This is a genomic window from Trinickia sp. (assembly GCF_036503415.1).
In the GTDB taxonomy this organism is placed as follows: Bacteria; Pseudomonadota; Gammaproteobacteria; order Burkholderiales; family Burkholderiaceae; genus Trinickia.
In genome coordinates, this window is sequence record NZ_DASXWY010000028.1 from 1 (window position 1) to 57,098 (window position 57,098).

Annotated in this window: 54 protein-coding genes, 1 tRNA gene and 3 riboswitches (1 of these 58 running past the window's edge); of the genes, 27 read left to right on the top strand and 28 right to left on the bottom strand. The window is 61.4% G+C overall.

The window, feature by feature from the left end; all coding sequences use genetic code 11:
• The 8 genes from VGL01_RS04210 to VGL01_RS04245 all read left to right on the top strand — a co-directional run.
• Positions 1-443, top strand: a 443-nt coding sequence (locus VGL01_RS04210) for a Fic family protein (RefSeq protein ID WP_414720173.1), incomplete at its 5' end; no start/stop codon positions are given.
• A gap of 380 nt (positions 444-823) precedes the next feature.
• Positions 824-1,405 carry a hypothetical protein gene (locus VGL01_RS04215; RefSeq protein WP_331567392.1) on the top strand — a complete coding sequence of 194 codons (582 nt, stop codon included), beginning with the start codon at positions 824-826 and terminating at the stop codon, positions 1,403-1,405.
• A gap of 166 nt (positions 1,406-1,571) precedes the next feature.
• A riboswitch (glycine riboswitch) is annotated at positions 1,572-1,683 on the top strand.
• Positions 1,684-1,723: 40 nt separating this feature from the next.
• A riboswitch (glycine riboswitch) is annotated at positions 1,724-1,892 on the top strand.
• Positions 1,893-1,985: 93 nt separating this feature from the next.
• Entirely contained in the window at positions 1,986-3,104 is a 1,119-nt protein-coding gene (gcvT, locus tag VGL01_RS04220; protein WP_331567394.1) for a glycine cleavage system aminomethyltransferase GcvT, read from the top strand.
• Between the two features lie 63 nt (positions 3,105-3,167).
• Positions 3,168-3,548, top strand: a complete 381-nt coding sequence (gcvH, locus tag VGL01_RS04225; protein WP_331567396.1) for a glycine cleavage system protein GcvH — start codon at positions 3,168-3,170, stop codon at positions 3,546-3,548.
• 86 nt (positions 3,549-3,634) lie between these two features.
• Positions 3,635-6,592, top strand: a complete 2,958-nt coding sequence (gene gcvP, locus VGL01_RS04230; RefSeq protein WP_331567398.1) for an aminomethyl-transferring glycine dehydrogenase — start codon at positions 3,635-3,637, stop codon at positions 6,590-6,592.
• A 247-nt stretch (positions 6,593-6,839) separates the two neighbouring features.
• Entirely contained in the window at positions 6,840-7,868 is a 1,029-nt protein-coding gene (locus tag VGL01_RS04235) for an alginate lyase family protein (protein ID WP_331567506.1), read from the top strand.
• A gap of 33 nt (positions 7,869-7,901) precedes the next feature.
• Positions 7,902-9,290 (top strand): L-serine ammonia-lyase, encoded by a 1,389-nt coding sequence (locus VGL01_RS04240; RefSeq protein WP_331567400.1) that lies wholly within the window; start codon positions 7,902-7,904, stop codon positions 9,288-9,290.
• 84 nt (positions 9,291-9,374) lie between these two features.
• Positions 9,375-11,075 (top strand): thiamine pyrophosphate-binding protein, encoded by a 1,701-nt coding sequence (locus tag VGL01_RS04245; RefSeq protein WP_331567402.1) that lies wholly within the window; start codon positions 9,375-9,377, stop codon positions 11,073-11,075.
• Positions 11,076-11,142: 67 nt separating this feature from the next.
• Here VGL01_RS04245 and VGL01_RS04250 read toward each other — a convergent pair whose 3' ends face one another.
• The 4 genes from VGL01_RS04250 to iaaH all read right to left on the bottom strand — a co-directional run bounded on the left by VGL01_RS04250 (position 11,143) and on the right by iaaH (position 16,461).
• Positions 11,143-12,702 (bottom strand): hypothetical protein, encoded by a 1,560-nt coding sequence (locus tag VGL01_RS04250; RefSeq protein ID WP_331567404.1) that lies wholly within the window; start codon positions 12,700-12,702, stop codon positions 11,143-11,145.
• Positions 12,703-12,993: 291 nt separating this feature from the next.
• Positions 12,994-13,377: a DUF2784 domain-containing protein gene (locus tag VGL01_RS04255; protein ID WP_331567406.1), complete on the bottom strand. Its 384-nt coding sequence runs from the start codon at positions 13,375-13,377 to the stop codon at positions 12,994-12,996.
• Positions 13,378-13,408: 31 nt separating this feature from the next.
• A complete protein-coding gene (locus VGL01_RS04260) occupies positions 13,409-14,902 on the bottom strand; it encodes an MFS transporter (RefSeq protein WP_331567408.1) in 1,494 nt (497 codons plus the stop codon).
• Between the two features lie 104 nt (positions 14,903-15,006).
• Positions 15,007-16,461, bottom strand: a complete 1,455-nt coding sequence (iaaH, locus tag VGL01_RS04265; protein ID WP_331567410.1) for an indoleacetamide hydrolase — start codon at positions 16,459-16,461, stop codon at positions 15,007-15,009.
• Positions 16,462-17,130: 669 nt separating this feature from the next.
• Here iaaH and VGL01_RS04270 point away from each other — a divergent pair.
• The 4 genes from VGL01_RS04270 to VGL01_RS04285 all read left to right on the top strand — a co-directional run bounded on the left by VGL01_RS04270 (position 17,131) and on the right by VGL01_RS04285 (position 21,020).
• On the top strand, positions 17,131-18,036 hold the full coding sequence (locus tag VGL01_RS04270; protein WP_331567412.1) for a DMT family transporter: 906 nt from the start codon (positions 17,131-17,133) through the stop codon (positions 18,034-18,036).
• A 100-nt stretch (positions 18,037-18,136) separates the two neighbouring features.
• On the top strand, positions 18,137-19,225 hold the full coding sequence (locus VGL01_RS04275) for a phytoene/squalene synthase family protein (protein ID WP_331567414.1): 1,089 nt from the start codon (positions 18,137-18,139) through the stop codon (positions 19,223-19,225).
• Positions 19,226-19,233: 8 nt separating this feature from the next.
• Positions 19,234-19,331: riboswitch (ZMP/ZTP riboswitch) on the top strand.
• 27 nt (positions 19,332-19,358) lie between these two features.
• Positions 19,359-19,991, top strand: a complete 633-nt coding sequence (locus VGL01_RS04280; protein ID WP_331567416.1) for a LysE family translocator — start codon at positions 19,359-19,361, stop codon at positions 19,989-19,991.
• 111 nt (positions 19,992-20,102) lie between these two features.
• Positions 20,103-21,020: a hypothetical protein gene (locus VGL01_RS04285; RefSeq protein ID WP_331567418.1), complete on the top strand. Its 918-nt coding sequence runs from the start codon at positions 20,103-20,105 to the stop codon at positions 21,018-21,020.
• Between the two features lie 47 nt (positions 21,021-21,067).
• Here VGL01_RS04285 and VGL01_RS04290 read toward each other — a convergent pair whose 3' ends face one another.
• Together VGL01_RS04290 and VGL01_RS04295 are read right to left on the bottom strand one after the other, a co-directional pair.
• The gene (locus VGL01_RS04290) at positions 21,068-21,808 is read right to left on the bottom strand and encodes a DUF899 family protein (RefSeq protein ID WP_331567420.1); all 741 of its coding nucleotides are present in this window, start codon (positions 21,806-21,808) and stop codon (positions 21,068-21,070) included.
• Positions 21,809-21,986: 178 nt separating this feature from the next.
• Complete coding sequence (locus tag VGL01_RS04295) at positions 21,987-22,382, bottom strand: nuclear transport factor 2 family protein (RefSeq protein WP_331567422.1); 396 nt, start codon at positions 22,380-22,382, stop codon at positions 21,987-21,989.
• A 98-nt stretch (positions 22,383-22,480) separates the two neighbouring features.
• On the opposite strand from VGL01_RS04295, the gene VGL01_RS04300 reads away from it, so the two are divergent.
• Positions 22,481-23,428 (top strand): LysR substrate-binding domain-containing protein, encoded by a 948-nt coding sequence (locus VGL01_RS04300; protein WP_331567424.1) that lies wholly within the window; start codon positions 22,481-22,483, stop codon positions 23,426-23,428.
• Positions 23,429-23,458: 30 nt separating this feature from the next.
• Here the strand turns inward: VGL01_RS04300 and VGL01_RS04305 are convergent, their stop codons facing one another.
• Complete coding sequence (locus VGL01_RS04305; RefSeq protein ID WP_331567426.1) at positions 23,459-23,839, bottom strand: hypothetical protein; 381 nt, start codon at positions 23,837-23,839, stop codon at positions 23,459-23,461.
• A gap of 120 nt (positions 23,840-23,959) precedes the next feature.
• Positions 23,960-25,039 carry an oxidoreductase gene (locus tag VGL01_RS04310; RefSeq protein WP_331567428.1) on the bottom strand — a complete coding sequence of 360 codons (1,080 nt, stop codon included), beginning with the start codon at positions 25,037-25,039 and terminating at the stop codon, positions 23,960-23,962.
• Positions 25,040-25,314: 275 nt separating this feature from the next.
• On the opposite strand from VGL01_RS04310, the gene VGL01_RS04315 reads away from it, so the two are divergent.
• Positions 25,315-27,405, top strand: coding sequence for a UvrD-helicase domain-containing protein (locus VGL01_RS04315; RefSeq protein ID WP_331567430.1), 2,091 nt, complete (start codon positions 25,315-25,317; stop codon positions 27,403-27,405).
• 98 nt (positions 27,406-27,503) lie between these two features.
• On the opposite strand, the gene VGL01_RS04320 is transcribed toward VGL01_RS04315, so the two are convergent.
• Positions 27,504-28,463 (bottom strand): c-type cytochrome, encoded by a 960-nt coding sequence (locus VGL01_RS04320; protein ID WP_331567432.1) that lies wholly within the window; start codon positions 28,461-28,463, stop codon positions 27,504-27,506.
• 321 nt (positions 28,464-28,784) lie between these two features.
• Between VGL01_RS04320 and VGL01_RS04325 the strand changes: the two genes are divergently transcribed.
• The 5 genes from VGL01_RS04325 (at position 28,785) to VGL01_RS04345 (ending at position 33,226) form a co-directional block, all read left to right on the top strand.
• Positions 28,785-28,860: transfer RNA gene (locus VGL01_RS04325), tRNA-Arg, on the top strand.
• 711 nt (positions 28,861-29,571) lie between these two features.
• Positions 29,572-29,883, top strand: a complete 312-nt coding sequence (locus tag VGL01_RS04330; RefSeq protein WP_331567434.1) for a helix-turn-helix transcriptional regulator — start codon at positions 29,572-29,574, stop codon at positions 29,881-29,883.
• Positions 29,883-31,334: a DUF3987 domain-containing protein gene (locus tag VGL01_RS04335; RefSeq protein ID WP_331567436.1), complete on the top strand. Its 1,452-nt coding sequence runs from the start codon at positions 29,883-29,885 to the stop codon at positions 31,332-31,334. The genes VGL01_RS04330 and VGL01_RS04335 overlap by 1 nt, the downstream gene beginning before the upstream one ends.
• Positions 31,335-31,375: 41 nt before the next feature.
• Complete coding sequence (locus tag VGL01_RS04340) at positions 31,376-32,734, top strand: YagK/YfjJ domain-containing protein (protein WP_331567438.1); 1,359 nt, start codon at positions 31,376-31,378, stop codon at positions 32,732-32,734.
• A 252-nt stretch (positions 32,735-32,986) separates the two neighbouring features.
• The gene (locus VGL01_RS04345; RefSeq protein ID WP_331567440.1) at positions 32,987-33,226 is read left to right on the top strand and encodes a hypothetical protein; all 240 of its coding nucleotides are present in this window, start codon (positions 32,987-32,989) and stop codon (positions 33,224-33,226) included.
• 94 nt (positions 33,227-33,320) lie between these two features.
• On the opposite strand, the gene VGL01_RS04350 is transcribed toward VGL01_RS04345, so the two are convergent.
• Positions 33,321-34,160, bottom strand: coding sequence for a hypothetical protein (locus VGL01_RS04350; protein WP_331567442.1), 840 nt, complete (start codon positions 34,158-34,160; stop codon positions 33,321-33,323).
• A 141-nt stretch (positions 34,161-34,301) separates the two neighbouring features.
• Positions 34,302-35,660 (bottom strand): hypothetical protein, encoded by a 1,359-nt coding sequence (locus VGL01_RS04355; protein ID WP_331567444.1) that lies wholly within the window; start codon positions 35,658-35,660, stop codon positions 34,302-34,304.
• A gap of 226 nt (positions 35,661-35,886) precedes the next feature.
• Between VGL01_RS04355 and VGL01_RS04360 the strand changes: the two genes are divergently transcribed.
• A complete protein-coding gene (locus VGL01_RS04360) occupies positions 35,887-36,228 on the top strand; it encodes a helix-turn-helix transcriptional regulator (protein ID WP_331567508.1) in 342 nt (113 codons plus the stop codon).
• Here VGL01_RS04360 and VGL01_RS04365 read toward each other — a convergent pair.
• From VGL01_RS04365 to VGL01_RS04405, 9 genes are all read right to left on the bottom strand, one after another.
• Entirely contained in the window at positions 36,206-36,844 is a 639-nt protein-coding gene (locus VGL01_RS04365; protein ID WP_331567446.1) for a hypothetical protein, read from the bottom strand. The two genes, VGL01_RS04360 and VGL01_RS04365, sit on opposite strands and share 23 nt — an antisense overlap.
• The gene (locus VGL01_RS04370) at positions 36,844-37,137 is read right to left on the bottom strand and encodes a hypothetical protein (protein WP_331567448.1); all 294 of its coding nucleotides are present in this window, start codon (positions 37,135-37,137) and stop codon (positions 36,844-36,846) included. Before VGL01_RS04370 ends, VGL01_RS04365 begins: the two co-directional genes overlap by 1 nt.
• Positions 37,134-37,517: a hypothetical protein gene (locus VGL01_RS04375; protein ID WP_331567450.1), complete on the bottom strand. Its 384-nt coding sequence runs from the start codon at positions 37,515-37,517 to the stop codon at positions 37,134-37,136. Before VGL01_RS04375 ends, VGL01_RS04370 begins: the two co-directional genes overlap by 4 nt.
• Before the next feature lie 97 nt (positions 37,518-37,614).
• A complete protein-coding gene (locus VGL01_RS04380) occupies positions 37,615-38,556 on the bottom strand; it encodes a hypothetical protein (RefSeq protein WP_331567452.1) in 942 nt (313 codons plus the stop codon).
• Positions 38,553-39,473, bottom strand: a complete 921-nt coding sequence (locus tag VGL01_RS04385) for a phage capsid protein (protein WP_331567454.1) — start codon at positions 39,471-39,473, stop codon at positions 38,553-38,555. The genes VGL01_RS04380 and VGL01_RS04385 overlap by 4 nt, the downstream gene beginning before the upstream one ends.
• Positions 39,474-39,515: 42 nt before the next feature.
• A complete protein-coding gene (locus tag VGL01_RS04390) occupies positions 39,516-40,511 on the bottom strand; it encodes a lambda-exonuclease family protein (RefSeq protein ID WP_331567456.1) in 996 nt (331 codons plus the stop codon).
• 84 nt (positions 40,512-40,595) lie between these two features.
• On the bottom strand, positions 40,596-40,793 hold the full coding sequence (locus tag VGL01_RS04395) for a hypothetical protein (protein WP_331567458.1): 198 nt from the start codon (positions 40,791-40,793) through the stop codon (positions 40,596-40,598).
• Between the two features lie 13 nt (positions 40,794-40,806).
• Complete coding sequence (locus VGL01_RS04400) at positions 40,807-41,772, bottom strand: DUF932 domain-containing protein (RefSeq protein ID WP_331567460.1); 966 nt, start codon at positions 41,770-41,772, stop codon at positions 40,807-40,809.
• A 109-nt stretch (positions 41,773-41,881) separates the two neighbouring features.
• Entirely contained in the window at positions 41,882-42,223 is a 342-nt protein-coding gene (locus tag VGL01_RS04405) for a hypothetical protein (RefSeq protein ID WP_331567462.1), read from the bottom strand.
• Between the two features lie 191 nt (positions 42,224-42,414).
• Between VGL01_RS04405 and VGL01_RS04410 the strand changes: the two genes are divergently transcribed.
• From VGL01_RS04410 to VGL01_RS04430, 5 genes are all read left to right on the top strand, one after another.
• Positions 42,415-43,116, top strand: a complete 702-nt coding sequence (locus VGL01_RS04410; RefSeq protein ID WP_331567464.1) for a caspase family protein — start codon at positions 42,415-42,417, stop codon at positions 43,114-43,116.
• Positions 43,117-43,125: 9 nt separating this feature from the next.
• The gene (locus VGL01_RS04415; protein ID WP_331567466.1) at positions 43,126-44,016 is read left to right on the top strand and encodes a hypothetical protein; all 891 of its coding nucleotides are present in this window, start codon (positions 43,126-43,128) and stop codon (positions 44,014-44,016) included.
• A gap of 282 nt (positions 44,017-44,298) precedes the next feature.
• Positions 44,299-44,481, top strand: coding sequence for a hypothetical protein (locus VGL01_RS04420; protein WP_331567468.1), 183 nt, complete (start codon positions 44,299-44,301; stop codon positions 44,479-44,481).
• The gene (locus tag VGL01_RS04425; RefSeq protein ID WP_331567470.1) at positions 44,478-46,067 is read left to right on the top strand and encodes an Eco57I restriction-modification methylase domain-containing protein; all 1,590 of its coding nucleotides are present in this window, start codon (positions 44,478-44,480) and stop codon (positions 46,065-46,067) included. The genes VGL01_RS04420 and VGL01_RS04425 overlap by 4 nt, the downstream gene beginning before the upstream one ends.
• The gene (locus tag VGL01_RS04430) at positions 46,064-46,981 is read left to right on the top strand and encodes a XamI family restriction endonuclease (RefSeq protein WP_331567472.1); all 918 of its coding nucleotides are present in this window, start codon (positions 46,064-46,066) and stop codon (positions 46,979-46,981) included. The genes VGL01_RS04425 and VGL01_RS04430 overlap by 4 nt, the downstream gene beginning before the upstream one ends.
• Before the next feature lie 2 nt (positions 46,982-46,983).
• Here VGL01_RS04430 and VGL01_RS04435 read toward each other — a convergent pair whose 3' ends face one another.
• A complete protein-coding gene (locus VGL01_RS04435; protein WP_331567474.1) occupies positions 46,984-48,126 on the bottom strand; it encodes a tyrosine-type recombinase/integrase in 1,143 nt (380 codons plus the stop codon).
• A 772-nt stretch (positions 48,127-48,898) separates the two neighbouring features.
• Between VGL01_RS04435 and VGL01_RS04440 the strand changes: the two genes are divergently transcribed.
• Both VGL01_RS04440 and VGL01_RS04445 read left to right on the top strand, forming a co-directional pair.
• Complete coding sequence (locus VGL01_RS04440) at positions 48,899-49,366, top strand: hypothetical protein (protein ID WP_331567476.1); 468 nt, start codon at positions 48,899-48,901, stop codon at positions 49,364-49,366.
• Between the two features lie 22 nt (positions 49,367-49,388).
• The gene (locus VGL01_RS04445; RefSeq protein WP_331567478.1) at positions 49,389-50,738 is read left to right on the top strand and encodes a hypothetical protein; all 1,350 of its coding nucleotides are present in this window, start codon (positions 49,389-49,391) and stop codon (positions 50,736-50,738) included.
• Positions 50,739-50,745: 7 nt separating this feature from the next.
• Here VGL01_RS04445 and VGL01_RS04450 read toward each other — a convergent pair whose 3' ends face one another.
• From VGL01_RS04450 to vapC, 7 genes are all read right to left on the bottom strand, one after another.
• Positions 50,746-51,639 (bottom strand): nucleotidyltransferase, encoded by an 894-nt coding sequence (locus VGL01_RS04450; RefSeq protein WP_331567480.1) that lies wholly within the window; start codon positions 51,637-51,639, stop codon positions 50,746-50,748.
• 13 nt (positions 51,640-51,652) lie between these two features.
• Positions 51,653-52,600: a patatin-like phospholipase family protein gene (locus tag VGL01_RS04455; protein WP_331567482.1), complete on the bottom strand. Its 948-nt coding sequence runs from the start codon at positions 52,598-52,600 to the stop codon at positions 51,653-51,655.
• Between the two features lie 73 nt (positions 52,601-52,673).
• Positions 52,674-53,798, bottom strand: a complete 1,125-nt coding sequence (locus VGL01_RS04460; RefSeq protein ID WP_331567484.1) for a hypothetical protein — start codon at positions 53,796-53,798, stop codon at positions 52,674-52,676.
• A gap of 148 nt (positions 53,799-53,946) precedes the next feature.
• Positions 53,947-55,239 carry a hypothetical protein gene (locus VGL01_RS04465; RefSeq protein ID WP_331567486.1) on the bottom strand — a complete coding sequence of 431 codons (1,293 nt, stop codon included), beginning with the start codon at positions 55,237-55,239 and terminating at the stop codon, positions 53,947-53,949.
• Between the two features lie 422 nt (positions 55,240-55,661).
• Positions 55,662-55,952 carry a hypothetical protein gene (locus VGL01_RS04470; RefSeq protein ID WP_331567488.1) on the bottom strand — a complete coding sequence of 97 codons (291 nt, stop codon included), beginning with the start codon at positions 55,950-55,952 and terminating at the stop codon, positions 55,662-55,664.
• Positions 55,949-56,431: a DUF2778 domain-containing protein gene (locus tag VGL01_RS04475; protein WP_331567510.1), complete on the bottom strand. Its 483-nt coding sequence runs from the start codon at positions 56,429-56,431 to the stop codon at positions 55,949-55,951. Before VGL01_RS04475 ends, VGL01_RS04470 begins: the two co-directional genes overlap by 4 nt.
• 517 nt (positions 56,432-56,948) lie before the next feature.
• On the bottom strand, positions 56,949-57,098 hold the end of the coding sequence (vapC, locus tag VGL01_RS04480; RefSeq protein WP_331567490.1) for a type II toxin-antitoxin system tRNA(fMet)-specific endonuclease VapC. The gene runs 261 nt beyond the window's last position; the window shows 150 of its 411 coding nt (coding positions 262-411); the start codon falls outside the window, past its right edge — the gene reads right to left on this strand; the stop codon is at positions 56,949-56,951.

Genomic DNA, 57,098 nt, shown 5'->3' on the forward strand with positions numbered 1-57,098 from the left:
GCGATCTCCTTCTTGCGCGTGCGGACGGCAGTCCTCAGCGTTTTTATAGCCTCTCCGCGCAGATTCAGCGCGAACGCAAAGCCTATTACGACGTGCTCGAGCGCACGCAAAGAGGAAGCCTCGACGTCACCGAGTGGTTGAACTGGTTTCTGAGCACCTTGAAGGACGCCGTCGAGCGCGCTCATCGGACGCTGGATTCGGTGCTGGCCAAAGCGCGGTTCTGGCAGCGCTTTGCGGGCGTGCCGATGAACGCTCGGCAAATCAAGTTATTGAACAAACTGCTCGATGGTTTCGAGGGCAAGCTGACGAGCAGCAAATGGGCGGCTATTGCCAAGTGCTCGGCCGATACTGCACTGCGCGATATAAACGAACTGATCGATGCAGGGGCCTTGCGAAAGTCGGCAGCGAGCGGCCGTAGCACGAGTTACGAAATGCCTCGATAGCGGTTGCTTGTGCCCGTATCGCACCGTTCCCAGCGCTCTTCGTAATGGCTGAAAGGGCTTCGTTCTGCGGGCGATGTGCCGTAGGCAGCACTGCTATACCTACGGTCACGAAATCTACCGACCCGATCAAGAAAGGCAAGGATATGACTCCTTCAGCGATCGGCCCGCGTGGCCGCGATGACAGCGCACGAGCGAGCGAGGGGGGCGGCGGTGGTGCGCGGAGCGCAGAAAATGTGCCGCGGCCATCTCATCCGCCGACCCGAACGGACGTTAGTGGGCCGCTTGCAGGTGCCGCGCAACTCGGTGCGTCGGAGACTCGCTCACGCGCCGCGGCGGCGAGGGTGACCGCGGGCAAAGCGTGGACGGGGACGGGGCGTACGGTGCGGGCGACGGTGCGTGCATTGGGTGCTGCGGGCGGCGCCGTAGCGGATGGCGGACGCTTCATCGGTATCGACCGCCGGATGGTCCTGCGCGGCGCTGGAGTAGTGTTGCTCGGCGCAGCCGGCCTGGAGGCTTGTCACGAAGTCGCGCGTCTGCTCGAGCCGCCGCCGCTCGCCGTTCCGGACGACGTCGAGGCGTCGGCCGCAAAGATTGCCGCTGCGCGAAACGCTGTCTCCGAAGCCGCACAAAAGGAGGCTGACGAAATCATCGCCAGTTTGCGGGCGTCTTCGCCCGGATCGCGTGAGATCGGAGTTCTCGAGCGCGCTAAGAAACAGGACGCACAAAAACTGCTCACTGCGCTCGATCACTACTGGAGCACCGTTCCCAGCCAGGCAGATTCGGCGCGCAGCCGCCGGCTTCGCGCGCAGGTCGCCCTCCTGAGACTTCGTCCGGAAAATGGCGAATCCCCGCCTCGAACGGCTACGCGGCGCAATGAATTGAAAAAGACGGTCGAAACGCTGCGCAAAGTGGACTGGACTTGTGTGTCCGGTCCGGATGGCACCATCAACTGCAGCCTATAGCGCAATCGGCGCTCACACGAGCGGAACACGAGGACACGAGGGTCCGCAACCGCGCGGTTCCGGGTGCCGCGCGATGCATTCCCATCGTTCGAACAACGAACCATATCGACGCAATTGGACAAATCCTGTCGCGATTTGACAAGCCACTTACGGTCGCGTAAATTTCGCGCACGCGTCGGGAGAGTGCGTCGACAGCATGTTTCTTCATCCATTCATGCTGCCACGCCGCCGAAGGGGCATACCCACAAACTCTCAGGCAAAAGGACCGACCGCGTCGAAAACCCGCATCTGACGGCCTGCTTCTCAACTGTCAGACGGTTTTCGAACTCTGGAGAGCGGCAGTAGCCGGCCAGCGGCGCGCGTTTCAGCGCGAAGCCCGGCAAGCTGCCCACCGAAGGGGCGCGCGTTTGGCCGGGAAACGAAATCCGGAACAGGGATTCGTCCCCGACTGCGCAATCTCTCAGGTACCGAGGACAGAGGGGTCATCCATCGCACACGCCAGCGGCCACCGCGGCGCAGCGCGATCGGCATGGCCCTTTTTTGTTTTCGCGAACCCTGTAGCGTGCCGAGGCTCCATTCCATGACCGAACTGAAACGTACCCCGCTTCACGCCACCCATCGCGCGCAGGGCGCACGCATGGTCGACTTCGGCGGATGGGACATGCCCGTCAACTACGGCTCTCAGATCGACGAACACCAGGCGGTCCGGCGCGATGCCGGCATGTTCGACGTCTCGCACATGTGCGCCGTGGATTTCACAGGAGCGCGCGCCCGCGCGTTTTTCGAATTCGCGATTGCGAACAACGTCGCCAAGCTGCAAACGCCCGGCCGCGCGCTCTACTCGTGTCTGCTCAATGAAGCGGGCGGCGTCGTCGACGATCTCATCGTCTATTACTTCTCGGACGAATGGTTTCGCGTGGTCGTCAATGCAGGCACGGCCGACAAGGACATCGCCTGGTTCTCGCGTCTGAACACCGAACACGCGTTCGGCCTCACCATCACGCCGCGCCGCGATTTCGCCATCATCGCCGTTCAGGGCCCGAATGCGCGCGCCAAGCTCTGGCAAGCGGTTCCCGCCGCACGCGAGGCTAGCGAGCCGCTCAAGCCGTTCAATGCCGCGCGCGTCGGCGCAACGCCGTTCGGCGAGCTGACCATCGCGCGCACGGGCTATACGGGCGAGGACGGCTTCGAGATCATTGTCCCGGCCGCGCATGCCGTGGCGCTTTGGGACGCGCTGCAGGCGCAGGGCGTCATGCCGTGCGGCCTGGGCGCGCGCGACACGCTGCGCCTCGAAGCGGGCATGAATCTTTACGGACAGGACATGGACGAGACGGTCTCGCCACTCGACGCAGGCCTCGCGTGGACGGTCGATCTGAGTTCGCCCCGCCCGTTCGTCGGACGCTCCGCGCTCGAAGCGCACGGTGCGACGCGCGCATTCGTCGGTCTCATCCTGCGTAAGGAAGGGGGCAAGGCGGCGGGCGTGCTGCGTGCGCATCAGAAGGTGCTGACGCCGTTGGGCGAGGGCGAGATCACGAGCGGCACGTTTTCGCCGACGATGCTCGAATCGATCGCCTTCGCGCGCGTGCCCAAAGGCGTGCAGCCCGGCGACACGGTACAGGTCCAGATTCGCGACAAAGCGTTGAACGCAACCGTGGTAAAACTGCCGTTCGTGCGCAACGGCAAGGTGCTCGCCGCCTGACGCCGGGCGCGCGGCGCACGCGTTTCGCGTTATCCGAATTTTTCCATTTATCAGGAGCATCCGATGAGCAACGTTCCGGCCGATCTCAAGTACACCGAAGAGCACGAATGGCTGCGCACCGAAGCGGACGGTACGCTGACGATCGGCATTACCGATCACGCGCAAAGCACACTCGGCGACATCGTCTTTCTCGAACTGCCCGAAGTCGGAAAACACGTGACCGCTGGTGACGCGGTCGGCGTGGTCGAATCGGTGAAGGCAGCCTCGGACATCTACTCGCCGGTCTCGGGTGAAATCGTCGACGTGAACTCGGCCATCGTCGATACGCCCGACGCGGTGAACAGCGATGCCTACGACAGCTGGCTCTTCAAGATCAAGTTGGCCGACAGCGCGTCGACCGACAAGCTGCTCGACGCCGCGGCTTACTCCAAGCTGATCGACTGAATACTTTCGCTATCTCGCGCGGCGCGCTTCGCCGTGGTTCGTCGAAGCCGCCGCCCACTCCGCGCCACTCGCACCGCCCGCCCATCATGAAGCTCGAACACCCGGATCGCCTGATGAACCGCACTCCTTCCTCGCTTGCCGCACTCGAAGTGCATGACGCCTTCGCGGAGCGGCACATCGGCCCGGACGCAGCCGATCAGCAAAAGATGCTCGATGCGCTCGGATTCGCGACGCGCGCCACGCTGATCGATGCGGTCATCCCGGAGACGATCCGCCGCACCGAGCCGCTGCCGCTCGGGCCCTTCGCGCAGCCGTTGGGCGAAGCCGAAGCGCTCGCGGCCCTGCGCGAGCTCGCGAACAAGAACCAGGTGTTCCGCTCGTATATCGGGCAGGGCTACTACAACACGCACACGCCGGCCGTCATCCTGCGCAACGTGCTCGAGAATCCCGCCTGGTACACGGCCTACACGCCTTACCAGCCGGAAATTTCGCAAGGCCGGCTCGAGGCGCTGCTCAATTTTCAGCAGATGATCACGGACCTCACCGGGCTGTCGATGGCCAACGCCTCGCTGCTCGACGAGGCCACGGCCGCGGCCGAAGCGATGACGCTGCTGCAGCGTGTCGGCAAGCCGAAGTCGAACGTCTTCTATGTGGCCGACGATGTGCTGCCGCAAACGATCGAGGTCATCTGCACGCGTGCCCGGCCGATCGGCATCGAGGTCAAGGTCGGCCCCGCGGCCGACGCCGCCGCGTCGAATGCCTTCGGCGTGCTGCTGCAATACCCCGGTGCGAACGGCGATGTGCGCGACTACCGGGCGCTCACCGAGGCGGTGCATGCGGCCGGAGGCCACGTGGTCGTTGCGGCCGATCTGCTTGCGCTGACACTGCTCGCGCCGCCGGGCGAATGGGGTGCGGACGTGGCCATCGGTAGCTCGCAGCGCTTCGGCGTGCCGGTCGGCTTCGGCGGCCCGCATGCGGCTTACCTCGCCGTGCGCGACGAATTCAAACGGCAGATGCCGGGGCGGCTCGTCGGTGTGACCGTCGACGCCCAGGGCAACGCAGCGCTGCGTCTCGCGCTGCAAACGCGCGAGCAGCACATCCGTCGCGAGAAAGCGACTTCGAACGTCTGCACGGCGCAGGCGCTGCTGGCGATTATGGCGAGCATGTACGCCGTCTACCACGGACCGCATGGCCTGAAGACGATCGCGCTTCGGGTCCACCGCATTGCCGCGTTGCTCGCGGCCGGCGCCAAGCAGCTCGGCTATGCGTTGGCCAACGAAACGTTCTTCGACACGCTGACGATCGAAACGGGTAGCCGGACCGCGGCCGTACACGAGGCGGCCAAGCGCGCGCGGATCAATCTGCGGCGCATCGACGACACGCGCGTGGGCGTCTCCATCGACGAAACGACGACGCGTCGCGATCTGGCCGATCTGCTCGCGGTATTCGCCCATGCGGCCGGTGCCATTGACGTGCCGCACGTCGACACGCTCGACGCTGCCCTCACGCGCGCGGCCGGCGGCGGCGCGCCCGGCGATGCGACGGCGCTTCCCGAGGCGCTCGTGCGCACGAGCGCCTATCTGACCCACCACGTCTTCAACCGGCACCATTCGGAGACGGAGATGCTGCGCTATTTGCGCAGCTTGGCCGACAAGGACCTCGCGCTCGACCGCTCGATGATTCCGCTGGGCTCGTGCACGATGAAGCTCAACGCCACCTCGGAGATGCTGCCCGTCACATGGCCGGAGTTCGGCGCGATCCATCCGTTCGCGCCGGCGGAGCAAACGGTCGGATATCGCGAAATGATCGATCAGCTCGAGCAGATGCTCGTGGCGGCCACCGGTTACGCCGCCGTCTCGCTGCAGCCCAATGCCGGATCGCAGGGCGAATACGCAGGACTGCTGATCATTCGCGCCTATCACGCATCGCGCGGCGAGTCCCATCGCGACATCTGCCTCATTCCCGCCTCGGCGCACGGTACGAACCCCGCATCGGCGCATATGGCGGGCCTGAAGGTGGTGGTCGTGAACTGCGACGCGCAAGGCAACGTCGATACGGAAGATCTGCGTGCGAAGGCGGCCGCGCATGCCGACAAGCTCGCGGCGATCATGATCACCTACCCGTCGACGCATGGTGTGTTCGAGCGCAACGTGCGCGAGATCTGCGAGATCGTGCACGCGCACGGCGGTCAGGTCTATGTCGACGGCGCCAATATGAATGCGATGGTGGGTCTGACTGCGCCGGGCCAGTTCGGTGGCGACGTCTCGCACCTGAACCTGCACAAGACGTTCTGCATTCCGCATGGCGGCGGCGGCCCCGGTGTGGGCCCGGTCGCCGTCGGCGCGCATCTGGCGCAGTTTCTGCCGAATCAGACGTCGTCGGGCTACCGGCGCGCCGAAAGCGGCATTGGCGCGGTTTCGGCTGCTCCGTATGGATCCGCATCGATTCTGCCGATTTCGTGGATGTACATCGCGATGATGGGCGCGAAAAACCTCACCGCCGCAACCGAGGTCGCGATCCTCAACGCGAACTACGTGGCCAAGAAGCTCGCGCCGCATTATCCGGTGCTCTACTCCGGGCCGGGCGGCCTCGTGGCGCACGAGTGCATTCTCGATCTGCGGCCGATCAAGGACGCGTGCGGCATCACCGTCGACGACGTCGCCAAGCGCCTCGCCGATTACGGCTTTCACGCGCCGACGATGAGTTTCCCGGTGCCCGGCACGCTGATGGTCGAGCCGACCGAATCGGAATCGAGGGAGGAACTCGATCGATTCATCGAAGCGATGATCGCCATTCGCGAAGAAATCCGCGCAGTCGAGGAAGGCCGCGCCGACCGCGAGGACAATCCGCTCAGGCACGCGCCGCATACGGCGGCCGCCGTGACGGCGAACGAGTGGGAGCATGCCTATTCGCGCCAGCAAGCGGCTTATCCGTTGCCGTCGCTCGTCACCCGTAAATATTGGCCGCCTGTCGGCCGCGCGGACAACGCTTATGGCGACCGCAACCTCTTTTGCTCCTGCGTGCCCGTGGCCGATTACGCGTAACGGGCGGACCGTGCGCGCGCCCGCTACGCCGCATTGCGCGGCTTCGGCGCGGAGCACGTCGCCGCGCGTCGCTCGACACGAATACCGGCTAACATCTCACACCGCGATCAAGCAAACGAAGGAGCGACGCATGGTGCGAATGGGGGCCACGACGAGCGGGCGCGCAACGCGGCTGCGGACATGGCACGAACAGGGCGCGCGAGCGTTGCGCTGGCCGCGGCTGCTCGCCTGCGCGACGGCGTGCACGATGCCGCCCGTACTGGCTCATGCGGCGATGAACTTCTGCGCCGCTCCAGGATTGCAAACGAGCGAACGCGCCAACGCGGCGCCGGATGTTCAGGCGTTGATGAAGCGTGTCGGTGGGCAACTCGGCGCCGAGCCCAAGCCGCTCCCGCGGCTGCACACCGAGGGTACGCTGCCGCACGAGGGGATTTACGACGAAAGCATCGAAGCCGAAAAAGAGCTCGAGCTGATGCGCGACGCCGCGCTCGTTTGGCGTGCGACCGGCGATGACCGCTACCTGAAGCTCGTCGACCGGTTTCTCGCGGCCTGGGTGGGCACGTATCGGCCCAGTTTCGATCCGATCGACGAAACCCATTTCGACTCGCTGATCCTCGCTTACGACATGACGGCGAGTGCACTCTCGGTCAAGACGCGCAATGCGACAGCGGCCTTCATCGCGACGCTGGGCAATGGCTACGTCGCACGCATCGACAGCGCAGCGCGTCCCCTGACCGGCACCTATCGGAACAACTGGGAAAGCCATCGCGTGAAGCTCGTTGCGATGGCGGCTTTCACGCTCGACGATCGCAAGCTCATCGATGCCGCGCAACGCATCTTCGTCGAGCAGATCGGCAACAACATTGCGCCGGACGGTTCGACCGTCGATTTCGCCGAACGCGACGCGCTGCATTACGTCGCCTACGATCTCGAGCCGCTCGTTGCCGCGGCGCTTGCCGCGCGGCGTCACAACCGCAACTGGCTCACGCTCAAGGCGGGCAATGGCGCCTCGCTTGCGCTCGCGCTCAATTGGCTCGTGCCTTATGCGCTCGGCCAAAAGACGCATGACGAATTCGTGCATTCGAGCGTGCCGTTCGACGCGAAACGGCGCGCGGCCGGCGTGGCGGGCTTTTCGGGTCCATGGGACCCCAAGCGCGCGGCGCCGCTTTTTCACCTCGCGGCGCGTCTGTCGGGGCGCTATACCAGCGTCGCGCTGCTGCTTTCGCCGACGCCGCCGGCCTGGGTGGCCGTCTGTCTGCCGCTTGCGGCGCGATGAGCGGAGCATCGGTCTTCCTTTTCTGGAGCAACAATGGCAGTCAGCGTTTTCGATCTCTTCAAAATCGGCATCGGTCCGTCGAGTTCCCACACGGTCGGGCCGATGCGCGCGGCCTTGATGTTCGTGCAGGGACTCGAGCGCGACGGACTCCTCGGCGCCACCGCGGCGCTCAAGGTTGAGCTCTATGGCTCGCTGGGCGCGACGGGCAAAGGCCACGGCACCGACCGCGGCGTGATGCTGGGGCTGCTGGGCGAGGCCCCCGACACGGTCGATCCGACCACGATCGCGGCGCGTCTCGATACGGTGCGCAGCACGCGGCGTCTCGCGCTGCTCGGCAAGCACGAAATCGACTTCACACCGAAGGATCACATCGCGTTTTATCGTCAGGCGCTGTCCGAGCATCCGAACGGGCTCAAGCTGCGCGCGGCCGATTCGGCGGGCACGACCCTGCGCGAATCCACGTACCTCTCGGTGGGCGGCGGCTTCGTCGTGACAGCCGGCGCGCCGAACACGAAGGTGCTCGCCGCTGTCGACCAGCTCCCCCATCCGTTTCGCAGCGGCAACGAATTGCTCGCGCGGTGCACCGCCACGGGCAAGAGCATTGCGCAACTGATGTGGGAGAACGAGCGCGTCTGGCATACCGACGACGAGACGCGAAGCGGGTTGCTGAAAATCTGGGAGGTCATGCAGGCGTGCGTCGCGCGCGGTTGCGGCGTAGGCAACCCCGACGCCGACGGTACGCTGCCCGGTCCTTTCAACGTCAAGCGCCGCGCGCCGCAGCTTTATCGCGACCTGTCCGGCAATCCGGAGCAAGGTTTGCGCGATCCGCTCTCGATGATCGACTGGATCAACCTTTATGCGATCGCGGTCAACGAAGAGAACGCGGCGGGCGGCCGTGTCGTGACCGCGCCGACGAACGGAGCCGCGGGCATCATCCCCGCCGTGCTGCACTATTACACGCGCTTTACGCCCGGCGCCAACGAACAAGGCGTGATCGACTTTTTGATGACGGCGGCGGCCATCGGCATTCTCTACAAACTCAATGCGTCGATTTCGGGCGCGGAAGTCGGATGCCAGGGGGAAGTCGGCGTGGCCTGTTCGATGGCGGCCGGCGCGCTCGCGGCGGTCATGGGCGGCAGCCCGAAACAGGTCGAAAACGCCGCGGAAATCGGCATGGAGCACAACCTCGGGCTCACCTGCGATCCGGTGGGCGGGATGGTGCAGATTCCCTGTATCGAACGGAATGCCATGGCTTCGGTGAAGGCTGTCAACGCGGCGCGCATGGCCTTGCGCGGCGACGGCAGCCACTACGTCTCGCTCGATTCGGTCATCAAGACGATGCGCGAGACCGGCGCCGACATGAAAACGAAGTACAAGGAGACATCGCGCGGCGGGCTCGCGGTCAATATCGTCGAGTGCTGAGGCGCGGCGCTTTCGCCGGATCCGCCGTATGGCGTGCCGATGTTTTCTCGAAGGACGTCCAACCAATCAGGAGGTCGCAGCATCATGGTCAACGCCGCTGACGCCGTTTCCACGACGGGTGCACGTCTCATCGTCGATGCCTTGCTCGCGCAGGGTGTCGATCGCGTTTTCTGCGTACCGGGCGAGAGCTTTCTCGCTGTGCTCGATGTACTTCATGACGAGGATGCGCATATCCGCACGTTCGTTTGCCGGCACGAGGCGGCGGCCGCCAACATGGCCGAGGCGACCGGCAAAATGACGGGGCGGCCCGGCGTGGCTTTCGTGACGCGCGGTCCGGGCGCCACCCATGCATCGATCGGCGTGCATACGGCGTTTCAGGATTCGACGCCGATGATTCTCTTCATCGGCCAATGCGCGCGCGAGCATCTCGATCGCGAAGCGTTCCAGGAGATCGACTATCGACGCATGTTCGGTCAAATGGCGAAGTGGGTCGCGCAAATCGACGACGCGCGGCGCATTCCCGAGTATCTGAGTCACGCGTTTCATGTTGCGTGTTCGGGGCGACCGGGGCCGGTCGTGTTGGCGCTGCCCGAGGACATGCTCTCGGACCCTTGCCCGGCCGTGCCGGCGGCGCCCCGGTTTCAGCGTGTCGCCGCGTCGCCGGCGCCGGCGCAAATCGAGCGCGTGCGCGCACTGCTCGAGAACGCGCGCCAGCCCATGCTGATTCTCGGCGGCAGCGGATGGACGGCGGGCGCCTGCGACGACATACGCCGCTTCGCGGAAAACTGGCAATTGCCGGTGGGATGCGCTTTCCGCTATCAGGACCTCTTCGATAATGCGCATGCGAACTATGCAGGCGACGTGGGGCTCGGTATCAATCCGGCGCTCGGGCGGCGCATCGGCGAGGCGGACCTCCTGCTCGCGATCGGCCCGCGCCTCGGCGAAGCGACGACGGGCGGCTATACGCTGCTCGACATTCCGAAAACGAAGCAGACCCTAGTCCATGTGCATCAGGGGGCGGAGGAACTCGGGCGCGTTTATGCGGCCGATCTGCCGATCGTTTCGGGCATGCCCGAGATCGCGGCGGCGCTCGCGGCACTCGAGCCGGGCGCGGCGCCCGCGTGGGCCGGCAGCGCGGAGGACGCGCATCGCGCCTACCTCGAATGGCACCGGCCACGCCCGATGCAGGGCGACGTGCAGCTGGGCGAAATCATGGTGCAACTGCGCGAGCGGCTGCCGGAAGACGCTTTCGTTTCGAACGGCGCGGGCAACTACGCGATCTGGCTGCACCGGCACTTCGCCTATCGGCGCTTCAAGACGCAACTGGCACCGACGAGCGGGGCGATGGGATATGGGGTACCCGCGGCGCTGGCAGCCAAAGCGCTTTATCCCGAGCGGATCGCGGTGGCCCTTGCCGGCGACGGGTGCTTCATGATGGCGGGCCACGAGTTGGCAACGGCCATGCAGTACGGCCTGAATGCGATCTTCATCGTCGTCAACAACGGTCATTACGGCACCATCCGTATGCATCAGGAGCGCCACTATCCTGACCGGCCGCATGGCACGGCGCTGACCAACCCAGACTTCGCTGCTTATGCGCGTTCGTTCGGCGCGCATGGCGAGACGGTCGTCAAGACGGCCGAATTTTTGCCCGCGCTCGAGCGTTCGATCGCCAGCGGCTTGCCGGCGTTGATCGAAATCCGCGTGCCGAAGGAGGTCAGCACGCCGTCCGCCACGCTCGAACAGATTCGGGAACAGGGACGCAAGGCACGCGCCGGAGCATGATGCCGCGGTTTGCGCGGGCCGTCGCCGTCCGCGCTGCGCCGCGCGGGGCATCCGGCTCAGAGGTCAGTCAATGGCCACGGTAGATTTCGGTATGCGACTCCGACACCTCGGTGGTCCGCGCCGGCTTGAGCCGCTCGCGGGGCTCGATCTCGGATAGCACCGTGTGCCAGGTCTGCTTGGCCATCGCCAATGGCGACGAGGCGGCTCCATGTTCTTCAGTACGGTCGGCCGTGCGCTCCGTTGCGCGTCGAACGGCTCGGGTCGATACCGCCGAGGCCAAGTGCTGTTTGGGCGTATGGTTCTTCGCCACTCGCTTCGCCGGTGTCTGCGCCTGCGACTGTGCCTGCGCGGCTTGGCCATGATCCGCGCTGGACGCCGCTGCTGCCGAGGCCGCCGGAGTCCGCTTCACCGCACCCGACCAGACTTCATTCGATTGCCCCGCGGGCGGTGCGTGGGAGCCGCTCGTATCGGTAGGCGATGCGGTCTCCTTGCAGTCCGCACTATCGCCGCCTGCCGCGCAGCCGGGGCGCAGACGAGGATGCGCTTCGTCACCACGCTCGGCTGGCGCCGGGATGACTGCCGGCGTGGCGAGCGGGGCGGGTGCCGCGGATGTCAGGGATGCCGGCGATGGCCCTGCCGGCACGGGCGACGTCTCGGCGTCCGGTGCGACCCGCTGTTCGGCGATACGGGGCGCCTGTGCGGCGGAGGCCGGGCTGGGCGGCAGTGTCCGAGCTTGCGCTTGTGTAGCGGGGGCCTCGGCCGTCCCGGCGGTCGGCCGCGTAGCCGGTGAGGCTGTTGCGCGCAACGGGTCGGAGGCGGTCGGCTGTGTCGAGGCGAGCGCTTCCGATTGCGGTGTCGACGGCGCGGGACTTGCCGGAGGGCGTACCGGTGCTGCGACTTGAGCGGACAGCCGATGAGCCGAGACCGATGGCTGCGGCGCAGCCTTTTTCGCGAGCGTGGGCGATACCGGCTTGCGCGGCGCAGCCGCAGCGCTTGCCGCGGCGCGCTTCGCATCGGGCATCGCCGCGGTCCTGTTTGCCGGTTCGCCGCCTGGCGCAACGGCCGCAGGGCGGTTATGCGCAGGCGGGCCGCCGATGGTGCGTTGGGCGTCGGCGGCATTCTCGTGGCGTACGGTATCGAGTTGTTGTCGAAGCAAATCGACGAGCGCCGCCGAAGAGAGCGCCTGCAGAGCCGAGCGTGACGCGGCGTGCGTTGCGGGGGCGTCCTGTTGAGGGGGTGGGCGGTCTGCCTGCGGCCGGTCTTCCTGCGTTTCCTGGGTGCCGCGCGAGGGCGGGTCCGCCGGGGTGGGCCAAAGCATTTGAGCGTTATCGTGCTCGTCGATGGCCACGACAGCGCCAAAGATGGCCGCGAAGCCGAACAGTATCCATGCCACGCTCGCCGACACTCCCCAGCGCCGCGCCCCGTTCGAATCGCCCGAGGTGAGGCGGTGCGGCAGCGCGGCAAGCAGGCGCCGGCGCATCGGTGCGGTGGTGCCGAGCGCGGGGCGCGCGGGTGGCGCCGGCGACGCCGGAGGAGCCGGAGGAGCCGGACGCGTGGCCTTTCGCACGCGCGTTTGCCGCAAGACGGGCTGCCCGCAACGCGGGCAGTGCAGGGCGTCGGAGCCCACGGCTGCGCCGCATCTGACGCAAGGCGCCGGAGCGGCCGACTGTGAGGTGGCTTCCGTCTGCATAAGCTTTCGATGGCGGCGCGCCCGCGCGAACGCGCATGTTTGCTGAGATTGCCGATGTACCGGCGAGCGAACGCGGGGCTCGCATGGGGCGCGGCGGTTCGCCTTCTGTCACTTTAGTCAGAACTATGGGCTCGCCTCAGTGCGAGATCAATTGCCAATGGCCGGCGGATGTTCGCTGTTTAACATTCGACTGAATCTTGTCGACTATTGCAGCCCGGCAGGCATGCGTTATGAACGCGGCCGCGGCGGAACGAATCGCCACGTCAGCAGCACGATGAACGCGAAACCGGCATAGACCACGGTGAAAAACCAGCCGGGGAGATCGTAATAAAGAAGCCTCCCGACCCAGTAGGCGATGAAGCCTTGCGAACTCGGGCCGCTCTCGCGCAGCCACGCTTCCAGCGTGGTCAGCGGGCACGGCACGCCGAGGAGGGCGAGCGCTGCGACGATGCCGATCGATGCGAGGTGAACGAAGCGAAAGCGCGGTTCGCGCACCCAGCGCCAATGGCGTGCGGCACCGCACCAGATCGCCGCGAAGCCGCCCACGATGAAGAGCACGACGCACGCGTGCACGATCAAAACCGTATCGGCGAGCACTGTAGTCATGGACATGTTTGGCGCACGGACCGCAACGCGCCCGGTTTCAGCGACGCCGGTGCGCGCTTCCCGACATCAGTGCAGCAATAACGATGCAAGCGGCGAAGAGCGTTGCCACGACGGCGATGCTATCGCGATAAGCCTGCGCGTGGCGTGCTGCATTCGCCCCCTCGGCCGCGACGGAGAAGAACAGGCCGCCGATCGCCGTCGCGCCGAAGGCCGAGCCGATTTGCAGCATCGATGTGACGATGCTGCCCGCGAGCCCCGCTTTGCCCGGCGGAATTTCGCCGATGACGATGCGCACCACGTTCGGCAGCACCAGACCGTGCCCGGCGCCCGCAACGACCAGGCCCGCGTAAAACAGGCCGCCCGGCACGACCCGCAGCGAGGCGGCCGCTGTCGCGGCGAACCCGAGCGCAAGCGCCGCGAAGCCGGCAGTGAGGACATGATTGCCGATGCGGCGCACGATGGCGGGTGAGCACAGCGGACCGAGAATCGAGCCTGCGCCGAACGGAAAGACCGCCGCGCCGGCGGCGAGCGCGGACCATCCCAGGCCCGACTGCAGATAGATGCCGTAGGTGAGGAAAAAGGCGCTATCGCAATAGAAGCAGAACGCCAGCACGAGCCCGACGGAAAACACAGGATTGCCGAACAAAGCGAGCTCGACGAGCGGGTCGCGCCCGGCGCGATGCGCGCGATACTCCGCCAGCACGAAAGCGGCGAGCGCCGGCACGCTGGCGGCGAGCATCGTCCACGCCCAGAGCGGCCAGCCCGCTTCGCGTCCCTGAGTCAGCGGATAAATGACGAGGGCGAAGAACGCCGATAGCAGCGTGAGACCCAGCCAATCGTTGCCCTCCGTGCGTGCGGCACGGCTTTCGGGAACGAAGCGCCATGCGCCTGCCAGTGCGAGCACGCCTACCGGAAGATTGATGAGAAAGATCGATTGCCATCCGAGCCCGAACGGGTGCAGCGTGACGAGCAGTCCGCCACCGATCTGTCCGGCGACCGATGCGAAGCCATAGACGAAGCCATAGAGACTCATGACCGCCGTCTGCTGCTCTTTCGGAAAGGCGCTGCGGATGGTCGCGAGGATTTGCGGCACGAGCATGGCCGCCGAGGCGCCCTGCATGATGCGCGCCGAGACGAGAAACGCGCCGCTCGGTGCCAGGGCGCATAACAGCGAAGCAACGAGAAAACCTGTCATGCCGCCCATGAAGAGGCGTTTGCGGCCGAAGCGATCGCCAAGCCGCCCACCTGTGACGAGCAGCACCGCAAAGGCGGAGGTGTAGGCCGAGACGATCAATTGAAGCTCGGCACTGCTTGCGCCCAGGCCGCTGCGAATAGCGGGCAATGCAAGATTGACGATGAAGTAATCGAGCGGCGAGAGAAACGCGCCCGTCAGCAGCACGACCAACGCAGCGGCGCTCGATCGCGTGCCATAGGCCGTGTCGCCACGGGAATCGATTTGGGCGGCTGCCTCCTTTCCTGCCGAAGGTGGCGTCGAACGAGTCGTCGTGCGAAGGGAGTCGGATCTGATCATGGTACGAGGCCTCAAAAAAGAGGCGAACGCTCGCATCGAAGGACACATGAGACGCGTTGCGCGCGTTCGCCGTTCGCCATTCGTCGCTTGTCGCGCCGCTCGAGTCAAAAGGGGGGTGGCAGCGCGCCCAGCACCGATTCGAATGCAATGCCGATGGCGAGCAGCCTGCGATCGCTACCGAGCGGACCGTCGATCTCGATGCCGACAGGCAGGCCCGACGGTGTCAGGCCTGCGGGAATCGACAGACCGGGAATGCCGGCGATGCTCGCCGGATCGGTATGGCGCAAGTAGGCGGCCATTTCGTCGATGGGCTCGCCGTTGCCGATCGTGACGACGGCGGAGCCTTCGATGTCGTCGATGTCGACTGCGGGTAGCGGCGTAGTCGGAAAGAGCAGCGCATCGAGGCCCGCCGTATCGAATATCGATGCGTAGCGTCGTTGCAGCTCGGGGCGCAAGACTTGAATCGCATGCGGGTACGCCTCGGCGTAGGTGCCGGCAAGCGTCGCCTCGTAGATGCGCCTGACATCGGGGCTCGCAATGCGCTCGGCCAACGCGCCGAGCGTTTGCACCGGGGCGCCATTTGCGGCGAGCCACGCGGGCACATCGTCGCCGAGCTCGGCAAACGCGATGGGCAGGCTGATGCGCTCGCAAATCGACATGATTTCTGTCAGCTCGACATCGACGAACGTCACACCAGCTTTTTCGAGGCGTTCGAGCGCCGCATGGGCAATCGCTTCGACTGCACTGTCGAGTTGCCGCCAGCAATCGCGCGGCAGGCCGATACGCAAACGCGCGAGTTCGATCGCGGGCAGCGCGGTATCGCCGGTCGCGATGCCGTCGATGAAGGCGAGGTCCGCTGCCGTGCGCGCCATCGGGCCGACCGTATCGCGCGTATGGCTGATCGGCACGACATCGTGTTCGTTGCGGTAGCGACGCTCGGCCCCGCCGTTTCCGACCGAGGGCCGCAAGCCGGCTGTACCGGTGAGTGCCGCGGGAATGCGCGTCGAGCCGCCTGTGTCCGTCCCTAGCCCGGCGGGCGCGATGCGCGCGGCGAGCGCCGCGGCGGTGCCGCCGGATGAGCCGCCGGGTATCTTCGAGCGATCGTAGGGGTTGCGAACCGGCCCGGCGTGCGCAGCGAGGTTCGTGCTCGTGATGCCGACAGCCAGCTCGTGCATATTCGTTTTTCCGAGCACGATGGCGCCGGCCTCGACGAGCCGTGTCACGGTCGGCGCGGTGGTGGGTGCGACAAAACCTGCGAGCGCCGGTGTGCCGGCGCAAGTCCGCGCGCCCTTGACGTTGATGTTGGCTTTGACGGCAATCGGCAAGCCGGCGAGCGGGTAGCGCGCGCGCTCGTTGCCGGTGAGGGCATCGATTCGCGAAGCGGCCGCAATGGCGCTTTCCGTTTCGAGGGTGATGAACGCGTGAAGCGAGCTGTAAGTGTCGGCACGCGCGAGCAGCGCCATTACATAGTCGACGGCTTTCAGCCGCCCCGATCGTATCGCTTGGACAGCTTGCCGTGCGTCCAATGCCCAGGGTTGCGCGATGGTCGATGAGGTCATGCGGTATCTCCTGATTCGGCGGGTGCTTATTTATGAATGAATGGTCAATAAATGGCGGCGCTGCAGCGAGTCGCGATGTGCATCGAGCGCGAAAAGCTGAATAGCGTATCAGCCGGTAATAGTGGCGGACCCGAGCTTTGCCTGCGTCGCCGACGATCACGCGTCGATACCTTGCTTGATATTATGACTATTCGGTCAATATATCAATCGGTGTATCGGATGGCTGCTCAGGTCCCCGCAAGCCGACGCCGGTGCTCCGATTGCACGCCCGGGCCATTGCGAGTAGCCTTCAAACCTGCGTCATTCATTCAACGGCAGCCCCACAACCCGTTTTCCTCATGAAAAGTGCAGCGCGTTCGCGTTTCGCCGTTGGCGGCATCGAGACATCGCTCGATGCTGCGCGCCGCTGCTGTCTCATTGCGTTTCCTCCTCCTGTCGCCTCGCCGCCCCCGTTCGGGCGGGTCGTCGCAGCGCTTGCACCGCCACACACGGCGGTGCTCGGCTAAGCGCCGACACTTCGTTTTCTCCTGCAGACCGGCCGTTCGGCCCGCGTAGCTGCGCCAAAGGGCGCACATGCGGGTGCGCGAGTACGCGCGTGCGGATGCGTGCGCGTGTCCGTCGACGTGTGCCGGTCTGCCAGTTCAACGAATTCGACTGGCAGGTGAACTCATGGCTTGGTTCAAAACCGCTTTGGCGGCCTATGGTGCGACTGCGCTTTTTATTCTGCTGTGGAGCAGTGGCGCCATTTTTGCGGAAATCGGGGTGACGCATGCGAGCGCCTCGACGTTTCTGACGATGCGCTTTGCGCTTGCGACGATCATGCTTGCGCTCATCGGTGCATGGCGGCATCGTTGGTTGCCGGCGCGCGGCACGCGCGTCCATGTCGCCGCCACCGGCGCGCTGATGATGGGCGGCTATTCGATCTGCTACTTCCTTTCGCTCGAGCGAGGACTGACGCCCGGGCTATTGGCGGCCATTCTCGGCGCACAGCCGATTGCCACGCTCGTTGTCACCGAGCGACGTTTTTCGGCGATGCGGATGGCCGGTCTTTTCATGGCGATGCTGGGCCTTGCGTCGATCGTGTTTCGCGGCGCATCGGCGTTGAATCCTTCGACGACCGAAGGACTCGCGCTCGCCCTCGCCGCACTTGCGAGCATTACGGCGGGGGCGATCATGCAAAAGCGCATCGTGCAGGAACCGATGGACGTGCTGCCCTTGCAGAACTTCGTAGGCTTGCTGCTTTCGCTGCCTCTCGGGGTTGCCGAATGGAACGGGTTACGGCTGGACGCACCGCTCGCCGTCTCCGTACTCTGGCTCGGGATTGTCATCTCGGTGCTTGCCCAATTGCTGTTCTATCGGCTCGTGCGCCGCGGCAATCTGGTCAATGTGACCAGCCTTTTCTATCTCGTGCCCGTCATTACGGCGCTGATGGACTACCTGTGCTTCGGCCACGCGCTGCAGCCGAGAGACGTCATCGGAATGATCTTGATTCTCACCGGGCTGGCCCTGACGCTTCGCAACAAGGAGAAGGTGCACAGCGCGCCTCGCGAGATGACGCGTGAGCCGCGCGGCTAGTGTCTCGTGGGTTGAACCGGTTCAGCGCAAGCGGGCGGAATCGGGTGGCCGGATACAATGCGGCAGCGTTGCATCGATCCGAATACATCCGATTCCCTCTATGTCCGAATCCGTCCGGGCCTTTTTACTCGGTCCGCTATTGAAGAGCGTTTCACGCTCGTTTTACCTGACGCTGCGCATTTTGCCCGCCGGTATGCGCGACCCCATTGCGCTCGCCTATCTGCTCGCGCGCGCGGCCGATACGATCGCGGATACATCGCTGATCGACCCGGCGCAGCGGCTCGAGCTCTTGCTTGCATTGCGTGCCAGCGTGAATGGCGCGCCGCCCGACGATGGCTCGCTCGTGCGTCGCCTCAGGGATGACGTGGCGAGCCAGCAAGGGCATGCCGACGAAAAATTGCTGCTCGAATCGCTCGGTGGCGCATTCGACGCCTTGACGCAGTTGGATACGGCAGACCGGGACGCGGTGCGCGAGATCGTGACTACGCTGACGATGGGCATGGAGTTCGATCTGCGCACCTTCCCTGACGAACGTTCGGGCCAGCTCGGCGCGCTCGCGACGCTCGACGATCTGGACCGCTACACCTATCTCGTGGCGGGCTGCGTCGGCGAATTCTGGACCAAAATGACCTACTCGCATCTACCCGGCACGCTCAAAGAGGCGGCCGCGACGATGATCGAGCACGGCGTCCGATTCGGCAAGGCGTTGCAGATGACGAACGTGCTGCGCGATTGCGCGAAGGATGTGCGTATCGGGCGCTGCTACCTGCCTGAGCGGATGCTCGAGCGTTTCGCATTGACGCCGCAAGACTTGCTCGCCCCCGATGCCTCGTCGCGCGCCCGGCCGCTCCTGTTCGAACTGGTCGGCAAGACGCTCGAACTGTACCGCGATGCGCTGGCCTATACGTTCGCGATTCCTGCGCGCTCGGTCCGTTTGCGTCTGGCCTGCATCTGGCCGATTCTGATCGGCCTCGAGACGCTTGCGCTGCTTGTCGACAACGACCGATGGCTCGATCCGGCATGCGTCTCGAAGATCGGCCGTTCGCGCGTGTACGGCATCGTTGCGAAATCGAGCATGGTCGTCATGTCGACACGGACCTTGAACGCTTGGGCGGAACGGCTCATCGGCACGATCGAAGCGCGCATCGGTGGCCGTGTTGGCGGGCAAGCGAGTACCGCTCGATCGTGAAATAATCGCCGAGTCCGCGCGACTGGCGCCTGGAGATGGACCACCATCGGGAAACGCGGACAGTGCCCGTGAAGCGGGTGCATTGCCGCGCGCCTGGGCGTCGTCCTTCTTTCCTTCTCCGAGGAGTGATGCAATGCCCACGTCCAGTTCGTTGCTCGCTTTTGGCCTCGTCGCGCTCGGCATGGCGCTGACGCCCGGCCCGAATATGGTCTATATCGTCTCCCGTTCCATCTGTCAGGGCAGCGCCGCCGGCCTGGTCTCACTGGGCGGCGTCGCACTTGGCTTCGTCTTGTATATGGTTGCCACGGCATGCGGCATTACGGCCTTGCTGATCGCGGTGCCGCTTGCCTACGATCTGCTGCGCTTCGGCGGCGCGCTTTATCTGGGCTACCTTGCATGGCAGGCGCTCAAGCCGGGCGGCCGCTCGCCGTTCCAAGTCCGCGATCTGCCGGCCGATAGTCCGCGCAAGCTCTTCGTCATGGGCTTTTTGACCAACATGCTCAATCCGAAGATTGCGGTGCTCTACCTGTCGTTGCTGCCGCAATTCATCGATCCGCAACACGGCCACTTCCTCGCGCAGTCGCTCGCGCTTGGCTCCCTCCAGATCGTGGCGAGCCTGACTGTCAACTCGGTCGTCGCTCTATCTGCTGGCACCATTGCTCGCTTTTTGGCCGGAAGGCCCCTCTGGCTCGTCGCTCAGCGGTGGCTCATGGGCACGGTACTGGCGGGGCTCGCGGTCAGAATGGCGACGGAAGCGCGGCGCTGAAGGGGGAATCGCTCGAAAATGCGTTTCATGGCATGCCGCTTCGGACGGCGGCTGTAGCGCACGCTGTGTCACCCTAGACTTCGACCGTACTCGTTTTGAATGGTGAGCGATATGGTTGAAGGTCCTGGGAAAATAGGCGGCGGGCTGCCGGAGCCGATCGATGGTGAAGGCGGCGAGGGCGCTGACAAAGCGGGGGGCGATGCCGCGCAGCCTCCGCATGCTGCCAAGCCGAGAGGGTCTATCGATCCGCGCCTTAGCGGCTTACCGGGTGCGGCAGCAAGCGCTTCGACACCGCCGGCATCGTCGTCCGAGGACCCGGGCGACGAGTTTAGGGCCGACTTGGCCTCGTTCCTCGACCGAGCGGGCAAAATCACCACTTTGCGAGTGCTGAACAACGATTGGCTACCGGATCGGCTACGGATCGCATACGAGCAAAGCGAGCAAGTCGACGCGCGTGCCCGCGGCGTCCGCAATCTGGCTGAGGTGAAAGCGGTACTGGCGCTAGAGGGAGTGGGAGGACCACCGCCGCTACCTGAGGTTAACCTTCGCAACGTGATGCCACGCGTGACCGGCGGTCGAGAGATCCCGGGACGCGAGCGCCCGAAACCGCTTTCCACTTTAGCGATGCGAATATCGGCGGACGAGTTTCCCGCTGACGAGCGCTTCCAAGCATCGATGCTCGTTCTGAACGCTATCGGCGCAGTGGAATTCAAGCCTCACCGCGTTGAGCCATTAGCCGAAATGGCCGAAGCGACGTCATCGGTGGAGGATGACGCCGAGCGAACCGATGTATATCGAGCGGTGTTGCGGGCGGCCCAAGGGCTCTGGGAGGAGCATAAGGCAGCGCCCGAGAGCAAGAGCGAGATCGGCTCGGGCGAATACGTCCACATCCTCGCGAGTCTTTCGCTGAATTCCCATGCCATTCGCGTCGAACGGGAGGCCGCGCTCGCCGCATTGCGGCATGCGGTCGAAGATGAAGAGCTGACTCCGGAGCAGCGCACGACAGCCTCGAGCGGCCTTGACGATTAAGACGTGCCGGGCTGCCGGTTCGCGCCGGGAACCACCCGGTATCACGTTCAACGAAGCGTCGCCTGATTCGCATCCGGATAATCGAGCTTCGGATACCAGTCGGTGCCGCGCCCGCCCGGCGTCAGATCGAGAATGGTCCAAAGCGGCATCAGATCGGGCGCGCCGCGCGGATCTTGCCCGGGATCGGCCGTCTCGGGCCCCATTTCACCCGCATAGAAGTGATGAACCGTGCCGTTGCGGCGAACGAACACATTGATCGCGGGATTGTCGCCCGTTTCCGGGTCTTCATGTGCGTAGTCGAGATTGAAGGTATTCTCGCCGGACGAGAATAGCCGCAGGTAGCGCCAACCTCTTTCCTTCTTGAATGCGATGAGCCGGTCTATCGGCGATCGCGCGACGACGGTCAACGCGACTCGCTGCTCGATGTCGCGCGCCTCGCCGTCGAGCGCGCTCAGAAATGAGGTGCACATCGGACACGGACGCTCGCGCCGTGGGCCGAACATCCAGTTATAGATGATGAGCGTATCGTGCTTGCCGAACATGTCGGACAGCGTTGTCGAGCCGTGCTCGCCTTGAAAGCGATAGTCCTGCGGCACGGCGCCGCCGAGCGGCAACGCGCGGCGCATCGCCGCGACGCGCTCGATCTGGCGCCGCAATTCGATTTCCTGTTCGAGCAGTGCATTGCGGGCTTTGCGGTATGCCTCGCTTTCGCCGGGAAAGCGGTACTTCGATTGAGCAAGGAGTGTGGCGGGCTTCAATGCGGGTGTGGATGTGTCTGCTTGATTCATGGAGCGTCTCCTCAGGAGTGCCGAACGAACGGGGGCGGAGCGCCGGTATCGATGACTCGCCTCGGCATCGGCTCCCCCCTTTTCGACGACGAACGAGCCTCGCCAGAATCGACACATCGCCATGAGTTTTCCGTGTTTGCATTTTTCGCGCCCGCTCGTCACACGAGGCTGGTGGCGCTTACGAAAAGCTGCCGCCGAGCGATGCGCGAATCGGATAAGTGTCGTAGATGATCAGCAGCCGCGCGATGCGACCCGCCTCGTCGAACTCGAATACATCGACACATTCAAAGCGCACGGTCGGCCCGTCCTTGAGCGCCCATTCATAGACGAAATATCCCGTGGCACGTGCGGCGCCCGTCGTGCTGACGCAGACATCGATCGGCGTAATGCTGCTTTGCCCCGACGCCGCCGACAGTTTCTCGAAAAACGGGCGAGGCGACACCCAGCCCAGCAAGGGCGAATACACCTGCGCATCAGACGCGAAGAGCGCGCAAATCGCCGCCGCATCGCCGCGTTCGAGTTGGCTCAGGTACTCGCGTATCCGGCTGGTATAAAGTGATTGCGCGGATGTCATTGCGAATTCCTCCATTCATCCGTTATCAAATACCGCACGCGCGATCTCTATGTGGCTACACGTGGGGCGGCTTCGGGACAGACGATATCGACGCCCAGATGAACCAACAATCGAAAAATTCGCAAACGGGCCATGAGCCGCTTGCATACCCGCTCGCCGAACTGACGCGTCCGTTTCCGACGCTCGCGGGCCTGCAGGTTTTCGTCGCCGTGGCGAGCCTCGGCAGCCTCACGAAAGCCGCGGTTCATCTGTGCCGCACGCAAGGCGCCGTGAGCCGGCAAGTCCAGCAGGTCGAGGCGCACTATGGATGTGCACTGTTCGTTCGCCATGCAGGGGGGCTGACGCTGACGCGCGAAGGCGAGCGCTTGCTCGAAGTCGCGTTGCGCGTGCTCACTGAACTGAGCGATTACGCGCGCACGCGAATCGACGAGATCTCGATCGTGACGTTGAGATTGCCGTCGACTTTTGCCGTGCGGTGGCTCTTGCCGCGCATGGCACAGCTCGAGCGTGCGATGCCTGGCGTTGAACTGCGCATCGCCACGTCATCGGACGACCGCCCGGATTTCGCTCGACAGGATATCGATGCGATGGTCGTGCGGGGCAGGGGCCCATGGAGTGGCATGGAGGCGGTCCAGCTTTTTCCCGAGTCGCTGACGCCGATGTGTGCTCCCGCGATCGCCGCATCGATTCGCTCCGTTGACGACCTGAGACGAACGGTGCTCCTGCATGCCGGGCCGAGTCGCGCGGAGTGGCGTTGTTGGCTCGATGCGATCGGCGGCGCGGATATCGATGTCACGAAGGGGCCTGTGTTGGATACGCTCGAACTCGCGCTGGCTGCGGCAGCCGACGGCCACGGTGTGGCCATCGGCGATCCGCGCATGGCCCGCGAACGGCTGCGCGAAGGCGTGCTCGTCGCACCGTTCGAGGAAGTCGCGCTGAACGGCGCGTCCTATTTTCTCGTCTACCCGTCGCAAAGCGGCGAGCAGCGGAAGATACGAGCACTGGCCGCCGCGCTGACTACGCTCGCGCGCAACGAAGACGGCTAAGGTTCGATCGCTCAGGCGTGAGCGATGGCGTCATTCGCCGATTGCGCGCGCCGTACCGTCCAGTTCGTGATTGAGCACGCGCTGCTCTTCATCGGACAGGCCGCCGCCGTGCTGCGCGGCCATATCGCGCGCTTCCTGGCGAATGACGTCAAGACGATGGTGCAGGGCGTTGCCTTGGGGAGGTGGGTAATAGCCTCCGTTCACGTGCCAGTCGATGCGGCGGCCGAGATTGTCGATGCGGCTGTTGACCTGACCGAAGCGCTCCAGCGCGACCTCGCGCGGGTTCGGGCGCAGCACCGGTGCGGGTGCCGGTACAACGACCTGGCGCGGCGGCGGTGGCTGATTGACGACGCAGGCGCTCAGCGACGCGATCAATGCGCTGCAAGCGAGCGCGCGAACCATTGTTTTCATCGTTTCGTTATCCCTTGTGATTTGCACGGCAGGGAGCGCCGCGGTCGACGTTCCCCTCCGGGGGATAAACGCGCCAGATGCCCAATGCGATGACAACGATCGGCGCGGTGCCGCGGCGGGTCAAGCCCCCATGCGCTCGAATCGCAGGCGTCGCCCTTCGCGCGCGCTGCGCTCGGCGAGCTCGATGATCGTCATGACATCGACTGCATCTTGCGGCGAGACCGGGAATGGCTCGCCATCGCGAATGGACGCGGCCAGCGCCCGATAGAACTCGGGGTATGCACCGGTGAGCGTCGGCCATTGCCGCTCGATTTCACGCTCGCCTTCGAGCACGCGCAGCGTGGCGGGCGGATTGTCCGCGCCGAAGCCCGCGTCGCCGGGGCGAAGACCCGCTTTCAATTGGTCTTCCTGTGTATCGAGACCGTACTTCACATAGCTGCCGAGCGTGCCGTGAATGGCGAACCGGGGCGGCTCGATCGCGCAAAGCGCGCTCGCATGCAGGACCGCTTCCTTGTCCGGATAGCTGAGCAGCAGATGCACGTAATCGGCTGCGCCCGCGCCATCGCGATGCACCTTGACCGTCGCATAAACCGTTTCAGGCGGCCCGAACAGCACGAGCGCCTGATCGATCAGATGCGGACCGAGATCGAAGAGCAGGCCGCCGCCGCGCGACGCCTGCTCGCGCCAGCGTTCGCGCACCTGTGGGCGGAACCGGTCGAAATGCGATTCGTAGTGCGCGACGCGGCCCAGCGTGCCCTTCGCCAATAGCTGACGCACGGTAAGGAAATCGCCGTCCCAGCGGCGATTATGGAAAGGCGCAAAGACGAGATTGCGCTCGTGCGCGAGGCGGGCGAGCGTGACCGCCTCCGCGGCGCTCAGCGTCACGGGTTTATCGACGACCACATGCTTGCCCGCGCGAAGGACCTTCGCCGCCATATCGAAGTGCGTATCGTTGGGCGTGGCGATGACGACACATTCGATGTCGTCGAGTGCGAGCAGCGCGTCCAGGTCCGGGACGGCCCGCGCTTTCGGATAGTCGGCGAGCGCCTTTGCGGGCTGGCTCGTGGCGATGGCGGCGAGGCAGGCGTAAGGTTCGTTCGGTCGCTGCGCGGGCGCGCCGCAGTGCGCGATGACCGGTGCGTGAAACGTCGCGCCGGCGAAGCCGTATCCCATCAAGCCGATCTTTACGGATGTCGTCATCGTAGGGGACCTCTGATTTGTCGTGGATGCCCGTGCTCGTGCGCGTCGCACGCATCGCAACAGGCGGCATGCGGCGCATGGAATTCGGGACGATGAAGCGTGCATTGTGGCACGCGTCGCCCGCCGCTTTGCAAGTGCCCATGCGCAAGCGTCTCGGGGCCAAAGCGATCGTGTGCTGCTCGTGTTAACATCGCGCACTCGCCCTCGATGGCATCGTCCGGAGCGCACGCGTGTGCGCCTTCGCGCGAGCCGCCAAACTGTAAGATCCACCAGAAATGTCCGCAGGATTGAATCCCGCCCAAAGCGAGGCGGTCCGCTATCTCGACGGCCCGTGTCTCGTGCTTGCCGGCGCCGGTAGCGGGAAGACCCGCGTCATCACGCAAAAGATCGCGCACCTGATCGAGGCGAAGGGCTTCGAGCCGCGCCATATCGCCGCCGTCACCTTCACGAACAAGGCGGCCGCGGAGATGCGCGAGCGCGTCGGCAAGCTGCTCGAAGGCAAGACGCTCACGGCGCCGGGCAAGGAAGGGCGCAAGGTGCCCGTGAACCAGTTGACCGTTTGCACGTTTCATTCGCTCGGCGTGCAGATCCTGCGGCAGGAAGCCGAGCATCTCGGCCTGAAGCCGCAGTTCTCGATCATGGATGCGGACGATTGTTTCGCGATGATTCAAGAGCAGGTGGGCTCGACCGACAAAGGCTTCATTCGCAAAGTCCAGACGATCGTCTCGCTCTGGAAAAACGGTCTCGTGACGCCGGAAGAGGCGATGGCCACGGCGTCGAACGAAGACGAGCACCTGGCCGCGATCGTCTATCGCAACTATGTCGCGACGTTGCATGCGTATCAGGCCGTCGATTTCGACGACCTGATTCGCCTGCCGGCCGAACTCTTCGCGAAGAACGAGGCCGTGCGCGAGCGCTGGCAGAACAAGCTGCGTTACCTGCTCATCGACGAATACCAGGACACCAACGCCTGCCAGTACGAACTGCTCAAGCTGCTGGCCGGGCCACGCGCGGCGTTCACGGCCGTGGGCGACGACGATCAGGCGATCTACGGCTGGCGCGGCGCCACGCTCGAGAACCTCGCACAGCTCGGCAAGGATTTTCCGAAGCTGCATGTCATCAAGCTCGAGCAGAACTATCGTTCGACGGTGCGCATTCTGACCGCGGCGAACAACGTCATCGCGAACAATCCGAAGCTCTTCGAGAAGAAGCTGTGGTCCGAGCACGGTATGGGCGACTCCATCACCGTGACGGCTTGCAACGATGAGGAGCATGAGGCCGAATCGGTCGTCTTCCGGCTGTCGGCCCACAAGTTCGAGCGGCGCGCGCAGTTTCGCGATTACGCCATTCTTTATCGCGGCAATTTCCAGGCGCGCATCTTCGAACAGGTTTTGCGGCGCGAGCGGATTCCTTACGTGCTCTCCGGCGGGCAATCGTTTTTCGACAAGGCCGAGATCAAGGACATCTGCGCCTACTTGCGCCTGATCGCCAATCCGGACGACGACCCCGCCTTCATTCGCGCCGTGACGACGCCGCGGCGCGGGATCGGCAACACCACCTTGGAAGCGCTGGGCTCGTTCGCAGGACAAGCGAAGGTGTCGTTGTTCGAGGCTGTTTATATGGGCGGAATCGAGGCGCGCTTATCGGCACGGCAAGTCGAGCCGTTGCGCGTTTTTTGCGATTTCATGCAGCGCATCGCCGAGCGTGCGACCCACGATGCCGCCACGACCCTGCTCGACGACCTCATGGAGGCGATCCATTACGAGGCGTATCTCTACGACACGTTCGACGAGCGTCAGGCGCAATCGAAATGGCAAAACGTCCTTGAATTTCTCGAATGGCTCAAGCGCAAGGGTACGAAGCCGGAGGTCGAGGAACCGGAAGACGGCGACGCGACCGGCTACGACAATGCCGATGGCCTTGCCGATACGGGCAAGAACCTGCTGGGTTTGATTCAAACCGTCGCGCTGATGTCGATGCTGGACGGCAAGGAAGAAGACCCGGACGCCGTGCGCTTGTCGACCGTGCATGCGTCGAAGGGGCTGGAGTATCCGCACGTGTTTCTCGTCGGGGTCGAGGAAGGAATCATGCCCCACCGGGGTAATGCCGAGGACGATGAGATCGATGACGCGCGCATCGAGGAAGAACGGCGGCTCATGTATGTCGCCATCACGCGTGCGCAGCGCAGCCTGCATTTGAATTGGTGCAAGAAGCGCAAGCGCGCGAGAGAGACCGTGGTGTGCGAGCTGTCGCGATTCATCGCCGAAATGGGGCTCGACGAGGCGCCACCACCGACCGCCGAGGAGGCGCCGATGTCGCCGAAGGATCGCTTGGCCAGCCTCAAGGCGCTGCTGCAGAAGGGGTGACGCGCGCGAAACCGCGCGGCGGGCTTCGCGCGCGCATCGATCGATTTCGCTTCGACCGATGCGCTTGATTGCCTCTGGTTCCCTACTGGATGAGCGGGCTATTTGGCGGCATTGACCATATAGTCGACGGCCGCTTTGACCTCGGCATCCGGTGCGTTCGAGCCGCCTTTCGGGGGCATCGCGCCTTTGCCGTGAAGTGCGTAGTTGTAGATCGTGTCCATCGGATCTTTCAGGCGCGGCGCCCATGCCGCCTTGTCGCCGAACTTCGGCGCATTGAGCACGCCCGCGGCGTGGCAGGCCTGGCAAACCTTTTCGTAGAGCGCCTTGCCGGCCTGCGCGGTGTCCGCGCTTGCCGTGGCCGCGGCAGGCGCGGCGGCGGGAGCCGTGGCGTTCGTCGATGCCGAAGCGGGGACTCCGCCCGTTTGAGCGGTCGGCATCGAGGCAGCCGTTGCCGCAGTTTGTTCGCTGGCGGCTGCCGCCGGGTTGGCCGATTCCGCTGCGGTGGGGCTTGCCGGCGCGGCGGCCGTTGCGGCTGCGCTCGAGCTTGCGCCCTGAGCGGGTGCCGGTGGCTCGGGGAAGTTCGCGCCGCCGTGATCGGCCATATAGACGACTGCGCGTGCGATTTCGTAATCGCTGTAATCGTCCGGCGTCGTGCCGCCGCGCGCGGGCATGGCGCCTTTGCCGGTCAAGGCGGTGTGCAGCAGGGTGTCGAAGCCTTGGGCGATCCGGGGCGCCCAGGCGCTGCTGTCGCCGAATTTCGGTGCGCCTGCGGCGCCGGTGGCGTGACAGGTCGAGCAGACGGCCTTGAACACTTCTTCGCCGGTCTTGAAGACGTGGGGCGCGTTGGCGTCTCGCACGGTGACTTGTGCGAGGGGCGCGATGCGTTTTGCTACGGCGGAATCTTTGGCTTCGTCGGTGCCGGCGCCGGTGCGCACCGTCTGGTTGACGTTGTAGGCCAGGAGCCAGATGACGACGATGGGAATGGCGAATGCGGCGATGACTGCTGCAATCAGTTGCCCGGGGGTTTTGATCGGGGCTCCGTGTGGTGCTTCGCTCATGCTTGACTCGTCTCCCGGTGGGTATTGTTGGTGAGCGGTACAGCGTGACGGCAACGGCTTGACGGCAACAACTTAATTCATTCAGTCAAACACGGCGATTATAGACGGAAGGTTTTCGCGGCGGCCAGACGCGTGCAGGAATGCTGCCGGCCGCGTTTACCCGTAATTGGGGTGGGAAGGGACGCTTTTCGGGCGGGGACGCTTAACGGGGAAGGAGTCGCCCGGGGGCGTGCGGTGGACGTGTCGCGTGAAACCGGGTATGCTCTCGGTCTCGCTCGGCGCTGCGCCCTCCCGGTCGCGGCGCCTTCGTGTTCAAGCGAAGCGCCCGTAGCTCAATGGATAGAGTACTGCCCTCCGAAGGCAGGGGTTGCTGGTTCGATCCCAGCCGGGCGCACCAATGAAACTCAATAAAAACAAGAATCTCCTTGGGTTTGGGTTTCCTTGTTTTGTTTCCGTACGGAAATTATACGGAAATTCTCTTGGCGCTCCATGCGCCTCCCACCACCGTTACCAGATATTCGCCGATCTCTAACGCCTTGAATGGTGGGGAGTTTGATGACTGCGCCCGGTAGAGTACATCGAACTGCAACTGGCGCATCAGGAACGTGGTGACGTAAGCGCTGCATACAACTACGCGCTGTATCTGAAGCCGCGCGCGGAGATGATGCAATGGTGGTCGGCCTATCTGGGTCAATCGTGACAGGCGCGTCCGTTACCGCGCTGCGGGAAGAAGCGGCATGATTGAAATTTCCTGGCGCATCCGGTTGCTTTTTTAGGGCGGGAATGATCCAATAGTGTCCGTCGTGGTACGTGATGTCCCTCACACTGCGGCAACTCGGTATGACGCTCCAGACGCGAATCAATCGCTTATGTCGCGCCCTCTACTCTCCAAAAGAACGCAGCACCTGCGTTGTGAGCGTCTCACGAGCGACGCTCCGTCCATAAGCCCACACGGGGCAATCTAAAAACTTCTACTAGAAGCACCCCTGATCCGAGCAATGCATCAGGGATTTCGCTTCGCCAATCGCGCCGCATCTTGCCAGCGCGAACTTCACCTTAAAACTTCTACTGTTCAACGATTGATCCGCGCAAGCGGAAGGGAGAAGGCGTGGCTTGCCCATCTTCATGGTCGTCTGCTGACCGACAGCAGAGCACACAACACAGCATTGATTCGATAAGTACTACTGTAAATTTTTGTTCTGATCGTCTCATCGACATCAAGGAACTGATTCTGCTCACCGGCGACAGCCGTACCAGCGCATACGAAAAGATGAACCAGAAATCCGATGCCTACGACCCGGATCATCCGGTAGGCGTTCGGCTTGGGCGGAAATCGGTGCGCTATCGACTTAGCGAGGTTCTGGCGTACATCGCGTCGCGTCCTCGCGTGCGGGACATCGGCGATCCGGAGGGCAAATAATGGTTTACCACTCGCCCTCGCCCCCCATTCTGCATAAAAGAGACCTGCCGCCGACCTTTCAGGCGGTGGCGGACGAACTCTCGCCCGGCGGCCACGCTTTCCCGATCATCCTGTCGGCCATGCTCGGGGCGGCATCGTTTGCCACTGCCGGCATCCGGCGTGCCCGGACGCCTGGTGGCCTGATCTATGACCATTCCATCTTCGGCCTGAGCATTTCGCCATCTGTGACAGGCAAGACGTTCTTTCTCGACACGTTGCTTCGCGATCCGGCTAAGGAGGCCATCGCTCGATACCAGCGCGAGGCGAAGCCAGAACTGGCTCAATCAAAAGCCGCGCATATCTCCTGGACACTACGCATCAAGGGCAAACAGAGCGCCTTGAAAAAGGCATCTACTGAGGGCGAAGTTGCCACTCTCGAACAAGAACTCGCCGACCTCATGATGGCCGAGCCGCATCGGGTTCGTCGGCTCGATTACATGCTGCCCGGCGATGCGAGCTGCAAGGCTATTACGACCGAAATCCTGTACGAGTATCCGTATGCCGGATGGGTGGCCCCGGAAGCCATGCAGATTCTCGGCGAGATGCGTTCTGGAGATGAGAACCGGCTGGCCGAAATATGGGATGGCAAGCAGTTGACTTGGGCACGGACGGGCCGTGAGGTCAGGCAGATCGACCCGCATCTGACTTTGCTCTGGATGATACAAAACGATCGCTGGCAAGCCTATCGGAGCAGCCCTCGCGGTAAGCGGTGGCGTGACAGTGGTGCCGCCGCGCGGATGCTGTACTCGCTTATGCCCAGGGGGGCGATCGCGGACAGTGGCAAGATTGGTTCTGCGACCCGTCAATTTCGAGACCTGATCCAGTCCAGACTGCTGGAAAGCATCGCCAATAGCCGTAACGGATGGAGCGATCTGCCGATCTTCGATTTTTCACGGGATGCGGCCGCCTGCTTCGTTGCGATCAAGTCGCGGTACGAGTCGATGAAACGGGACGAGCGCCATGAGCCATACAAGGACTTCGTGGGACGGATGCTTGATCATCTCTGCCGCGTGGCATCGGTGCTTGCCGCTGTCGATGCCAGTGCCAGGGAAATCAGGTTGGAGCATGTGGAGTTTGCCGAAGCCATCGTCGATTACCACTTCGATGTGTTCCGCCACCTGTACGCGCCGGCCGATGACCGGCCTCTGGAACAGACCGATGCCGAGACGCTTTATTACTGGCTTCGGGCGAACCACAAGCTCCCTGACAGGCGGAGTCGGCATGTTGAGCTGGAGTTGGGCATGACCAACAGGCGCATGCACCGGGCCATCAGCGAATTATTTCGACTGAATCTGGTTCGGTTCGAGGATGCCGGAGAGGTGGGGTTGGTCTTGAGGCGCGATGCTGGATGGGCGGATCGATGCCTCGGCCACGGCGGGGTGCACTCCTTGCGTTTGCCCGAACCATTTTAAGAGCTATCTCCACGCAGTGAAAGTGACGGCGAACGGCTTGAATGGCCGTTTCGCCTGCACGGTTCATTGCTGAGTATTCAACGGATCGATTGGATTGGATTTTGGTTTTTAATAAGATAAATGACAGTAAATTACTTGCTCATATCAAACAGCCAATTCATAGTAAATGCATCATGGATGAAAATACGCTAGACGAAGAGAGTCTTGACTTGGATGAATCTCTATTCGAGTTGAAGATCGAAGAGATCGATGATCGCATGGAAACAGTTCATCGATTCATTGATGAAACCAATACGGTTTCATCTGAGGAAGGAAAGAAGCGTGTTATCGGAAGAAGCCTGAAGCTGCTGGCTTCCTTAATCAGGTTTGTTAACAAGGATGTGCTGAGCGGAACACGTACTGCATTCATCATCAGGGCAACGAAGAATGGGGCGGTAATATCAAAGGGCAAGCTGGAGCACTGGATCAAGCTCCTTCCGGCATTTGCTAGACTGTACAACCATGAGTTTGGCTACTCTCCAGATTTACGCTTGTTCTTTGAGTGTTACAGGAATCATCGAATAAGCAGGTTGACGACCGAGCCAGCGGAAGATGAGATTGAGCGAGCTGAAATTGCTAATGACTTTATCTCCACGTTGAGAGAGGAAGCGAAGCGAACGAAACTCACATACCGGCTCAGACAGTGGATGCGTAATTCGGTGGAGAATAGAAAAAAAATTCGTCGATACTTGCGGGCACTATTCTTGACCTACGCTCGCTTAGTCATCGTGCGTATCGATCTGCACCTTGCCAAAGAGAGCATGCTCAGTACGGTTCTGGCAGATGAGGTGTATCAGCGCATTGTCGAGCAATGCGAGGCGGACTATCGGCTCTATATGGATGGAGTCAGTTTGGATGAAGGCTTCGATGCGGATGCGATGAAGAGTTTTTTGCTTATGGCGGATGAGCGAGACACATTCCTGAATGCAATGCGCCGCAAGTACGGTAAAAATCTGGTTGGCTATTTGTGGGCTACCGAGCTATCGGTGTCGGGCCATTACCATATCCACGGATGCTTTATGCTGGATGGCTCGAAAATCGATGGTAATCGCCATGAATGGCTTGCGCAGGAAATGTGCAATTTATGGAGGCAGACAACGAAGGGACACGGCTATGCGTTCAATTGCAATCGGGAACGGTATGACAGACCTGCATGTGGCATCGTTGAGTATCACGATGCAGAGAAGATCGGCTATTTGATAAAGACACTGGACTATTTGGCAAAGAACACGCAGCTTGTTCGCCTGAAGTCAGCCAAGGGCAAGACCTTCAACACGGGAGCGATGCCGAAGGAGCGCGTGCCTGGATCGGCTGGACGCCCGCGTAGCAAGGAGTTTGTGGCGATTAATGATGTCCTGTAGCGAATTCATTTTCGCAAATTTTGGCTGCATTGAGATGGTTCCCTTGTGTGAGGAACCATCTCAATTGGCCTCGTGCAAGCCTGGATTGTCTTGAAGTAGCGTCTTATGCCAAATCAGCGTCCTCTTTGTTAATTGATGAATTATGAGGGGCTGCAAATAGGTGGTTGAGATTTTTTGATGCTTAAGAATTTCCGGTGATGAGTTACCGGCGTGCGCTTGAAGTTAAATATTTGCTAATAATGGAGTTTATGTATGAAACCAACCGTAGAGAATTTTGCTGGCGAACTCAGGATGTCGCCTCAAGCCCTTTTGGATGTGTTGAATTTGGCTAATGTCGAAAAAGGGTCTTTCAAGGACGCCCTTTCAGGCGATGACAAAGCGCAGTTGCTCGACTATTTGAGGGCGAGCCGCAGACCCATTGTGGCCGTGAGTACGCGCAAGCTGACTCCTGTGCGTCCGTACCAGCATAAACTCCCCTTGAGTTTCCCCTGAAATTTCGCATTCCAATCCGCTGTGTGTAAGCTCGGTGGAAAGGACTGGATGCCGTCCGTATTGGCACGGCATGGTTGTCTTGACCGAGAGCTAATCAGGATGCTGAGGTCTGCTGGCCTGCGACGATATTGTCCGGGATATTGAGCACTGCATGAACGTGATCGTCGCCCCGGTGACTGAGCAAGTCCCATAGGGTCTGCTGCCACCCTCTGTCTTGGCGCACGGTGCTGCCGTCCTGCTTCGTCAGTTCGACACCGACCCATGCGGGCACGACATCGTTATCCCGGACGTACCACTGGAATACCTCGCTTGCGTTAGTCACGCCGCGGTATGTCTTGTCGATCTGCGCGAGCGCATCCTTCTCCTGCTCCTCGAAACGGGCGCGCTCCTGCTGCACGCCGTTCTGGTTGCTCCGCGCATCGTCCAGTTCCCGTTGCGCTCGCTCGACAGCCGATTGGGCCGCTTCCATCGCGCTATCGCGATTGACGATGCCCTGTTTCAGCGCTTCCGGCGTATCTGCCGGTGGCGCGCTATTGGCCTGTAACTGCGCGAGCTGGCTTTGGGCGTCGGCGAGCTGCTTCTCCAGTTGCTCGGGATTCTGGATATTCGCGGCGGTCTGGTCGAGGCCGTTGGAATAGCCTTGGAAATCGTGCTGCGTATTGGCGATCTTCTGCTGCCGGAACGCGGCAAGAAGTGCGGCACCGTTCTTGAGATCGCAGCGGTATTCCACGACCGTGCGGTTCGTATCGTCCTTGAACGTGCGCCAGCTATCCTTCTCGCAGGATGCCCGGTTCGAGAGGGTCGTCTCGTAGGTATGGGTCGAATCCTGCGGAACGATTGCCGACTTGACCGTATCGATTTCGGAATGGCCGCAGCCGGTTATTGCCGCGCTCAGGCATGCCGCCGACGCAAGAGTAGTGAATGTCGTTTTCATCGAAAAAATGAGGGGGCGGACGTGGCTTGTTAGGCCGCGCCCGCCAGATAGAGAAAGGCGCAGCCGGCTCGAACAGACAGCCGCTGCGCCGGGAAGATGCCGCCGCGCCCCGCTGAAATTTCGGAGCGGCCAACCGAAGGCTTACTGCGACAGGCCGATCGTGATGTACTTGGTATCGACGTCGAACATGAGCGGATCGTCGTTCGTGCTTGGCGTGGTCGTGCTGTTCACGGTGATGTAGACGTACTTCGTGACGCCGTTGGCCGTGTACTTGTACGCCTTCGCGTGCTCGACCGAATGGTTTTTCGTATCCGCGATGCCATCAGCCGTGAACGCCTGGGCGATATTGCTGATAGGCGTGTCCTGGTTGCCATCCATGTCCGTGAACGTCACTGCCCCATTGGAGAACACCGACGTTCCCGACTGCATACAGTCTTCATACTCGGAAAATTTCTGGCCGTTCAGCTCGTTTGGATCGATCACTTCCGTCAGGTCGCTCGACACGTAGGCGTACTGTCCCGGTTGGCCCGCGACAACACCACCCGCACCATTGGCCGTGCAGACCTGGCCGACCCGATTCCCGAGCAAGGACACGATTGCCGTGAATTTCCCGGCATCCGTGAACGAAGTCACATTGCCGTCCGCATCGATCTCGGCCTTGGCCGTGTATTGACCGCGATTCGGATCGGCGATGGCAATACCGAAGGTGCCGTCCAGATTCACGGACGAACCCATCTGGATCGAGACGGGATCGGTCGTGGAACTGGCTCCAGTTGTATAGGCCGTCGCGGCGTACGCGGCCTGCGTCAGCGCCGTGCCACTGGCTGTTTTCGCGGCCGCGTCAGATTGCGACAGCCCCGCCGCCGTCAGCGCCGCGCCGTAGCTCTCAAGCAGGTTGTCGCCCGCATCACCCTTTTCGGCCGTGAAACCGCTCGTGAGCGGATTAAAGTTGTCGGGGAGCGCCGGTTTGCCCGGCAGAGTCGAAAGCGCCGTCGTGAGCTTCGCCAGCGCATCAGCCAGATTGCCGCTCGTGATCGCTCCGGACAGGTCGCCGTTCTTCGCGCCGTTGAACCACGTTTCCGGATCGCCCTTGGCGAGCACGCCGACTTCGAGATCGGTCAGCGGAGTGATGTTGGTCGTCCCCGAAGCGATGGCGACCGAGTGCAACGGCGAGGCCAGTGCCGTCCCGTTCGCCTGTCCATCCGATACGCGCACGGCGCACGGATAATCCGTGCTCTTGAGCGAGACAGACCAGCTACCGTCCGAACCCGTCGTGGCCGCGGCCGTCGCGCCCGACGCGCACTTGAGCGAAACCGATCCGCCGATGATCGGCGCGCCAATAGCGGCCGTGCCGCTCGTGGTCACGGTCGGCGTGTTGCCGGCCGAATTGCTGGCCGACGAATTGTCGCCGCCACCGCCTCCACATGCGGCGAGTGCCGCGCACAGCGATGCGCCAAGCGCGAGACTGGTGATTCCCATGTTGAATTCGGCTTTCTTCACTACGGGTTTTCCTTTCTGGTTGAGGTGGTGGATGGATTTCGGGACATCGGCGGCCCGGTACGGCGGGTCTCGTTATGTCGTGTTTACTCTTCAACAACGGACACACGACTGGCATGTAGTCGTGCCTGCCTTACTTCCCTATAACGGCAGAAAAACGAATTGTTGAAGTGTAAACACGACATCAATTGAAGAATTTATAGCGTCGTGGATCAGTCGTCAGGCGGGCATCCTGCCTGGCATGACTTCCCGACGCCCTGAACCTGCTACCCGCACGCCAGCACCAATCACGGTGGCGTTGGGTAAGCGCATCAAGCAGCGCCGGCACGAAGTGGACAAGTCGCAGGAGACGCTGGCCTTCGAGGCGCACGTTGACCGGACGTACATTTCGGCCATCGAGCGCGGCATCGCCAATCCCTCAGTCGAGACGCTGGCGAACATCTGCCATGCGCTGAACATCACGCTGGCTGGCCTGTTCGATCCGCTGGACGGCGTGTCGCTCGCACCGACCGGAGAGCGCCGGGCCAATGCGGCGACGCCGCCCGAGATCAAACGCAGTCGGCTCCGGTAGCCTCGGCGTCCAGCAACCGGATCGACACCGCGCCGTCCACACCCGCTTTCACGGTTGCTTCGGCCGTGATGTATGAGGCGTTCGCCCCGCCGAATTCCAGTCGCGCATTGCACGCGGCCAGTACCGGTGCGGCTCCGGCTGGATCGAGCAGCAGGAGCGTGGTCGGAATGGCATCGTGCTCCTCGATTCCCACGACCAGCGCGGCATGCCTCTCGTCGGTTCGACAGTTGACGATCCAGACGAGCACCGGCCATCCCGCCGCCAGTTCCAGTACGCAGAGGCGCGCAAGTTCATCGGCGGAGCCTTCGAGCGGAACAGGCTGCACGCCCGCATCGAGTTCCCAGACGAAAGCAGCCAGTTCCGAAGGCGTCAGGCCGTGCAGGTAATGCGGCCAGGCTCGATCCCAGAAATGCGGGACGGGGCCGCTCGCGTAACCACGCACATTCACCGGGTCGGGTAGTCTGCCGAGCATGGCCAGTGCCATTGCCGCGCAGTGCAGGGCGCTCCCAGCATCCCAGTCGCCCTGCCGGCTGAAAAGCGGTCGACGGGTATCGTCCAGCGTCAGCCGCGCGCCCGGATACAGCGCCGGGTGCAGCTTCTGGATCAGCGCAGACATCAGTAATCCTCCGGCAGCAGGATCGTTGTGACAGAGCGGTCGGCCTCGGTGATGACCCAGACCGTGCCGCCGCCGGGTATCGCGTAACTCGACAGCAGGCGGCGGCCAGTCAGCAGCGCCAGTTCATTTCCGGCGATGTCTTCGGCCTCAAGCTCTCCCCAGTCGCCGTGCCGATGCCAGTCCAGCAGGATAACGGGAGACAGTCCGGCCTGTTCCAGCTTGACTTGGGCGGCCGGCGTGATGGCCGTCTTACCCATCGGGAAGCGGGCGCGATGGTGTGCGGATCTGTTCATGCCGCGATCTTCGTTCCATAGGTCACGGCGGGCCACGCCGGATAGCTGCGACGAGCGGCCGATTGCGGCCGGGAAATGCCGCCCGGTACGGCTTCTTTCACCCGTTCGATGGTGGTCTGCGAGCGATTCCATTCGGTGACGACGAGAATGCGGGCGCCGTCCGGTAACGGATAGAGTGAGATCAGGCGCAGACCGGTCCCGATCGACAGGTCGTTTTCGCGTTTGTCGTCATCGGATACGCAGCCCCAGTCACCGGCGATGTGCCGCAGCATGACGCTGATGACGGGAATGCTGTTCGCGCGCAGTGCTGCAAGTGCGTCCGGCGTGACAAGCAGACGTCCCGGATGAAAAAGCGGTTTGAGCCGTGTGGATTCGTTCATGCTCAACATCTCCAGAAAAAGGACGAGCACCGGTCTCCGGCAGGGCCGGATAACGTGGTCGTGAAAAGAATGTGGAATGCCGCGCGGACTAGCCGCGTTACGGCCCGAGTTGGCGTCGCAGTGCGGCGGCTCTGGCCTGCGAGCAGTGCAGATGACGTCGGATGCCGGAAACGGTCGGTTTCACGATGCCCGCCTGAATGTCGCGGACGAGCTTCATGAGGTCGGTTTCGGGTTCCGGCGCTGGGGGAGCCGAGGGCGATGATTCAGGCGGGTCAACGGGCGTGACAGTAATCGCCGGCTCCAGTGGTTCCAATGCGACCGGATCGACAGGCTTGTGACCAACGGCAGTCATGGGAGTAGCACGTGGCAGTAAGGCGAGCCACCAGAGCAGGCAGGCCGTGCCTTCGAGTACCGCTGCGAAGGCCAACCCGGCGAGCAGGTCGAGTTCCGTGCCCGCCATGCCGAAGATCGCCGCGAGGCGTGCCGTGACTGGATCGGCGCGGGCCGCATCGTGACGGGTTTCGGCGCGATCCTCGTTAGACTGATCCCGCCGGATGTCACTGGCCTCGGCATCCAGCGCATCCAGTCGTGCGGTCAGTCCGGCACGACGCCCGCGCAGTACCGGGCAGTCACCGGTACAACGACGCGCATTGGCCTGGGCTAGTTGCGCCGTGACCGATGCACGATCAGCCATGACGGCCGTGAGGCTACGGTGAGCTGGAATATTGGCGTTTCTCAATGCCGATATCCGGACGTCGCCCGCATGTGACTGCGACAGCAGGAAGAATGTCGCATGTCCGCACGATGCTGCCGCCATGCAGCCGAGCCACAGCAGCATCCCGACACAACGCACGGCGAGCGGTGCCGATCGGCATAGCGCGGGAAGCAGATGCGCGCCAGCCACCAGCACGACGCCCAACGCGACCCAGACGAGCCGTTCCGACAGCCATCCGCCGCGCTGCCAGCCGGCCAGTACCGACATGCAGATGGCCGTACTGGTCGCTGCGACCGCCAGAGCGAGTGCGACCCGACGGATCATGCGGCCTTCCCGCCGAGCAGTGCGGCACGCTGATCCAGCCGGTCTTTGAGGCTGGACGAAGCAGCAATCACACGGGGCGCGTCGTGATCGTCATGGTGACTGTCGCCTTCACCCGACCCGGCCGGATAAAACTCGTCCGCGACGGCGCCGCTGTCCTCGATACCCTCCTCGAATGCACCGTTGGCAAACCCGGTGCGGGCGGCAACATCGAGTGCAGCCTGATCGAAACCCACTGCGCGGCGTCGTGCATCCAGCTCGCGTGCTTCGGTAATCGCCGCTTCGAGCGTGCTGCCCGTGCGCACGCCGAGATCGACGTAGTAGATCGCCGACCGGTAGCTTTGCGTGGTGGATTTGCCGCGTAGTTTCAATTCCAGCGGCAGGCAGGCCAGCAGAAGGCCAGACGCTGCCGAAAAGTAATGGAGTCGCGCGGCGAGCGTGCGGATCGAGTTGTACGAGGTGGTACGAAAGATGAACGCGCCGAGTTCGTCCTCGTCGCCAATCCGTACATTGAGCCGCCCATACGGCTTGCACGCTCCGCCCTGGCCGAATGCGCAGCCGTCAGGTGACGGGCACGGCAGTTCCTCGATACCGGCATCGGTCGCACGGCGGCACGTCTCGCCATTGCCGACGCAAACCGGCCGCCCCGTGTCGCGGTCGAAGCACGAGTATTCGGCACGCAGGTTCAGATCGGGATCGTTGAACAGGAAACGCACGGGAATCGCGCGCAGCTTGCCGGTGGTGGCCTTGCGCAGTTCCTCGTTAAGCGGATGCAGCAGCCATTCCCCTTTCTGCTGCACTTGAGTTGTGATCGTAAACGCATCGTCCTTCTCGGGGAGGCGCTTGCCATTACGCTCGACCATGCGGCCGATACTGATGCGCCCACACACGGGTGGTGTAAGTGCCAGTCCTTTCAACATAAGCATGCTCCTGTAGATAAGTAGAGGGAATGGAAAAGCGGGTCAGGTGGACACGAGAAACCGGCGCGACCCGGGTTTTGTGATGGCGTACCGGGAGGCAAGCTCGGGGCGGTCGGCCAGCAGTTGTTTGAGATCAACGCCCGTGCCGTCCTTGCTGCATTTGAACGACACCGACCCCGTCTCGAACTGTGCTCGGTCAGCCTCCCGCATGGCTTGCTGGATGGTTTGTTTCAGCCGGGTCTCGATGGCCTGGCGGGTTTCGATTTCGGCTCGAACGGCGACCAGATCGGCAAACGTGGCCGACAGCGTCCGGTCGTCGGTGAAATCGACCGTGCCGCCTGCACCCGGATACAGGCAGCGCAGCGCGCGATCCGCCGATTCCGAGCCATCGGCAGGCGGTGGTGTATCGGTTTCGACGTACTGCCAGAACGCCGCTTCAAGTTCGACCAGGCGCGCGATCAACGCGTCGTCGCGCTCGATGCGATGTACGTCGAGCTTCTGGCCGCATAACAGCACGGCCACATCGGCAGCTTGCTTGCCCGACACCGCAAGCTGATGCTGAACCTGTAACTGCACGTATTCGGGCACGCCGTCACGCCAGAGCCGCGCACCAAATTCACCGGCGGTCTTGCACTCCAGGAGCTGTACTTCTGGCACACCGACTACCTCGCGGTCGAGGTTGGCGAGCATCCACGGGATCGTTGAATGACGGAGTACGGCATTGACCCGCCTGACACGACGGCCCGTTTGTTTCGTATAGGACGCGGCAACGATGGGTTCGAGCAATGTGCCGAAGTAGGTCGGAGAAGTCGTATCGTCGGGATCGGGCTTCGGTAGGTTCGCGTCTCGATTGGTCTTTTCCATCCAGAGTTCAAGTTGCGATTTGTACGGGTTGAGTCCCACGGCAGCGGCTGCATCGGAGCCGCCAATCCCGTTTTTTCTCACCTCAAGCCAGTCCTCGCGCGAGAGGGATTTCGTTTCGACAAGTCGTAGTGCAGGCCGATGCCGGCTGCGCCCGACTGATTCAGGCAAAGCCATTTGCAACCTCCAGAAAGAAGAAAGGCCCGGCGGGTAAGATCCCGGCCGGGCCGTATGCGGTAAGTGGATGAAAGTCGGACATGGCTAGTCCTGTTCTTCGTTCAGCGGTTCCGTGGCGAGAGCGTTGATCGCATCAGACATGCGCTCGATGCCGATGTCCTCGACCACGCTGGCTCGCGCGCCGCGTAGTTCGTCCGGCGTCCACACGACGATGGCATATCCGCGTGAGCGCAGATGAGCGATGGCGTCGTCCTCATGAGGAAGCATTCCGGTTTCGTTCATGGAGACCTCCGTGTCATGCCACCAATCGGAGAGCTTCGTCCCAGGCTTTCTGCTTGAGGGTAGCGCCTGCACCGAACCAAGCCGAGTCACGGCGGTTATCGTCACTGCGCGCGCGGCGGTGATGATCAGCAAATTCCGTAATTGCATTCACCAGACCCCATGCGGTGCCGGATGCCGAGGCGAGCGTCGCGCCCATGCCTTTGCCGGTATAGAGCGCCTGCACGGTCTTGATCGCGGAGTCGTTGGTGGCCGGCACGAGCTGGCCCGAGCCGACCGGATAGGTCAGCACGCGACGGAAGAAGGTTTCGGCTGCGGTATCGTTGACCTTGCATTCGGACAGGGCTTTCATGCGGACCATAAATCCATCCCAACTCGAAATCGCGATGCCGAGCTGGCGCTTCACGGCCTGCGCGTCGAATTGCGAGCGGTGCGGCACTTTGATCGCGCCCGAGCTGTCGCCGAGTGCAATCGAGAGCGTGTTGTTGCAGACCACGCGGACGGAAGTGAACTGTGCGGTGGTCGCCAGCGTGCCATCGCATGCTGTTGCCAGCAGCAGATAGCCGTTCACGGTGTCCTTGCCCTTGAGCGCCGCCGACTGGCCGGTACGGGCTAACGCCCAGAGCTTCTTGCCGTCTTTGAGGACGCCAGCGGTTTCCAGTTCGTACCCGCCGACTTCGACGAGATCGCGGTAGAACTCAAGAATGGATCGTGGTTGCACGACCTGATAGCGTGCCGACACGACAGACAGAGGTGCTTTCGTGTCCGACCGGTACAGCACCTTTTGTTCGGGGAACGCATGGATCGAACCGAGGTTCGTACCGGCGCTGCCAGAAACGTAGCGCACGTCGGCGGATTCGATCGTCCAGTCCATGTCGGCCTGTTTGGCCCAGACTTCGATTGGTTGCTTCGGTGCGAGCGGATTGCCGAGGCGATGCCACGGAGTTTCGCCGCTGTAGGCGATGCTGGAAACGAGGTGCATTTGAAAATCTCCTGATAGATAACGGGAAACAGAAAGCAAAAATGCCTACAGCCCCGAAGGGCTGTAGGCATTGAGCGTGATGGAGAAAACGCAAAAAGGGCGTTGTGCGTCAGGACGCGCGCGATTTGCTAAAGGTATGGCCGCACTCCAGGCAAGCATAGTTGTCGAGTACATGCGCGTCGATCTGTTCGCCAACAGCAGAACCAGTGGCACAACCAGCCGCTCCACCGACTAGTGCTCCGAGAAGTGCTCCTGCCAGTCCACCGACGATCGAGCCAACAGGACCAGCAATGAGGCCGAGCGCGGCACCGGTTTCGGCTCCGCCGAGTGCGGCGGCGGCACTACCGGTTGCCCCGGCAACTGTGCCGATGGCTCCGCCGGCCTTGCGGGCGGTATCGCGAGTTGTGATGCGCTGCGAGTCGCAACGGGGACAGGAAAGGGAATGGGTCATATCAGCCTCGTGAGGATTCAGGGCAAGCAGGTCGCCCAGGCATTCCGGGTGGATGCTCAAGTCGGTGATATATGTCCGAAACAATCTGCGGCTAACTGGACGCCGCCCTATCTGTTAAGTATTTCTTACCTGGTTGGGATGGCTTGCTCCATAATGAGGGCTTTATCCCGGCAGGGGCCACAGGAGGAACGGTGAAGCGAAATGCGTTGTTGATCGGTAACACGGGTGGTCTGGAAGGCGTGGCCGTTGACGTTGAGCAGATGCGCAGTTTTCTGAAAAGCTCCCGAGGAGGTCAGTGGCACGATTCGGAAATCACAACCTTCATGAATCCCTCGAAAGTGGATGTGGATCGAGCCATAAACAGGATTCGCGCTGAGCGCACCGATTACAGCCTCTTCCTGTTCACGGGACACGGCAGCCACTATGGTCAAACGCATCTGAATCTGAATGATCGCCGGGAGACGTTGCTCGAGTCTGATCTGAACGGCATGGCGGCCAGGCAGTTGAGTATCTTCGATTGCTGCCGTGTCGAGTCTTCCCGCGAGCTACGCAAGGCAATGGAGGCACTTACTGCGGTTTTCGATTCCGTCGATACCACCCGACAGCGGTATGAGGCGCGAATTATGCAAGCGGCACCTCAACACGCAAAGCTTTATTCGTGCTCGGTCGGCGAGTCTTCCTATGATTATCCGGAGGGGGCGCTTTACCTGAGCAACCTGCTTGCCTCGGCCAAGGCGGTTGGTAACGCTCGATGGAAAACGATCGAAGAAGCGCATAGTCAGGCGAAGGCGAATACGATCGCGCGAGCAGCTAGGGACGGAAACAGGCAGACGCCCCAGGCTGTCCTGCCTAAGGCACTTCCGGAGCATCAGTTGATCCTTTCGATCCAGTGAGTCCGGGAAGTGGTCGATTCAACTACCCCTGTACTTACGGCCGTCCCCGAAATACCGGAAGACGGGGCGCGTCGCGCCCTGCCACCGCACTACCGCCTGAAGGCCGGCGACGTGGACCCGGAACTGGGTAAGACCATTCTTGAGATCGTGCTCTGCACGGAGCTGTTCATCGTTTATGTTGACGAAGATATGGCGGTTCAGTGGCATACCACGGACGATCACGAGAGGACCGACTACTGCGGTGAAGTGCTGAACATGGTAGCCAGCCTAGAAGCGCAATCCCGGTTTCTCACGGGGGAGCCGATGCTTCGCGATATTCGCAGACGTATCGGCGAGGGGCTTGTGCGCTGTCTGGAAGGTGGCCGGAAGGAAGACGCGACTGCTGTACTTAAAGAGGTTGGGGCAGAGCTGAAGACCCGGAACAAGGAAGTTTCCTGGCACTGGTACTTTCAGGCGTCGTACTACGTGACATTCGGATTCGCGATACTCTTTGCAGCCGCTTGGCTATTGCGGGACTGGATTAGGGCAGGGATTGGTACGGAAGCATTCGAAGTCATTCTGGGGGGCAGTTGCGGTAGCTTCGGGGCATTGCTCTTTGCAACGGCCCGTAGTGACCGGTTGATTCTCGACGCCAATGCGGGTCGGCGGCTTCATCGACTTGAGGGCTTGTCGCGGATTGGGGCTGGCGTAATTGGTGCGTTGGTTGTCGCGCTAGCGATCAAGGCCGGTTTAATACTTGGCGGGACGACGTTTCCTGGGAACAAGCTGGCGCTTTTACTGTGTTTCTGTATCGTGGCCGGCGCGAGTGAGCGTCTGGTACCGTCTCTCATTGCTACTTTCGAGAAGACTGTTTCTGGTGGCGCTCGAGAAAATAATCCTGCATCTGGACGCCGGCGCTGAAACGGCGGTGGTACTCCCGGCTTTCGTCGATTGTGCTGACGGCACCAAAGGACTGCGGGCGTAGTCGCGCGCGGTAACCGGGGCTGAGATGAACAACAGTCCGTCTGAACTGAACTGTATGTCGTCTATGGCTCATCCTCGTGCCGTTGTCGAATACGGGCCGGGGCGTAGTCAGGATCGAGGTGCCCTTCGAGCATTCGCACATCCGTTGCCTAGTATGGCGACGACGAACATAACCGTATCGGCTATACTTGTCGACAAGTCGACAAAATGGGGCAAGCTATGACCGAGCCGAAGGCCGTTCGCAAAAACGCTAAAAATGATACGGGAACGCAGATTGTCGGCATCCGCATGACTCCGGCGCTCGCTCAGGAGGTCAAGATGGAAGCGACCAAGCGGGGCATTACGCTGAAAACGCTTTTTGCCGAGCTGTGGGATGACCGTAAGCGTTCTGCCCGGTCATGAATAGCATCCAGACAGAAAACGATCTGATTGCCGTCGCTGCGGCGCTTGTTGGGTCGTCGGTTACGCTTTCTGCTGGCGAACGGGCACTCAAGAAGCAACGCTCCCGGCAAGTCATTGATCCCGTGTTCGTGGATGCCTTGCGCGATGATATCCTGGCCGGGAACGATCCCTTGGGTGATGCCTTTACGTATATCCGCTCCGCGGTCAAGCGGAGGGCAGTAGGTGCCGTCTATACGCCTGCACCGATCGTCCGATCAATGATGGCATGGTTGACGACTCAATCCACGCCGGTTCGTATCGTCGATCCAGGTGCGGGATCGGGGCGCTTCATTCTCGCAGCAGGCGAAGCTTTCCCCGACGCTGAACTTGTTGCCGTCGAGATGGACCCCTTGGCGGCATTGATGCTGCGAGCCAATCTGAGTGTGCGCGGGTGGGCTGACAGGGCAACTGTGCTGGTGAAGGACTATCGCGAGATCAAGCTTGCTCGTAGAGCGGGCGTAACAGCGTTCATCGGCAACCCGCCTTACGTGCGGCATCATGACATCGGCGAAGACTGGAAGGCTTGGTATGCCTCGCATTTTGCGGGGTTTGGCATCAAGGCTAGCGCGCTCGCGGGTTTGCACCTGCACTTTTTCCTGCAAACGCGGCTGCTCGCGAAAGCGGGTGATGTGGGGGCGTTCATTACCTCCGCCGAGTGGATGGATGTGAACTATGGCTCAGCGCTGCGTCGGCTATTGCTCAATGAACTGGGCGGTATTGCTCTTCATGTACTAGAGCCAACCGTTGAGGCATTTCCCGGTACGGCCACGACCGCTGCGATTACGTGCTTCCGTGTTGGTGAGGCTAACAAGCCGGTACGTGTTCGGGACGTTGGAGAACTGAAGCAGCTTAACGGGTTGACCAAGGGAATCGAGATTTCGCGCGAGCAGCTCCAAGCGGCTCCGCGATGGTCGATCATCGTTCGTCCATCGGTGCCTGCCGCGGGCGGCGATATTGAGCTTGGCGAATTGTTCCGCGTGCATCGAGGCCAGGTCACGGGCGCAAACGACATCTGGATTGCTGGCGAGCATGCCAGGGATTTGCCCGAGCGCGTCAAGCTACCGTCCGTTACCAAGGCCAAAGATTTGATTCAGGCCGGTGCGCAGTTGCAGTCTGCGGAGGTTTTGCGGCGCGTGATAGATCTTCCTGCCGAATTGGACGACTTCACCAAGGAGGAGCGTCGCCGTATCAACGCCTTCCTTTCGTGGGCCAAACTTCATGGCGCAGATCAGAGTTATATCGCGCAGCACCGTAAAGCTTGGTGGTCGGTGGGGCTCAAAGCTCCGGCTCCGATCCTTTGCACTTACATGGCTCGCCGCCCGCCTCAATTCACGCTTAACGTATGCAACGCGCGACACATCAATATCGCACACGGCCTGTATCCGCGAGAGCCACTGGCTGCCGACGTGACGGCTCGGTTGGTAACGTGGCTTAACAAAAACATCAACACGGGGAGCGGCAGAACGTATGCCGGAGGTTTGACTAAGTTCGAGCCGAAGGAAATTGAGCGCTTGCGCATCCCAACCCTAGAAATTCTTCTTGCATGACTAGCTCACTACCGCGATGGACAACCGAGGAACTTACCGACGATGCAACGAAGGCTTCCGCGCAGTTTCGCGCGGAACGATTGGCGGTCTCTGACTCTTGGGATATCCATTACAAGCAGGCGCGAGGCAAGTTTGAGCAGCTTTTCTCGAAACTGAATGATCTCAATCCGAGTGCGATTACCGATGCGAATTTGGCCGATGCCTACAGTGCGGGACTTGGCGAAGCGCTGCGCTATCTGGCCGGGCCGCCAATCTCGGACGATGATTTACAGGTAATTGCCGACGTCGATTCGATCGCTCCGGGCGTGCTAACGAAGAACCCTGAAGCATTACGTGAGGTGTTTGGGGTTATCGAACGAGTCATTGATCCGCATCGCTTCCCGTGGGTTAAGGCGGGTATTTCGCCGACAGAATCGCAGCGCGAAGCCGCCTTGCTTGCCTCCTCCGTTCTCTTGGCGGCACAACGCATTGCGACCGAGCGTCGCAATGAAGGCAAGGACAACCAAGAAGGCAAGGTGAAAGACTACCTTCGCAGCCTTGGCTTTGCCGAAGTCTCGACCGTGCCTATTAGCACCATCGTCAAGGGGCCGCAGGCCATGCAGTTTTGCGCGGAGTGCCAGCTTGGCGATCGTAAGGCGGATGTAGTCGTGCGTTTGCACGACACGAGGCTCCTAGCGATTGAGTGCAAGGTGTCAAATAGCGCGACCAACAGCGTGAAGCGCGTAAACAACGATGCGGCAGCAAAGGCGGAATATTGGATCAAGCAGTTTGGGACGGCCCAGGTTGTTCCGGCGGCGGCTCTCGCGGGAGTGTTCAAGGTTCGGAATCTTGAGCAGGCGCAGACGCGGGGACTCTCGCTGTTCTGGTCGCATGATCTCGATAAACTGGGTGAATTCATCGAGTCAACGAAATAGGCTCACGCCAGAATGGCGATCGCATCAAGTTTTGCTCGCATCCGGTCATGCCGGAGATGGCCGTAATGCTTGTCGATCATCTCGGTTGATGTGCCGGCCATTTTGGCGACCTCGAAGCTGTCCATTCCGTTTGCGATCATTTCGCTGATTGCCGTGTGGCGAAGCGAATACATTACGACAGAGGCGGGGAGTTGAGCTGCCTTGACCGCGTCTTTGAATGGCTTCTTCCACGAGTCCTTGTTCCAAGGTTGCCCGTATTCTGTTGAGAAGATGGGGGCATTGGCGATTTTGCTCCCGGTTTGCTCCTCCAGAAAACGCATTGCTGCCGACGACAGCGAAACGATGCGATGCCCGGTTTTCCCGTCAAGGACGAGCGTGCCTTGCCTGGGGTCAAAATGTTTGACGCAGGCGCGTGCAAGTTCTCCGGGGCGAGCTGCGGTGAACAGCATCGCTTTGACTAGTTGCCGGATGTCGTCGGGGCAGGCCTCAATCAGTGCGCTTCGCTGATCCGCCGGAAGAAACGATTGCCTGCGGCGCCCGACATCTTTGAATTTCGTGACCGTTTTCCAGCCTGCGTCGGTCGCTACGAGGCGGTCGTGTAGCGCAAGATTCAGGGCGGCTTTCAAAGACGCGAGGTTGCGATTCGCCGAGTCCTTGGCGCGTCGGAGGTCGTCTTCGTCCTCGGCGGATTCTTCGATTTCAGTAATCTGCTCGGCGAGCCAGTCCTTCACATGCGAGGTTCGTAGCTTTGCCAGATCGATGCGGCCGATCTTGTTGTCGTAGACCAGCCGTTTGAAGCGGCCCTCGGCGTCCGATTTGCTGGCTGCACCTTTGTGCAGCCCCAGATGCTTGACGTAGTGCTCACTGGCATCCTTGACGGTCGTGGTCTTGGTGGACACCCCGGCGTCCGCAGCCTTCGACCATTCGAGGGTGGCCCTCGCCGCATCGTCGAAGCTCGGGAGCGTGCCAAGCGCTTTGTATTCTTGCTTGCCGGCCTCGTTGCGTCTGCGAGCAATCCAGGTCCCGTCGCCCTCGGCGAGTTTACGGAACCCGACGTAGAGACCGGATTGAACCCGGGCAAAGTAGGGTTCCCGGCGTGGGAGCAGCTTGTCGCGTGCGGTTTTGCTGACGATGGAAGTAGCCATGATTTTCGTACGGAAACGGTACGGAAATTTTAGACTGGATGGCTCCGGACATCAATGGACGATTTTTATATAAAAATCAGCGGCTTGAAGTAATTTCTTGAACTTCAATGGATGCAGCTGGACTCACTTTCCGGCCCTCCGAAGGCAGGGGTTGCTGGTTCGATCCCAGCCGGGCGCGCCATCTGGTTTTCCGCAGAAACTCCCTGAAATCCTGAAAAGCCCCACCAGATAAGGCATTGCGGGAGATTTGCGTCCGCGGAAAGCCAGAGAATTCCCGTAAATTCCGGCGTTTGCATGTCCCCGGCGGTGTACGCCTAACCTTGAACACGCAACGCGCGACCGTTACGCGGAAGTGCATTGCTGTTGTACACGATATGTACATCGTGCAGATCGAAGTCACACTCGGCACCAAAAACAACATGAAAATTGAGTATGGCAGGATAGGCTTTCGCCGGTTTTGGGCGCCCAGTTCAGGCGAACGGCGATCGGTTTTTGCCGTCGAGCCGGTAGGGCGAGGTCGTGTTCGCGGTAATTGAATTGAGGTTATGCTTTGGTGAATCCGTTGCGCGCGCCATCGTTCCTTCGACCCACCTACCCGATGGAAAACACGACCACCATGCCCGTTTTGCGGGCGCTACTGAATCGAACCCGGAGCTGGCTGCAGTATCACACGCGTGCATTCAGGCGCTCGGACTTTTGGCCCGGACGTATGCTGTGGCAAGCCGTCGTTGTCCCTGCGGCTTGGGCGCTGCCTGCGATAGCAGGGGTCATTGTGACCGATTGGCTCGGCAGCCACCGGTCAGTCAAGTATCTGCAAACGGCAATCCAGGAAGGCATTGGGCCGCATATCTGGAATGTCTTCGCGATGCTCGGGGTGATGCTTGTCGGCTTGCTGATCGCGGCTCCTCGGCAGAGATGGCTCGCGGTTGCCGCATATCAGGTGCTGCAGAATACCTACTCGCTTGGCGCGTTGATGTTCGGGCTTCTGCTTGGCGAATGGATCTGCCTTTCCGCCTCGCAGCTCACCTTCGTGTTCATCATGGCGGCGGGTCTGATGTTCGCGTTTGCGTTTTGCCTAAATCTGACAGTCTGGTACGTGGCCTTTCTCGTGTCGCCGGCGCGCTTGCATACCGGCTTCATGCACTCAGTCGCGCAACTCGCGCCGCAGTTCCGCTTGCCGCTTGCGGCGGTGATCCTCGCGGTTGCGCTCGATTCGATTTATGTCTACTTGGGCAAGTAGGTACACGTACGGATCTAAGAACGTGAACAATATGCTCTTTTCGCGGAGGTACGTCCAGCAATGTATATTTCGCCTCGGGGAAGTCGTATCGCGAAACGACCTTCTCCAGTTTGTTGACGCACTCAACCGCCCTGGCCGCAACCGACTCATTAAGCTTTGGGAGGTCGTGGTGCTTGATGCCCTTTCCCGAGTGTCTCCGATACGGCATGAGCAGCCATTGCTGGATGGTCAGCAGCCAGATTTTGCATTTTCCCTTTTCGTGGAAGGGCAGACGATCGACGTCATCGGCGACATCAGATGCGTCTCCGATCGCGGATTGGATAACCATAACCCAATCCAAAGCTTGTCCAGCGAGATCGTTCGCGTTGCGCGCAAGAAGCGCGTCGATCCAGCAAAGCTTCGCATCCAGGTCCAAGGTGAGGTCGTCGGTCCGTATCGGGATGCGAAGATGACGCTCAGCCTTCCCGCGAAAGGCAGCATCGCCGAATTCGTCCGCACAAAGATCACCCCGTTCCTCGAAAGCGTAAAGAATGCCCCAGGGAAAAGCGCTTCGATAAACATCGAGCAGCAGGATGTCATCCTGACTGTAGCTTACAACCCAGAGCAGATGTTCTTCAGCATGGGCCATCCGAGCTACGACGTGTCATATTCCATCGACAGAAACCCGCTTTGGTCAGCCCTCAAGGACAAGGCTGATCAACTTCGTGCGTCTCCTTCCGACAGCATTCGCCTCGTCATAATCTGCGATGGTGACTGTGCGACGCTCAAGGCGGAATCACCAACGGGTGTCCACTTCAGCACGAGGGCCATCGTAGAGGATTTTCTGCGTCGAACCTCGACGGTCGATGCTGTTCTGTTGCTCCCTGTGGTCGAGACGTACCACGGCATCCAAAAAAATTTGGTTTCTCTCGCTCCAGCTTTCTATCCCAGGAGAGCAGGGGAGCGCGTTGTCATGTCCGAGCGGAACGAGATCGCGCTGCGGGCCCACCTAGATACCTTCCTTGCCAACATGCCGAAGCCATGCCTCAACGCACCAAGCGCCGTAAATTCGTGCGAAAGGGAAGGTTTTTTGATGGGGCCTCATGGCGGTTATTCGATATCAGGAAACACGATGAGAATTTCTTCAAGGCAGATACTCGAAACTCTCGCTGGAATCCCGTCCAATGGGCTTCCGCCTCTCGGAAGCTCTCCTAATGCGCCCCTTCCACCGGCAGACTGGCAGGATCACTTTCTCAGGTATCTTCAGCACGGGCGGATGATTTCGAAGGTAACGGTTATCCCGGGTGGCGATGCCGACGACGACGCACTTGAATTCGAATTCGGGCAGCCCGATCCAGCCATTCATTCCTTTCGGATGCCGAAGGCTCCTTAAAAGTGGTTTACCACTCGTTCCAGAGCTCGATTGCTGCCTCGACGAAGGCATCACAGTTTTCCTGCGTCCAGCACGTGTGATACCCGTCGCGCAGCAAGTAATATTGCTCGTTGGCGCACACGAGATCGGTCTTCGATGCGTCTCCCCTGTACCAGTTCAGAATGTTGACCACGCAGTCTTGATAGCTGGACGCGAGCTTCTCGTTCGGCACGTTGTACAGCAGACCTTCGATGTAGTACGAAGGTGCGATGCCGGCCTTGAGCAGTCCGTCGTCGACCATTCGGCTTCGCATGTTCTTGAACACACGGGCCATTGGCTTGAACCACTTCGAAGTGTTTTGATGCTTCGTCGTCAGGTTCGCCGAATGCTGCTTCGGATAGTTCGCGATCCGTTCACCTTTGCCGTTCCAGAAGCAGATCCCCTCGGCGTATTCGGCGTTGTTCGCTGAGAGGAACTTGAAGTAGCGGCGAAACTGGATTGCCACGATCACGTCGGCCTTTCGGCGCGAGCCACTGGCATCGATGGCAATGGCCTTGTCGCCGGCTTTGACCGCCTTTCCGTACTGCTGCGTGAGCACCGACAGAACATCCCGCTTGAAGTCGACGTGCGTGTAGGTGGCATCACGAAACGCTGACTTGTGCGCGGCCTTCTCCTCTTCGGTCAAATCGGACAGACCGCTCATAAAGCAATCATCGAGCCGAATGATGATGTCCACGTCACTTTCGGAGAGGATGTTCGTGCCGTTGCCGTACGAGCCTTGAAGGAACACCTTGAAACCCTTGCTGGCGTACGGAGTGGTGCCGGCTTCCAAGACGTTCTTGATCGTGTTGTAGGTGTTGCTCGATTGCGTGATCGATCCTTGATGGGACCACGTTTCGAGCTGCGATTCTGGTATTGGCATCTATCCCCCTTGGCTACATCAAATACTCTCGAAGCTGACTTTCCCGTGAGGCAAACGACTCCCGACCCCGTTGGAACAGAATGCCAAGCTTCTTGAGGTCGTGCTCCAGCAGATCGGTTGCCATCTCGGGCGTAACGTAGGAGTCGCTAATCCGGATGGTCGGCACGTCGTGGAACAGAATCTGGCGCAACTGGTCCATCGATTGCGTGTTGATCTCTAGGGTCTTTTGCAGCAGCTGGACACTGATGAGGTACTTTTTTGCCAGCCACATTAGCAAGCTGGGCTTCGGGTCCGGGTAGACGCCTACGCCGACGCTTACCAGCCGGATGTCCTTGTGCTCGTGCTTGAGTGCCCGGACAGCATCTGCGATCGCGTACAGCGTCGGGTTGTTTGCGCAGTAGCCGCCGTCGATTAGCTCGATGTCCTCGCCCATGGCGGTTCGGACGACCGTGCGTTCGAAGAAAGGATAGGCTGAGCACGACGCCTTGACAGCATCGGCGATGCTCACGCCGAAGCCGGGTACGAAGGTGCCGACCCGGCCGTGCGCCTGCGCGACACTGCCCTTGAAGATCATCGGACGCTCAGTTAGCCACTTGGCGGTGATGATGCCGATTCCGGTCTTCACATCGTTGAAGTTCGCATCACCGAAGACCTCGCTCGCGAGCTTCTTCAACGCCGCCGACCTAGTGGGAGCCGTCTTGTGCGACATCACGACGGGCACGTGCTGACGGTACAGCTCAAGGATGGCGTCAACGCCGTGGCCCAGTGCAATCAGCGACGCTATGATGGCACCCGTGCTCGTGCCGAAAACCAGATCGAACTTTTGATGCAGGGGACACCCGACCATGGCCTCGATTTCCTTGAGCACTCCCAAGGTGTAGAAGCCCTTCGCTCCACCGCCATCCAGGGTTAGCACGCGCAGTAAGAGCGGTGACCCGGCTTCGCCTTGTCTCTCGACCATCTTAGAATCCCCTTTTCTTGGCTAATTGGTGTTGGTCGTGTCCGCGCTTTTCGTTGATGACTTCAATTGCCGCCTAGATATCCAAGACTTGGATGGTGTCGCGCATCTCGCTGTGCGACTTGATGTTGGCTGGCCACTCCGGTGCGTTTTCCTCATAGACGTTGCGAAATAGCTCATCCATTTCAATGGATAGGTTCAGCAATCCGATGAGTTCTTCTTCGGAATCAAAGATGGTTCGGCTACCGTCTGGAACTGTTAGTGTCTTCGCAAACTCGAAGTTGCACGCTAAGATATCGAGGAAGCGCTGAGTCTCCGCCAGAACAGCCAGATCAAAATATTGGCCGAGTTGGAGCGCAGTAGTATTGGTGTGGTACGTCGTTGCGGCGATGTCGAAGCTTGGCAACGTGATGTCTCGGTCGGCATCAGCCTTCACGTTTTTGCAGAGACGAATCGCCTTACGCAGCCCCCCGCCGACCAAGTCGCAGCGCGCTTTGATTCGTGCGATGTGGAGAAACGGAAAGTTCTCGATGGTCCGGCCTGTACCCTTGTTATAGATCTTGACGCCGCGATCGATTTCGCGTCCGCTGGACTGGTACTCCACGCTGTCGAGCCAGTGTGCAGGAACAACATCGACGGAGCGCAGCAGCGACCCACCGGAAATCTTGACTGCCTTTGAGCCAGTCGTGTCTAGGTCAGCCGCAGGAAAGGCGGCCTCGAGATCGACTTCAATCTGGTCGCGAAGCTGACTTAGCACGCCAGCGGACGTCCTGGCGGTGGGGACGTAGCCGCCACTCTGTGCCTTGATGCCGTATGTCATGTAGGCGAGGATACTCGTGTCGATGGCGAGCAGGTCGACATCGCTAACGCGTCGAATGTGGACATCCAATGGAACAGAACCTTGAAGCCTGAACTCGACTGATATCCCAGCCTTGGCGAGCCGATCATTCAACTGGTTCGCGACTCGGTTTGCAGTTTCGTGACTGACGCGCGTATAGGTGTCGCTAACGGGTTGCATTGCGCCGATGGCGTAGCGGGTGTGAGGCTGGTTGGCACTTCCGCGCTTCTCCCAAGGTTCTAGACCTGGGTAGAGTGCTTTGGTCAGGATTTCATCCCGAACAGACGCATCCATTGCCATGCGGTCGGTGCCATCGCGGCGCGCGCGCAATTGGCTGAGGCGTTTGTTGATATCGATGGCCATCACCTCCTCTTTGCCTAAGTGATCTTGCCGAGGGTCATGCGGCCGCCATTCAAGTATTCAGCGTGGCTGACATGAGATCGTTTACAGCTCTTGCGACTGCACAGTCAATGTGCGAGGCCAAAGCAGGTTCGATTATTCACGGCCGGCGTCAACTCTCGTGATCATGTGCGAGTATGTCTTGTGCCTTTACGAGCACATAGCCGGGTCGCCGCATCGCTTTTGTAACATCGCGCTCCGAGCCAGACTTGTGGCTTACGATGAGTGAGATTACCGGAAGCAGGCCACCAATAGTTGCCGCGACTTCGTGCGTCGCTGCGCCATATGCAGACAGCCCAAAACTCAACAGCCCAAAAGTTCCTTTCCAGAATCGCGCGGATGATCGTTGCACGTCCGAAAGTTCATTTCGAACTTCTACAGTCTGTTGGCGAAGATCCTCGACGATCGCTTTGGATGATATGCCGTTTTCGCGCACTGGCACTGATAACTGCTTTGCGAGCATCTCGCGGAACGCGGGCAGCGCAGAAGACGCCTCTTCTCGTAACTGAACGATTTGTTTTGCGTCAAGGTCGTTCACCCACGGAACATTCACGGTGCGTCGCTCATCGAGCAACCGCAACTCCGCTCGGCTCCGAGCAATGCCTTCTTTGTACGCAAGCCCCGCTAGGCCGATCGAGGAATTTGAGAAGACTGCACCAGAGCCCACCATCGCATCCCGGCCTGTCCACAAGGCGGATCTTATCGCCGCGTGTACGGCGTCGTATGCGAGATCTTCCAGCTTTGGTGCCTCAGAGTTGTCGGCTTTGCGCGGTACGATTCTAAGATACAAGGGTGGGTCGTAAAGATTCCCGGTGTGGAACGACAGCCCATCGGCGAAGTGCGGCGTCAGAGAGAACTCCTGCAAATGCTCGCGCAAGAGTGCTTCGGAAATCCGATCGACCTCCGTGTTGAAGTGCTCCAAGCAACTAGAGCAGGTGGCTACCCAAGGGCTACGGAATTTTATGATCCCTGCTGCCATCAATGGATAGAGTTCCAGCAGCACCAGCGTGTCGGCCAATACGGCGTCGAGTTTCGAGTTCGTCACGCGCCCGAAGTCTATGAATTTTTCCGAAATATAGTCGGTCAACCAGATCGTATCCGCGAGCAGGCCAATGCTGCGCGTGAGTCGTCTAGCCGCCTCTTGTCTGCAGGAAAGCGCGCGGCATGACTTGTCCTCGTTGAAGAGGTCCAGTCCGCCATCGAGATAGATCGCAAGGCCACCAGGCGCAGCAGGCTCGCTCGAATAGCCGCCAGCAGAAACCGCGTACGCCGCGGACTGTTGCTTTAGGTCGGGCAGTACTTCCCGCAGTCGCTTCCGAGCTTCAGTCCAGTCTTTGCTCTTGGCAAGGACTTCCGTGATGAGCAAAGGTATAGCGAACGGTATGTGGTTGATTTGTTCCAGCATTGTGCACTCCGAGCGTGCACAGATTCTATTTGCTGTTTTGCACATACGCCAGAGCCTTCGGATAGGGGCGACAGAAACCAGCCCATGACAGGCACCACGCTCACCTAAGACGCCACCAATTATACAACTCTGTCTGTGTCGCTCGTCTGTAAGATCTCTCCGGAAAATTTCAATCCGACAAGAGAGGCAGTCGTGGCATTTTGCGGTCGAGAAAGCTGGAAGAATGCTCTCGCTCGCCGAGTTCTTGTTCGGTGATGGCCTTGACAGACTGAATAACGAACTTTTTCAATTTCCATCTCCAAAGCAGCATCCGCTCGGGTGCGACATGATCACGGCATAGCGGGCGGGTTCGTTGGCGACATTGCGGTACGAGTGACCCCGATTCAACGCTGGAGAGTCGCCGCCTCGATCGTGAACGATGCCTAGCGCGCCCGCTGACGTCGTGCGATCAGCCGGCAGCCAAGCCAAGTCGCGATCGCTAAGACGACACCAACCAACGCTGAGCACGCCAAAATCGCGAGGATGATGGCGATCGTCTCGATGTCGTCCGTGTTGTCGAGTTGGCTGGCGCCAGTCAGGCGAATCCCCGCACGGATGCCAGAGTCGAGCCAGGACGGCATTTCATAAGGCAGGCTCGCGACGAACTGTGCTAGCCACCACCCACCCACCAGCGCAACCAGCACGTTGGCAAAAATAAAGAGCGCTTTCTTCATCGAACTTCGACCGTGCCGTAAGCCTTGAACTCAGCGCCAGGAACCGACAGCGTCGGGGCGCTCGAACGCAGATAGGTTGCGAGCCGATCGAATTGGCTAGGATTGACCACGGCGATGCAGCCGTCGCTCAATCGCAAGGGTCCCATCGGATGGAGTCGGAACGAGCCTCGCCGAACGCCGTTGATGATCGTCGAGTCGCCCGTCTTTGGATTCCACAGCATGAACCACTTGCGGCGGTCAGTCGTACCATAGCCGTGCGCGTCCCACAGGTCGCGGAGCGCCCCGAGCCGGCCGCCGGAGCGCCGATCAACGATGTAGTAGGTGCCCGGCGGAATCGGGCCAAGGTCTTTTTTGCCGGCGTCAACAGGGTTGTCCCTCCCGCTGTCGCGCCCCGAGAACGCCTGCATTGCGCCGACGCCGGCGCAATTGAGGACTGAGGTCCGCTGATTGTTCAGCATGAAAGTGCATTTGATTGGCATGTCGGCCTGCTCTCGGTTTTTGTGGCGCCGGCATCGATCGCCAGCGCGCTTTATATCGACATCAAGCGTAACGGTCAAAAAGTCAGCTGACGAATGTAGCACGTGGCCGACGATCGCTGACCTGTCAGCTTTGGTTGGCGGCGACTACAGTGAAATTGCAGCTTGAGTAAGCGGGGACGGTCCTGTACGGCATTGATTAGCCTCGGTTTTGCAGTTTCCGAGTCGCGCGAGGCATTGATTTATAAAGGGCCGTGGCGTGTAGACAAACCTCTAGACCGAGTCGACGCTCCAGTGTCGCGCGGTCGGCTTGGGGTGGTAGCTGAAATACACCTATGGTGGGCGGGACCGCGCTGGATTGAACCCGTTTGGCCTTGGTTTTGCAATGTGCGAGTTGCGCAAGGCACTGATTTATAAGGGACTACGGTGCGTCCATAAAACTCCGAAGGCAGGGGTTGCTGGTTCGATCCCAGCCGGGCGCGCCAAACATGCTACATCGCATTTCCATTCGGGCGCGCGCTTACCGCGTAGCGGATACCCAGTCTTCAACCCGCAAACCGGGCACTCGTTCGAATTCCCGAATGTTATTCGTTACCAAGATCATGCCTTGCGATCGAGCATGACCGGCGATCATCTGGTCGTAGGGGCCAATCGGTTTGCCAATTTTTTG

Excerpts from the sequence above, each read along its gene's own strand:
- gcvT (WP_331567394.1), top strand. The coding sequence starts at position 1,986 with ATGACCGAACTGAAACGTACCCCGCTTCACGCCACCCATCGCGCGCAG.
- gcvH (WP_331567396.1), top strand. The coding sequence starts at position 3,168 with ATGAGCAACGTTCCGGCCGATCTCAAGTACACCGAAGAGCACGAATGG.
- gcvP (WP_331567398.1), top strand. The coding sequence starts at position 3,635 with ATGAAGCTCGAACACCCGGATCGCCTGATGAACCGCACTCCTTCCTCG.
- VGL01_RS04235 (WP_331567506.1), top strand. The coding sequence starts at position 6,840 with ATGCCGCCCGTACTGGCTCATGCGGCGATGAACTTCTGCGCCGCTCCA.
- VGL01_RS04240 (WP_331567400.1), top strand. The coding sequence starts at position 7,902 with ATGGCAGTCAGCGTTTTCGATCTCTTCAAAATCGGCATCGGTCCGTCG.
- VGL01_RS04245 (WP_331567402.1), top strand. The coding sequence starts at position 9,375 with ATGGTCAACGCCGCTGACGCCGTTTCCACGACGGGTGCACGTCTCATC.
- VGL01_RS04255 (WP_331567406.1), bottom strand. The coding sequence starts at position 13,377 with ATGTCCATGACTACAGTGCTCGCCGATACGGTTTTGATCGTGCACGCG.
- VGL01_RS04260 (WP_331567408.1), bottom strand. The coding sequence starts at position 14,902 with ATGATCAGATCCGACTCCCTTCGCACGACGACTCGTTCGACGCCACCT.
- iaaH (WP_331567410.1), bottom strand. The coding sequence starts at position 16,461 with ATGACCTCATCGACCATCGCGCAACCCTGGGCATTGGACGCACGGCAA.
- VGL01_RS04270 (WP_331567412.1), top strand. The coding sequence starts at position 17,131 with ATGGCTTGGTTCAAAACCGCTTTGGCGGCCTATGGTGCGACTGCGCTT.
- VGL01_RS04275 (WP_331567414.1), top strand. The coding sequence starts at position 18,137 with ATGTCCGAATCCGTCCGGGCCTTTTTACTCGGTCCGCTATTGAAGAGC.
- VGL01_RS04280 (WP_331567416.1), top strand. The coding sequence starts at position 19,359 with ATGCCCACGTCCAGTTCGTTGCTCGCTTTTGGCCTCGTCGCGCTCGGC.
- VGL01_RS04285 (WP_331567418.1), top strand. The coding sequence starts at position 20,103 with ATGGTTGAAGGTCCTGGGAAAATAGGCGGCGGGCTGCCGGAGCCGATC.
- VGL01_RS04290 (WP_331567420.1), bottom strand. The coding sequence starts at position 21,808 with ATGAATCAAGCAGACACATCCACACCCGCATTGAAGCCCGCCACACTC.
- VGL01_RS04295 (WP_331567422.1), bottom strand. The coding sequence starts at position 22,382 with ATGACATCCGCGCAATCACTTTATACCAGCCGGATACGCGAGTACCTG.
- VGL01_RS04300 (WP_331567424.1), top strand. The coding sequence starts at position 22,481 with ATGAACCAACAATCGAAAAATTCGCAAACGGGCCATGAGCCGCTTGCA.
- VGL01_RS04305 (WP_331567426.1), bottom strand. The coding sequence starts at position 23,839 with ATGAAAACAATGGTTCGCGCGCTCGCTTGCAGCGCATTGATCGCGTCG.
- VGL01_RS04310 (WP_331567428.1), bottom strand. The coding sequence starts at position 25,039 with ATGACGACATCCGTAAAGATCGGCTTGATGGGATACGGCTTCGCCGGC.
- VGL01_RS04315 (WP_331567430.1), top strand. The coding sequence starts at position 25,315 with ATGTCCGCAGGATTGAATCCCGCCCAAAGCGAGGCGGTCCGCTATCTC.
- VGL01_RS04320 (WP_331567432.1), bottom strand. The coding sequence starts at position 28,463 with ATGAGCGAAGCACCACACGGAGCCCCGATCAAAACCCCCGGGCAACTG.
- VGL01_RS04335 (WP_331567436.1), top strand. The coding sequence starts at position 29,883 with ATGGTTTACCACTCGCCCTCGCCCCCCATTCTGCATAAAAGAGACCTG.
- VGL01_RS04340 (WP_331567438.1), top strand. The coding sequence starts at position 31,376 with ATGGCCGTTTCGCCTGCACGGTTCATTGCTGAGTATTCAACGGATCGA.
- VGL01_RS04345 (WP_331567440.1), top strand. The coding sequence starts at position 32,987 with ATGAAACCAACCGTAGAGAATTTTGCTGGCGAACTCAGGATGTCGCCT.
- VGL01_RS04350 (WP_331567442.1), bottom strand. The coding sequence starts at position 34,160 with ATGAAAACGACATTCACTACTCTTGCGTCGGCGGCATGCCTGAGCGCG.
- VGL01_RS04365 (WP_331567446.1), bottom strand. The coding sequence starts at position 36,844 with ATGTCTGCGCTGATCCAGAAGCTGCACCCGGCGCTGTATCCGGGCGCG.
- VGL01_RS04370 (WP_331567448.1), bottom strand. The coding sequence starts at position 37,137 with ATGAACAGATCCGCACACCATCGCGCCCGCTTCCCGATGGGTAAGACG.
- VGL01_RS04375 (WP_331567450.1), bottom strand. The coding sequence starts at position 37,517 with ATGAACGAATCCACACGGCTCAAACCGCTTTTTCATCCGGGACGTCTG.
- VGL01_RS04380 (WP_331567452.1), bottom strand. The coding sequence starts at position 38,556 with ATGATCCGTCGGGTCGCACTCGCTCTGGCGGTCGCAGCGACCAGTACG.
- VGL01_RS04385 (WP_331567454.1), bottom strand. The coding sequence starts at position 39,473 with ATGTTGAAAGGACTGGCACTTACACCACCCGTGTGTGGGCGCATCAGT.
- VGL01_RS04390 (WP_331567456.1), bottom strand. The coding sequence starts at position 40,511 with ATGGCTTTGCCTGAATCAGTCGGGCGCAGCCGGCATCGGCCTGCACTA.
- VGL01_RS04395 (WP_331567458.1), bottom strand. The coding sequence starts at position 40,793 with ATGAACGAAACCGGAATGCTTCCTCATGAGGACGACGCCATCGCTCAT.
- VGL01_RS04400 (WP_331567460.1), bottom strand. The coding sequence starts at position 41,772 with ATGCACCTCGTTTCCAGCATCGCCTACAGCGGCGAAACTCCGTGGCAT.
- VGL01_RS04405 (WP_331567462.1), bottom strand. The coding sequence starts at position 42,223 with ATGACCCATTCCCTTTCCTGTCCCCGTTGCGACTCGCAGCGCATCACA.
- VGL01_RS04420 (WP_331567468.1), top strand. The coding sequence starts at position 44,299 with ATGACCGAGCCGAAGGCCGTTCGCAAAAACGCTAAAAATGATACGGGA.
- VGL01_RS04425 (WP_331567470.1), top strand. The coding sequence starts at position 44,478 with ATGAATAGCATCCAGACAGAAAACGATCTGATTGCCGTCGCTGCGGCG.
- VGL01_RS04430 (WP_331567472.1), top strand. The coding sequence starts at position 46,064 with ATGACTAGCTCACTACCGCGATGGACAACCGAGGAACTTACCGACGAT.
- VGL01_RS04435 (WP_331567474.1), bottom strand. The coding sequence starts at position 48,126 with ATGGCTACTTCCATCGTCAGCAAAACCGCACGCGACAAGCTGCTCCCA.
- VGL01_RS04450 (WP_331567480.1), bottom strand. The coding sequence starts at position 51,639 with ATGCCAATACCAGAATCGCAGCTCGAAACGTGGTCCCATCAAGGATCG.
- VGL01_RS04455 (WP_331567482.1), bottom strand. The coding sequence starts at position 52,600 with ATGGTCGAGAGACAAGGCGAAGCCGGGTCACCGCTCTTACTGCGCGTG.
- VGL01_RS04460 (WP_331567484.1), bottom strand. The coding sequence starts at position 53,798 with ATGGCCATCGATATCAACAAACGCCTCAGCCAATTGCGCGCGCGCCGC.
- VGL01_RS04465 (WP_331567486.1), bottom strand. The coding sequence starts at position 55,239 with ATGCTGGAACAAATCAACCACATACCGTTCGCTATACCTTTGCTCATC.
- VGL01_RS04470 (WP_331567488.1), bottom strand. The coding sequence starts at position 55,952 with ATGAAGAAAGCGCTCTTTATTTTTGCCAACGTGCTGGTTGCGCTGGTG.
- VGL01_RS04475 (WP_331567510.1), bottom strand. The coding sequence starts at position 56,431 with ATGCCAATCAAATGCACTTTCATGCTGAACAATCAGCGGACCTCAGTC.